Source organism: Marinobacter guineae (assembly GCF_002744735.1).
In the GTDB taxonomy this organism is placed as follows: domain Bacteria; phylum Pseudomonadota; class Gammaproteobacteria; order Pseudomonadales; family Oleiphilaceae; genus Marinobacter; species Marinobacter guineae.
On sequence record NZ_KZ319341.1, the window covers coordinates 403,701 to 461,371 of the forward strand.

General features: G+C 57.3%; 53 protein-coding genes (2 of these 53 cut by a window edge). 23 read left to right on the forward strand and 30 right to left on the reverse strand.

The window, feature by feature from the left end; genetic code table 11:
- Window positions 1-198, forward strand: partial view of an MgtC/SapB family protein gene (locus CLH62_RS16230; RefSeq protein WP_099619226.1) — the 3' end only. It extends 258 nt beyond the left edge of the window; the window shows 198 of its 456 coding nt (coding positions 259-456); its start codon lies beyond the left edge, outside the window; it ends in the stop codon at window positions 196-198.
- A 55-nt stretch (window positions 199-253) separates the two neighbouring features.
- Here CLH62_RS16230 and CLH62_RS16235 read toward each other — a convergent pair whose 3' ends face one another.
- Window positions 254-1,315, reverse strand: a complete 1,062-nt coding sequence (locus CLH62_RS16235) for a GGDEF domain-containing protein (protein ID WP_099619227.1) — start codon at window positions 1,313-1,315, stop codon at window positions 254-256.
- Between the two features lie 198 nt (window positions 1,316-1,513).
- On the opposite strand from CLH62_RS16235, the gene CLH62_RS16240 reads away from it, so the two are divergent.
- Window positions 1,514-2,353, forward strand: coding sequence for a M90 family metallopeptidase (locus tag CLH62_RS16240; RefSeq protein ID WP_099619228.1), 840 nt, complete (start codon window positions 1,514-1,516; stop codon window positions 2,351-2,353).
- Window positions 2,354-2,371: 18 nt separating this feature from the next.
- Here CLH62_RS16240 and CLH62_RS16245 read toward each other — a convergent pair whose 3' ends face one another.
- Window positions 2,372-3,040, reverse strand: a complete 669-nt coding sequence (locus CLH62_RS16245) for a DNA-3-methyladenine glycosylase I (RefSeq protein WP_099619229.1) — start codon at window positions 3,038-3,040, stop codon at window positions 2,372-2,374.
- Window positions 3,041-3,127: 87 nt separating this feature from the next.
- Between CLH62_RS16245 and CLH62_RS16250 the strand changes: the two genes are divergently transcribed.
- Both CLH62_RS16250 and CLH62_RS16255 read left to right on the forward strand, forming a co-directional pair.
- Entirely contained in the window at window positions 3,128-3,304 is a 177-nt protein-coding gene (locus CLH62_RS16250) for a DUF2897 family protein (RefSeq protein WP_099619230.1), read from the forward strand.
- 128 nt (window positions 3,305-3,432) lie between these two features.
- Entirely contained in the window at window positions 3,433-5,457 is a 2,025-nt protein-coding gene (locus CLH62_RS16255) for an oleate hydratase (protein WP_099619231.1), read from the forward strand.
- An 8-nt stretch (window positions 5,458-5,465) separates the two neighbouring features.
- Here CLH62_RS16255 and CLH62_RS16260 read toward each other — a convergent pair whose 3' ends face one another.
- Complete coding sequence (locus CLH62_RS16260) at window positions 5,466-5,990, reverse strand: copper chaperone PCu(A)C (protein ID WP_099619232.1); 525 nt, start codon at window positions 5,988-5,990, stop codon at window positions 5,466-5,468.
- Window positions 5,991-6,278: 288 nt separating this feature from the next.
- On the opposite strand from CLH62_RS16260, the gene CLH62_RS16265 reads away from it, so the two are divergent.
- Window positions 6,279-6,998 carry a tellurite resistance TerB family protein gene (locus CLH62_RS16265; protein WP_099619233.1) on the forward strand — a complete coding sequence of 240 codons (720 nt, stop codon included), beginning with the start codon at window positions 6,279-6,281 and terminating at the stop codon, window positions 6,996-6,998.
- A gap of 25 nt (window positions 6,999-7,023) precedes the next feature.
- On the opposite strand, the gene CLH62_RS16270 is transcribed toward CLH62_RS16265, so the two are convergent.
- The 3 genes from CLH62_RS16270 to CLH62_RS16280 are packed head-to-tail and all read right to left on the reverse strand — an operon-like array spanning window position 7,024 to window position 8,528.
- Window positions 7,024-7,539, reverse strand: coding sequence for a phosphate-starvation-inducible PsiE family protein (locus tag CLH62_RS16270; RefSeq protein ID WP_099619234.1), 516 nt, complete (start codon window positions 7,537-7,539; stop codon window positions 7,024-7,026).
- Window positions 7,540-7,576: 37 nt separating this feature from the next.
- Window positions 7,577-7,915 carry a zinc ribbon domain-containing protein YjdM gene (locus CLH62_RS16275; RefSeq protein ID WP_099619235.1) on the reverse strand — a complete coding sequence of 113 codons (339 nt, stop codon included), beginning with the start codon at window positions 7,913-7,915 and terminating at the stop codon, window positions 7,577-7,579.
- A gap of 40 nt (window positions 7,916-7,955) precedes the next feature.
- Window positions 7,956-8,528, reverse strand: a complete 573-nt coding sequence (locus CLH62_RS16280) for a histidine phosphatase family protein (RefSeq protein WP_099619236.1) — start codon at window positions 8,526-8,528, stop codon at window positions 7,956-7,958.
- Between the two features lie 285 nt (window positions 8,529-8,813).
- Between CLH62_RS16280 and CLH62_RS16290 the strand changes: the two genes are divergently transcribed.
- From CLH62_RS16290 to CLH62_RS16315, 6 genes are all read left to right on the forward strand, one after another.
- On the forward strand, window positions 8,814-9,266 hold the full coding sequence (locus CLH62_RS16290; RefSeq protein ID WP_099619238.1) for a YaiI/YqxD family protein: 453 nt from the start codon (window positions 8,814-8,816) through the stop codon (window positions 9,264-9,266).
- An 83-nt stretch (window positions 9,267-9,349) separates the two neighbouring features.
- Entirely contained in the window at window positions 9,350-11,140 is a 1,791-nt protein-coding gene (locus CLH62_RS16295) for an ABC transporter ATP-binding protein (RefSeq protein WP_099619239.1), read from the forward strand.
- 86 nt (window positions 11,141-11,226) lie between these two features.
- Entirely contained in the window at window positions 11,227-12,000 is a 774-nt protein-coding gene (locus CLH62_RS16300) for an ABC transporter ATP-binding protein (RefSeq protein WP_099619240.1), read from the forward strand.
- Complete coding sequence (locus CLH62_RS16305; protein ID WP_099619241.1) at window positions 11,990-12,922, forward strand: ABC transporter substrate-binding protein; 933 nt, start codon at window positions 11,990-11,992, stop codon at window positions 12,920-12,922. The genes CLH62_RS16300 and CLH62_RS16305 overlap by 11 nt, the downstream gene beginning before the upstream one ends.
- Window positions 12,912-14,942 carry a Fe(3+)-hydroxamate ABC transporter permease FhuB gene (gene fhuB, locus CLH62_RS16310; RefSeq protein WP_099619242.1) on the forward strand — a complete coding sequence of 677 codons (2,031 nt, stop codon included), beginning with the start codon at window positions 12,912-12,914 and terminating at the stop codon, window positions 14,940-14,942. Before CLH62_RS16305 ends, fhuB begins: the two co-directional genes overlap by 11 nt.
- A complete protein-coding gene (locus CLH62_RS16315; RefSeq protein ID WP_099619243.1) occupies window positions 14,929-15,789 on the forward strand; it encodes a (2Fe-2S)-binding protein in 861 nt (286 codons plus the stop codon). Before fhuB ends, CLH62_RS16315 begins: the two co-directional genes overlap by 14 nt.
- A gap of 95 nt (window positions 15,790-15,884) precedes the next feature.
- On the opposite strand, the gene CLH62_RS16320 is transcribed toward CLH62_RS16315, so the two are convergent.
- On the reverse strand, window positions 15,885-18,062 hold the full coding sequence (locus tag CLH62_RS16320; RefSeq protein ID WP_099619244.1) for a TonB-dependent siderophore receptor: 2,178 nt from the start codon (window positions 18,060-18,062) through the stop codon (window positions 15,885-15,887).
- Window positions 18,063-18,243: 181 nt separating this feature from the next.
- On the opposite strand from CLH62_RS16320, the gene CLH62_RS16325 reads away from it, so the two are divergent.
- Complete coding sequence (locus tag CLH62_RS16325) at window positions 18,244-19,365, forward strand: PQQ-dependent sugar dehydrogenase (protein ID WP_099619245.1); 1,122 nt, start codon at window positions 18,244-18,246, stop codon at window positions 19,363-19,365.
- Here the strand turns inward: CLH62_RS16325 and CLH62_RS16330 are convergent.
- On the reverse strand, window positions 19,359-19,772 hold the full coding sequence (locus tag CLH62_RS16330; protein WP_099619246.1) for a GFA family protein: 414 nt from the start codon (window positions 19,770-19,772) through the stop codon (window positions 19,359-19,361). The two genes, CLH62_RS16325 and CLH62_RS16330, sit on opposite strands and share 7 nt — an antisense overlap.
- Before the next feature lie 138 nt (window positions 19,773-19,910).
- Here CLH62_RS16330 and dkgB point away from each other — a divergent pair, with 138 nt between their 5' ends.
- On the forward strand, window positions 19,911-20,720 hold the full coding sequence (gene dkgB, locus CLH62_RS16335) for a 2,5-didehydrogluconate reductase DkgB (protein WP_099619247.1): 810 nt from the start codon (window positions 19,911-19,913) through the stop codon (window positions 20,718-20,720).
- On the opposite strand, the gene CLH62_RS16340 is transcribed toward dkgB, so the two are convergent.
- From CLH62_RS16340 to CLH62_RS16350, 3 genes are all read right to left on the reverse strand, one after another.
- Window positions 20,689-21,366, reverse strand: a complete 678-nt coding sequence (locus CLH62_RS16340) for a DUF6064 family protein (protein WP_143752377.1) — start codon at window positions 21,364-21,366, stop codon at window positions 20,689-20,691. The genes dkgB and CLH62_RS16340 overlap by 32 nt on opposite strands.
- On the reverse strand, window positions 21,363-22,298 hold the full coding sequence (locus tag CLH62_RS16345; protein WP_099619249.1) for an aldo/keto reductase: 936 nt from the start codon (window positions 22,296-22,298) through the stop codon (window positions 21,363-21,365). Before CLH62_RS16345 ends, CLH62_RS16340 begins: the two co-directional genes overlap by 4 nt.
- A 194-nt stretch (window positions 22,299-22,492) precedes the next feature.
- Entirely contained in the window at window positions 22,493-23,263 is a 771-nt protein-coding gene (locus tag CLH62_RS16350) for a glutathione S-transferase N-terminal domain-containing protein (protein ID WP_099619250.1), read from the reverse strand.
- 300 nt (window positions 23,264-23,563) lie between these two features.
- Here CLH62_RS16350 and dacB point away from each other — a divergent pair, with 300 nt between their 5' ends.
- A complete protein-coding gene (gene dacB / locus CLH62_RS16355; RefSeq protein ID WP_211285809.1) occupies window positions 23,564-25,093 on the forward strand; it encodes a D-alanyl-D-alanine carboxypeptidase/D-alanyl-D-alanine endopeptidase in 1,530 nt (509 codons plus the stop codon).
- Between the two features lie 51 nt (window positions 25,094-25,144).
- Here dacB and CLH62_RS16360 read toward each other — a convergent pair whose 3' ends face one another.
- Together CLH62_RS16360 and CLH62_RS16365 are read right to left on the reverse strand one after the other, a co-directional pair.
- A complete protein-coding gene (locus CLH62_RS16360) occupies window positions 25,145-26,557 on the reverse strand; it encodes a DUF4397 domain-containing protein (RefSeq protein WP_099619251.1) in 1,413 nt (470 codons plus the stop codon).
- A gap of 134 nt (window positions 26,558-26,691) precedes the next feature.
- On the reverse strand, window positions 26,692-26,952 hold the full coding sequence (locus CLH62_RS16365) for a DUF2798 domain-containing protein (RefSeq protein ID WP_099619252.1): 261 nt from the start codon (window positions 26,950-26,952) through the stop codon (window positions 26,692-26,694).
- Between the two features lie 143 nt (window positions 26,953-27,095).
- Here CLH62_RS16365 and CLH62_RS16370 point away from each other — a divergent pair, with 143 nt between their 5' ends.
- The gene (locus tag CLH62_RS16370) at window positions 27,096-27,974 is read left to right on the forward strand and encodes a DUF6279 family lipoprotein (RefSeq protein ID WP_099619253.1); all 879 of its coding nucleotides are present in this window, start codon (window positions 27,096-27,098) and stop codon (window positions 27,972-27,974) included.
- Between the two features lie 65 nt (window positions 27,975-28,039).
- Here the strand turns inward: CLH62_RS16370 and CLH62_RS16375 are convergent, their stop codons facing one another.
- The 5 genes from CLH62_RS16375 to CLH62_RS16395 form a co-directional block, all read right to left on the reverse strand.
- Window positions 28,040-28,810, reverse strand: a complete 771-nt coding sequence (locus tag CLH62_RS16375) for an SDR family oxidoreductase (protein ID WP_099619254.1) — start codon at window positions 28,808-28,810, stop codon at window positions 28,040-28,042.
- A gap of 17 nt (window positions 28,811-28,827) precedes the next feature.
- Complete coding sequence (locus CLH62_RS16380; protein WP_099619255.1) at window positions 28,828-29,517, reverse strand: histidine phosphatase family protein; 690 nt, start codon at window positions 29,515-29,517, stop codon at window positions 28,828-28,830.
- Window positions 29,517-30,581, reverse strand: a complete 1,065-nt coding sequence (locus CLH62_RS16385; protein ID WP_099619256.1) for a phosphotransferase family protein — start codon at window positions 30,579-30,581, stop codon at window positions 29,517-29,519. The genes CLH62_RS16380 and CLH62_RS16385 overlap by 1 nt, the downstream gene beginning before the upstream one ends.
- Before the next feature lie 48 nt (window positions 30,582-30,629).
- Complete coding sequence (locus CLH62_RS16390; RefSeq protein WP_099619257.1) at window positions 30,630-31,448, reverse strand: SDR family oxidoreductase; 819 nt, start codon at window positions 31,446-31,448, stop codon at window positions 30,630-30,632.
- Between the two features lie 407 nt (window positions 31,449-31,855).
- On the reverse strand, window positions 31,856-33,067 hold the full coding sequence (locus tag CLH62_RS16395) for an acyl-CoA dehydrogenase family protein (RefSeq protein WP_099619258.1): 1,212 nt from the start codon (window positions 33,065-33,067) through the stop codon (window positions 31,856-31,858).
- A gap of 144 nt (window positions 33,068-33,211) precedes the next feature.
- Here CLH62_RS16395 and CLH62_RS16400 point away from each other — a divergent pair, with 144 nt between their 5' ends.
- Window positions 33,212-34,105, forward strand: coding sequence for a LysR family transcriptional regulator (locus tag CLH62_RS16400; RefSeq protein ID WP_099619259.1), 894 nt, complete (start codon window positions 33,212-33,214; stop codon window positions 34,103-34,105).
- Between the two features lie 3 nt (window positions 34,106-34,108).
- Here CLH62_RS16400 and CLH62_RS16405 read toward each other — a convergent pair whose 3' ends face one another.
- The gene (locus CLH62_RS16405) at window positions 34,109-34,465 is read right to left on the reverse strand and encodes a hypothetical protein (RefSeq protein WP_099619260.1); all 357 of its coding nucleotides are present in this window, start codon (window positions 34,463-34,465) and stop codon (window positions 34,109-34,111) included.
- A gap of 29 nt (window positions 34,466-34,494) precedes the next feature.
- Window positions 34,495-35,265 carry an EAL domain-containing protein gene (locus CLH62_RS16410; RefSeq protein ID WP_211285811.1) on the reverse strand — a complete coding sequence of 257 codons (771 nt, stop codon included), beginning with the start codon at window positions 35,263-35,265 and terminating at the stop codon, window positions 34,495-34,497.
- Window positions 35,266-35,458: 193 nt separating this feature from the next.
- On the opposite strand from CLH62_RS16410, the gene CLH62_RS16415 reads away from it, so the two are divergent.
- Window positions 35,459-36,613: an isocitrate/isopropylmalate dehydrogenase family protein gene (locus CLH62_RS16415; RefSeq protein WP_099619261.1), complete on the forward strand. Its 1,155-nt coding sequence runs from the start codon at window positions 35,459-35,461 to the stop codon at window positions 36,611-36,613.
- Between the two features lie 64 nt (window positions 36,614-36,677).
- Here CLH62_RS16415 and CLH62_RS16420 read toward each other — a convergent pair whose 3' ends face one another.
- The 3 genes from CLH62_RS16420 to CLH62_RS16430 form a co-directional block, all read right to left on the reverse strand.
- Window positions 36,678-37,250 (reverse strand): YceB family lipoprotein, encoded by a 573-nt coding sequence (locus tag CLH62_RS16420; RefSeq protein ID WP_099619262.1) that lies wholly within the window; start codon window positions 37,248-37,250, stop codon window positions 36,678-36,680.
- A gap of 97 nt (window positions 37,251-37,347) precedes the next feature.
- On the reverse strand, window positions 37,348-37,539 hold the full coding sequence (locus CLH62_RS16425; protein WP_099619263.1) for a CPXCG motif-containing cysteine-rich protein: 192 nt from the start codon (window positions 37,537-37,539) through the stop codon (window positions 37,348-37,350).
- 9 nt (window positions 37,540-37,548) lie between these two features.
- Window positions 37,549-38,775 (reverse strand): pyridoxal phosphate-dependent aminotransferase, encoded by a 1,227-nt coding sequence (locus CLH62_RS16430; RefSeq protein WP_099619264.1) that lies wholly within the window; start codon window positions 38,773-38,775, stop codon window positions 37,549-37,551.
- A 240-nt stretch (window positions 38,776-39,015) separates the two neighbouring features.
- On the opposite strand from CLH62_RS16430, the gene CLH62_RS16435 reads away from it, so the two are divergent.
- Window positions 39,016-39,999 (forward strand): D-2-hydroxyacid dehydrogenase, encoded by a 984-nt coding sequence (locus CLH62_RS16435; protein ID WP_099619265.1) that lies wholly within the window; start codon window positions 39,016-39,018, stop codon window positions 39,997-39,999.
- Between the two features lie 216 nt (window positions 40,000-40,215).
- Here the strand turns inward: CLH62_RS16435 and CLH62_RS16440 are convergent, their stop codons facing one another.
- The 4 genes from CLH62_RS16440 to CLH62_RS16455 all read right to left on the reverse strand — a co-directional run bounded on the left by CLH62_RS16440 (window position 40,216) and on the right by CLH62_RS16455 (window position 46,268).
- Window positions 40,216-40,881, reverse strand: a complete 666-nt coding sequence (locus CLH62_RS16440; protein WP_099619266.1) for a LuxR C-terminal-related transcriptional regulator — start codon at window positions 40,879-40,881, stop codon at window positions 40,216-40,218.
- Between the two features lie 44 nt (window positions 40,882-40,925).
- A complete protein-coding gene (gene acs, locus CLH62_RS16445) occupies window positions 40,926-42,875 on the reverse strand; it encodes an acetate--CoA ligase (protein ID WP_099619267.1) in 1,950 nt (649 codons plus the stop codon).
- Between the two features lie 310 nt (window positions 42,876-43,185).
- A complete protein-coding gene (locus tag CLH62_RS16450; protein ID WP_099619268.1) occupies window positions 43,186-44,721 on the reverse strand; it encodes a fatty acyl-CoA reductase in 1,536 nt (511 codons plus the stop codon).
- 221 nt (window positions 44,722-44,942) lie between these two features.
- Entirely contained in the window at window positions 44,943-46,268 is a 1,326-nt protein-coding gene (locus tag CLH62_RS16455) for an AAA family ATPase (protein ID WP_099619269.1), read from the reverse strand.
- A gap of 207 nt (window positions 46,269-46,475) precedes the next feature.
- Between CLH62_RS16455 and CLH62_RS16460 the strand changes: the two genes are divergently transcribed.
- From CLH62_RS16460 to CLH62_RS16475, 4 genes are all read left to right on the forward strand, one after another.
- Window positions 46,476-48,461, forward strand: a complete 1,986-nt coding sequence (locus CLH62_RS16460; RefSeq protein WP_099619270.1) for an HDOD domain-containing protein — start codon at window positions 46,476-46,478, stop codon at window positions 48,459-48,461.
- Window positions 48,462-48,485: 24 nt separating this feature from the next.
- Window positions 48,486-50,663 (forward strand): putative bifunctional diguanylate cyclase/phosphodiesterase, encoded by a 2,178-nt coding sequence (locus CLH62_RS16465; protein ID WP_099619271.1) that lies wholly within the window; start codon window positions 48,486-48,488, stop codon window positions 50,661-50,663.
- Between the two features lie 233 nt (window positions 50,664-50,896).
- On the forward strand, window positions 50,897-51,550 hold the full coding sequence (locus CLH62_RS16470) for a class I SAM-dependent methyltransferase (RefSeq protein WP_099619504.1): 654 nt from the start codon (window positions 50,897-50,899) through the stop codon (window positions 51,548-51,550).
- 49 nt (window positions 51,551-51,599) lie between these two features.
- The gene (locus tag CLH62_RS16475; RefSeq protein ID WP_099619272.1) at window positions 51,600-52,607 is read left to right on the forward strand and encodes a DUF2156 domain-containing protein; all 1,008 of its coding nucleotides are present in this window, start codon (window positions 51,600-51,602) and stop codon (window positions 52,605-52,607) included.
- Here CLH62_RS16475 and murI read toward each other — a convergent pair.
- Entirely contained in the window at window positions 52,585-53,448 is an 864-nt protein-coding gene (murI, locus tag CLH62_RS16480; protein WP_099619273.1) for a glutamate racemase, read from the reverse strand. The genes CLH62_RS16475 and murI overlap by 23 nt on opposite strands.
- Window positions 53,445-54,260 (reverse strand): NAD(+) diphosphatase, encoded by an 816-nt coding sequence (gene nudC, locus CLH62_RS16485; RefSeq protein ID WP_099619505.1) that lies wholly within the window; start codon window positions 54,258-54,260, stop codon window positions 53,445-53,447. Before nudC ends, murI begins: the two co-directional genes overlap by 4 nt.
- 152 nt (window positions 54,261-54,412) lie before the next feature.
- On the opposite strand from nudC, the gene plsB reads away from it, so the two are divergent.
- Window positions 54,413-56,881, forward strand: a complete 2,469-nt coding sequence (plsB, locus tag CLH62_RS16490) for a glycerol-3-phosphate 1-O-acyltransferase PlsB (RefSeq protein ID WP_099619274.1) — start codon at window positions 54,413-54,415, stop codon at window positions 56,879-56,881.
- A gap of 40 nt (window positions 56,882-56,921) precedes the next feature.
- Here plsB and CLH62_RS16495 read toward each other — a convergent pair whose 3' ends face one another.
- Window positions 56,922-57,671, reverse strand: the 3' portion of a protein-coding gene (locus CLH62_RS16495; RefSeq protein ID WP_099619275.1) for a class I SAM-dependent methyltransferase. Its footprint extends 84 nt past the window's final position; the window shows 750 of its 834 coding nt (coding positions 85-834); the start codon falls outside the window, past its right edge; it ends in the stop codon at window positions 56,922-56,924.

A 57,671-nucleotide genomic window follows, 5' to 3' on the forward strand; every position in this document is an offset into this window, starting at 1 on the left:
CTCGGTGCCGGGAGCATCATACAGAGCCGCGGCACTGTCCAGGGAATCACCACGGGAGCATCAATCTGGACATCAGGTGCCATTGGTGTGGCCTGCGGCATAGGCAACTTCGCACTGGCTGGCATGGTGACCATTCTGGCATTGATTATTATGGTGGTACTCGGCCTCTTTGAACGTGAAGTGATGAAAGGGAACTGATGCAACAAAACACGCTGGTCCTGGATCGCTCTGGACTTTGTTACTGCCCCGGTCTTCAAACGGTTTCCAGCTCCACCCGATTCCGGCCACTGGTTTTGCCCCGGTAAAGCGCGGCATCGGCCCGGCTGACAGCAGTACTCAGGTCTTCGTCGGGACGAAGCTCACTCACCCCTATGCTGACCGTAATGTCTACTTCGCCTCCGATGATGGCTTTCCAGTCCTTCGCCAAAAAGGCATTTCTCACCCGCTCGGCGCTCGCCTGAGCCTTCCCGGAATCGGTATCCGGAAGAATGGCCAGGAATTCCTCTCCCCCCCATCGTCCGACCAGATCCTGTGCCCGCAGTTCCTTACGGATCACATCCGCTACGCAGCTGAGCACCCTGTCACCGGTTTCATGGCCGTAGGCATCATTGATGGATTTGAAGTGATCCACATCGAGGAGAAGAAACCCCACCGGGTGACCACTGCGCTGGAACCGGGCAAGTTCTTTTTCAGCCAGGTAGGTCATGTGGCGGCGATTGGAAAGTCCGGTCAGTGAATCCGTCGTTGCCATCTCACGTAATTTGCGCTGAGCGGACACCACCATCCTCAGGTAATACGAAGAAAGGTAGCTGAACATGGCAAAGACCACGCTCAGGTTGAACAGATGGACGATATGCAGGGCGGTTTGGGGGATAGGCTGTAAGGGCTCGATAAACCACATCAGTACATCCAGGGCTATGTAGTAGCCCCATAGCCCCAACAGGGCATAGACGGCCCAACGTCGTGATGCTGAAACGCAGATCGCCGGTATGAACATCAGCAGGTAATAATGAAAGCCGCTACCCCAACCGATCAGAATGATGCCAAGTGCCGCGTGGATCAGCACTTCGGCCCAGATCAATACGACTGCGATTTTATTCTTGTGGTATTTGAGCGCGTAATAGGCGCCCGTATACATGGCGACACTGACCACGTTCACCCACGCCAGAATCGGGGAACCCAGCGCAAGAAAAAGGAAGAAGAAGATAACGTCGACCGTGCCTGCAATCTGGGCACATCGCATGGCCAGGCGCCAGAACTGCGGCCGGCGCTCTCGTGCCGGCTCATAGGTCGCTGTGGTATTGAAGCTTTCCATAGACTGCATAATTCCTTGGATGTGACACAAGATTACCCTGAAATCCGGAACCTTGCGCCATGGAAATGCAAACAACTGAAAATTATTTCCCCGTTTTCCGGGCCCGGAAAAACACCATCAGCAAGGAACCAATCTGCTGTCAGGTGCCGTTTTTCGTTAAGATACTCGTTAACTCACCGGACGGTCGCTTGGAGAAACATGTCAGCAGCACTCGTATTTGCAGTCTTCGCAGTGACCCTCATAGCAGCAGCGGTTTTCTTCCTGTTCTACTACCGGACATGGCGAAGGGAGCGTGAGTTGAGGGGACCGTTTCCAAAATCCTGGCGCCGCCATATGGAAACGCAGGTGCCGCTTTACCGGATACTTCCCAAACACCTCAAGCAAGCGCTTGAACAGAGGGTACAGCTTTTTCTTGCCGAGAAGGAATTTTACGGCTGTGATGGCTTCGAAGTGAATGAACGCGTGAAACTGACCATCGCCGGCCATGCCTGCATGCTGATACTCGCCCGCCCCTACTCGGATTTCGATGACGTTCGCAGCATTCTGGTTTACCCCGATGCCTACCACGTGCGAGGCGTCCATAGCGATGGCATGGTGGTCAGAGAGAGTCATGAAATCCGGGCGGGCGAGGCATCGAGCCGGGGCCAGGTCGTCCTGGCCTGGAAGGAGTGCGAACATGCTGCCGGCAACCTGCACAGCAGTCACAACGTCATCCTCCACGAATTTGCCCACCAGCTGGATTATCTGGACGGCACCGCCGATGGTGCGCCACCCCTGAGCGGTGAGCAAGCCGAACACTGGCAGCATACAATGACAAAAGCCTACGAGGATTTGAGGCACTCACTGAGTCATCACCACAAACCCTGGCTCGATCCTTATGGCGCAACCGAGCCAGCTGAGTTTTTTGCAGTGCTGACGGAAGCCTTTTTCCAGCAACCTGGCCACTTGAAGGACAAGCAATCTGAAGTGTACAAGGCTCTTCAGGGGTACTACCGGCTGGATCCGATGAATCTATCAGATGAGTCTGCCAAGCCTTAAGCTCACCCGCCGTCGGCGTTATTCACCGACAGAACAGGCCAGAATCCGGGACAGGTGACTATAGGGCAGCCCGGTTTCACCATGCCAGGTGTTGAAGGCCTGTTGCGCCTGTACAAGCGCCTTCTTGCTTCCCGGGCTCGCATCCAGCAACGCTTCCCGACGCAAACCTGCAACCACATCGCTGGAGAGAATGAAGCCGTCCCAACCAACACGGCGCAGAAAATACTGGGCGGTATTGCCGCCAAGGCGGGCACCATTGCGTTTCAGCCAGAGGAGAAGGCCAACCTGATCTTCCGATGGCCACTGCGCCAGAAAGCGCCCGAAACTGCCATGCTCCCGGGCCGCATCCACGATCATCCGGGCGTTCTCCGGCACGGTACGGATCTTCTGCATGTTACGGACGATGCGCTCATCCTGGCAGAGATCCTCAAGTACTTCCGGCGGCACCTGCTGCCAGTACAGTGGCACAAAGCCTTCAAAAGCCGCCTCGAAGCCCGACCATTTGTTCTCGATCACCCGCCAGACGAATCCGGCCTTGAAGATACAACGGGTTACCTCGGACAAATATCGGTCGTCACCTCTGGCTTCCAGTTCGCCATGCTCGGCCACAGGAGGCAGAAGGGCGTGTAATGCATCTGCACCGCCCTTGTGGGCGATCGCCTGATCATGGATTCGGGAGAAAGACATTTCGTGTCCCGTCCGGATATCTGGTTGTCGATAGGGTATTGGGTGGTTCACTATAAAGGAAACCGGACCAATCAGGGAGCCACGCACATGCCAACGATAGGATGGGTCATTCTGTTTCTCGCACTGGCGCTGATAGTGGGCAGCATGATGATACTGCGTAACAGCGCCCACAGCATGAAAATCTCCGACGAGAAAATGAAGAAAATCCAGGCCCGCAAGGCGGAAGTCGAGGCCGAGGAGAGCGCCGAAGACAGGGAGTCGTAACGACCTGCTCATGCCTCTCCCGTGAATGCTTCGTGAAGACTTAAGCCCGGTTGACGTGTGTCACCCGGAATCACTGCCCTTCCAGCACAGTATACGGATAGTCACTCTTCAGGAAAGGAGATCCCAGCATGACCAGATCCACTACCCCCAGAAATCTCGGCTCAAAACTCGCACGTTATATTGAAGCGCTTGAAAAGCAGGGTGTCGATGTAACCCCGGACGCCTCATCAAGCCACCTGCACAACGGAATCGACACGCCCCTGCCACCGGCAGACCTGCACGGAAGCTACACCAACAATCGGCCACTTCCGACAGAGGGCATTACCGAGCGTCAGGCGTGGATTGTCGGAAGCGGTATTGCGGGCCTGTCTGCTGCCTTTTTTCTCATTCGCGACGGCCACATGCCCGCGAGCAACATTACTTTCCTTGAGGAGCAGGACATAGAGGGTGGTTCGCTGGATGGCGCTGGTAATGCCGAGGACGGCTATATCGTCCGGGGAGGTCGTGAAATGGAGATGACCTACCAGAACTTCTGGGATGTTTTCTCGGAAATACCCGCACTCGAATTGCCGGCTCCATTTACCGTACTGGATGAATACCGCATCGTGAATGATGCCGACAAGAACTGGTCAAAAGCCCGGCTCCTGGAAAACCAGGGACAGATCAAAGACTTCTCCACCATGGATCTTACCAGGCGCCAGCAGCTTGAGGTCATCAGGCTGCTATTGGCCCGGAAGGAAGATCTGGACGATATCACGGTTGAGCAATGGTTCAGTGAAGGGTTCCTGAACACCAATTTCTACACGCTCTGGCGAACCATGTTTGCGTTTCAGAACTGGCACTCGGTGCTCGAGATGAAGCTCTACATGCATCGTTTCCTGCATCTGATGGACGGACTGAACGACATGACGTCACTGGTTTTCCCGAAATATAACCAGTACGACAGTTTTGTCAGGCCTCTCATGATCTGGCTGAAAGACCAGGGCGTTAATATCCAGTACGACATGACCGTTACAGACCTGGATATGGATATGGATACCGGGGATGGCAGCAGGGCCGTCAAATCCATCCAGTGCCATGGCGGAGATGGCGACAAGACATTCAACGTCGGCGCACGTGATCTGGTGTTCGTCACGACCGGCTCAATGACCGAGGATACAGCCTACGGCGATGACGATAACGCCCCGAGATTGAAAGATAGTAACGAGGCCGGCCAAGGGTCTGGCTGGCAACTCTGGAGGAATCTCGCCGAGAAATCCGAAGTCTTCGGGCGGCCGGAAAAATTCTGCGGAGACATACCCGGCTCAACCTGGGAGTCAGTGACTCTTACCTGCAAACCCTCCCCGTTGATGGACAAGCTCAAAGAGCTGTCGGTAAACGACCCTTACTCCGGGTTCACGGCTACTGGCGGAATTATCACCTTTACAGACTCCTCCTGGCTGATGAGCTTCACCTGCAATCGCCAGCCACACTTCCCCGACCAGCCCGACGACGTGATTGTGCTGTGGACCTACGCTTTGTTGATGGATAAGCCAGGCGATTACGTCAATAAGCCAATGCCCGAATGTAGTGGCAGGGAGGTTTTGATCGAGATGTGCTACCACCTCGGGTTGACCGACCATCTCGATGAAATACTGGCTGCCACGAAAACCCGGATCGCACTGATGCCCTATATCACTTCGCAATTCATGCCAAGGGCCAGAGGCGATCGCCCTCAGGTGGTCCCCGAGGGCTGCACCAACCTCGCCTTCATGGGGCAGTTCGTTGAAACCCATAACGACGTTGTGTTCACACTGGAAAGCTCGGTTCGTACTGCCCGCATCGGGGTTTACAGCCTTCTTGGCATCAACAAGCAGGTGCCCGATATTTATCCGGGGCAATACGATATACGGCGTTTGCTGAGGGCAACCCGTACCCTTAACAGCAACGAAGCGTTTCTGGGCGAGGGCATTCTGCGCCGCCTCCTGGGCGGCACTTACTTTGAAAATATTCTGCCACTTGGTCCGGATGAAGACCCGGCGGATCTGCATAAATCCGGGCTGTTCGACAACCAGTTACAGGCTATCCGCCGACTGGTGGAAGAAAACCACACCCTCGACGAAGCCAAAGGGTGGGTTCAGGGCATCCTGGACAAGCTTCGCGGGCGAGGCTGATTCAGCGTTCAGTCGCCGCTGTGGTCCATACCCTGACCGGAGTGATCCATCTTCTGGTTGTTCATCATGGTTTGCCCATCCAGCGGCGCAACGTTCAGCTCAACTTCCATATCCGCCGCGCCCTCAAAACTGAGGGTTAGCGGAATGGTTTCATCCTCCCGAAGCGGGCTGTTCAGGTTTTCCAGCATCAGATGGTAGCTGTGGGGTTTCAGCTCCACGGTTGCGCCGGCTGGAATGGCCAACCCGCCTTTCACTGGCGCCATGCGCATAACGCCATCCTGCATGCTGCTCCTGTGGATGGAGACCCTTTCTGCCCGGGGGGTTCGGGCACCGGTAAGAACGATCTCGCTGCCGCCAGTGTTTGAAATGCTCATATAGCCCACACCCATGGGCGTACCCGGTGGTGTGGGGCGACTCCACGGGTGATCGATTTTTACATCGCCCTGACTGTAATCCTGGGCCAGGACAGGTGTGGTGATCAGTGCACTGCAGGCAATCAGCAGGCCGGTGGTCAATGCGGTGAGTCTGTTCATGGTGTCTCGCGTCGATCCGTTTTTTGGAAACGTCATTCAATCCTAGTGTTGCCTCTGGATCTCCTGATGACAAGCGAGCAAGGCTGGATGCGGCGAATAGTCGCAGCTGGCCATTGCAATAGCCAGCCAGCAGAAGCTTCGTACCTCCGGGCTAATGCAGCAGTGATCAACGGAACTAAATGCCCTGATTCATGACAACAGATTAATCTCGGCCTCATGACCCGGGAGCCCGGCGGACATAGAATGACCGCAGAAGCCAACCAGTGACCCGATTAGCAGGAGCTGAATATGAACGTGATGTCGGTGTTGAACCAGGTAATGAAACAGGCCCAGGGAGGCCAGTCCCGCAGTGGAGGAATGGACATCAACAGGATGATGGACAGCCTTGGCAGCCAACTCAAAGGCGGACAAGGCTCGGGTTCAGGCATCGACGTCAAAAGTCTTTTGGGCGGCGGCGCCCTCGGCATGATGCTCGGCTCAAAACGCGGCCGGAAGATGGGCGGCAAAGCCCTGAAGTACGGCGCCCTGGCTGGCGTGGGTGTACTGGCCTGGAAGGCGTACCAGAACTACCAGTCCAGCAACCAGGGCACATCGCAGCCTGCATTGGCCCAGCAAGGTCAGCCTCTGGAACAGCTGCAGGGCCAGGCGCAGGAACAACGAGGCCTGGAGATACTGCAAGCCATGATCATGGCAGCCCGCGCCGATGGCCACATCGACGCTAACGAACGTGCCCTGCTGACCCAGGAAATCGAGAAACTGGGTCCCGATGACGAATTACACGCCTGGATACAACAACAGTTTGACGCCCCACTGGACGCAAAAGCCCTCGCCCGGAACGCAGACTCACCCCAGGCAAGCCGGGAAATCTACATCGTCAGCGCGGTGATGATCGACGAGCAAAACCCCATGGAGCGGGCATGGCTGGACCAGCTGGCCTCGGCTCTGAACCTTGATACCGGAATGGCCCGAGAGCTGGAGCAACAAATCCAGGTTGCCACAAAGGCCTGATCAACCAACCTCTGAGGCAGGGCAATCAGTCATCCCAGTCATGGTACTGATTGCCCTGTCTCAGCAACCAGTAGGTAACCCCGAGCGCCAGCGTGGTTGCGGCAATCCCGATCAGATACATGGGTGTCAGTGTCTCGAAATCGAGCACAATCACTTTCCGGGCGATAGCCATAAGAGCCGTGGCCACAACCAGCTGCACCGGGAAGACATTGGTGCCGAGATAAAGCCGGATGTTGATGAAGATCTCCACCGCAATCAGAACCGCCATGAACGCACCAAAGGTGTAAAAAATATCGTTGATGTTCAGAAGCAGGAAGGGCGGCGTGATGAGCCTGTCGTAAATGATGTAAATGACATCGCCGACACCCCAGAGGATAACAGCGACCATCAACACGGCAAGCACCCGGATTGCGAAACGAATAACCCGGTGCAGGCCGCGAAAAAACGGATCGGGGAAATCGACCGGCAGTTCCTGATGGAGCTCATGCTTGCGCTCTGACGGCGATTGAACCGGCTTGTTTTCATCATCATGATCAACCATTCGATTTCTCCCTGCCGACCCCTAACACCTTTTAGAATCAGGCCTTCTTAACGAATTCCGATTTCAGCTTCATGGCACCAATGCCATCGACCTTGCAGTCGATATCGTGATCGCCCTCCACAAGACGGATATTCTTTACCTTGGTACCCACCTTCACCACAGAGCTGGAGCCCTTGACCTTCAGATCCTTGATCACAGTGACCGTGTCGCCATCCTGAAGTTCATTGCCGTTGGCATCCCGAATCAGCTTCCCGGCCGCATCAGCCGCAGCCTCCGCCTCAGACCATTCATGCCCGCACTCTGGACAAACAAGCTGGACACCGTCCTCGTATGTGTATTCGGAACTGCACTGCGGGCATGGAGGAAGTTGGGACATTATCATTTCCTGTTAATTGAATGAGTGCTGGATTATACCATCAACTCTCGGGTGAAACTCTCGCCAGCACCCTCGGATCATCAGACAAGGGCAGTCCGATAATTACCCCCTCATTGGACGAAGGATACACACCGGTCAGCGCCGTGGTATTCACCTGATGGGACACCAGAATCACCGGCGCCCCGACCCCCAGCCCGTTAACCAGAGAAATGGTTTGCCGAGTCTGCGCCGAACCATCCCCACGATTGCCAAAAAAAGAATTCAGCGACGGCCACTCAGTAACCTCCCCCATGTTCATGCCCCGCGCCGTATCCAGACACCGACACCACTGACTGCTGAACACCCGCGCCTCAGTAATCCCGTGGCTCTCCAGAAACGGCTTCCACGCCCGCGCCTGCTCCCGCCCCGTATCGTTCAGATTCCGCTGGGTCCTGCAGTCGTTGATATCAAAACTGGCCGGATCCCCGGTACCCGGCGCCAGGGCATGACGAAGCATCAAAACCGCCCGGCCCTCACGAAGGGCTTGCCAAGCTTCTGCGTTACTATCAGCGGCGAACGCCGAGAAAGAAAAGAAAACGGTTAACAATCCAGAGAATAGAATCCGACTAATCATGGCCAACACCTCCAAAAAAAGATTGCAGCGTCTCTCTGATACCGCGGGTAAACCTCTGATGTCCGGCAGAGGCATTGGGGCCGCCCTTCCAAAAATGTTGGAGGCCATGGACGGCCGGAAACAAGCGCACATGGAAGTGCTCGTAGCGGTTTTTGGAAGGGCGGCCCCAATGCCTCCTCCACCAAAAGCCAGATCCACATAACGAGATACGCGGACCTCCCCTACCAGGCTCACAACAACAAACGGTAAACTCACCAAAAACCAAGCCAAAAGAAGGAACCAACCATGCCAATCTGGGTCGACGCCGACGCCTGCCCCGTCCCCATCCGGGAGATCCTCTGCCGCGCCGCCACCCGTTGGCAGATCGAGACAACATTCATCGCCAACCACGTGATCACCCTGCCCCCGAGCCCCTACATCAAACGTCGCCAGGTCCCCCAGGGCTTTGACGTTGCTGACAACGAAATCATGGACCAGATGCAACAAGGGGACCTCGTCATTACCCAGGACATCCCCCTGGCCGCCGAAGCCATCGAAAAAGGCGCCGACGTCTTCAACCCCCGCGGCCAGGCCTTCACCAAAGAGAATATTCGACAGCGCCTCGCCATGCGCAACTTCATGGAAGAAATGCGAAACGCCGGCCAGGTGACCGGCGGCCCGGCCCCCTTCAGCCAGACCGACCGCAAGGAATTCGCCGACAAACTGGATCGTTGGCTACAGCGCAACGGACGCAAGTGATAATGATTCTATTTTAAAACCCTGGAGAATCCGCTACCCTTGCCGCCCTGATGCCTGCGTACTTCACGGGAGAGTAGCCAGATATGTCCTCACACAGCCACAACGCCACCAGCAGCTTCGCCGCCCTGGCCCGCCTGCTCAGATACGCCCGGGGTTACCGCAGGCAGATCATTGCGGCCTCCACCTGCTCTGTCATCAACAAACTGTTCGACATTGCCCCGGAAATACTGATCGGCGTCGCCATCGATGTGGTCGTCAACAAGGAAGAGAGCTTTGTTGCAGGCCTGGGGTTTGAAACAGCCCAGGAACAGATCACCATTCTGGCCATCCTCACGTTCTTTATCTGGGCCGGGGAATCGCTGTTCGAATACCTGTTCCAGATCCTCTGGCGCAACCTGGCCCAGCGGCTTCAGTCGGACTTGCGGCAGGATGCCTACGAGCACGCACAGCGCCTCGACATGAGCTTCTTCGAGGCCCGCAGCTCCGGTCAGTTAGTGGCCACTATGAACGACGACGTGAACCAGCTTGAACGTTTCCTCGATGGTGGCGCCAACGCCATGATTCAGGTGGTGGTGACGGTGGTGGCCGTGGGTGCGGTATTCTTCGTACTTTCGCCAATAATTGCCTTGCTGGCGTTCACGCCGATTCCCCTGATCATCTGGGGCGCCTTCTATTTCCAGCGCAAGGCTGGCCCGCTCTATGCCGATGTCCGGGAAAAAGTGGGCGACCTCTCGAGCCGGCTCGCCAACAACCTCGGCGGCATTGCTACCATCAAGAGCTTCACCGCGGAACAACGGGAAGCCAGGCGCCTCAAGGAAAGCAGTGAGGCGTATGTTGAGGCCAACCGCCGGGCCATCCGCATCAGCTCTGCATTCATTCCGGTCATCCGCATGGCGATCCTGGCCGGCTTCCTGGCCACCTTCACGGTGGGTGGCATGATGGCACTCGAGGGCTCCCTGAATGTGGGCGCCTACGGCGTGCTGGTATTCCTTACCCAGCGCCTGCTCTGGCCCCTGACCGGCCTTGCCGAAGTCATCGACCTGTTCGAACGTGCCATGGCCAGCACCCGGCGGATCCTGGACCTGCTGGCCGAGCCCGTGCACGTTCGGGACGAGGCCGGACAGGAACTTGAGGCGCCGGTGAAAGGCACCGTGGAGCTGGACAAAGTAAGCTTTCACTATCCCACCAGCGGCGCCGGCATCCGGGATATCAGCCTGACGGTGCCAGCTGGAAATACCCTGGCTCTGGTGGGTGCGACCGGTTCCGGAAAATCAACCCTGATCAAGCTGTTGCTACGGTTTTACGACCCCAGCCATGGCGAAATCCGGATCGACGGCCAGCCAATCCGGGATGTCAGCCTGAAATCCCTGCGTGGCGCCATCGGGCTGGTCAGCCAGGATGTCTACCTGTTCGAGGGCAGCATTCGCGAGAACCTGGCCTACGGCAAGCCGGATGCCTCCGATGCCGAGATCATGGAGGCCGCAAAAACCGCCGAAGCCTGGTCCTTTATCGAAGCCCTGCCAGAGGGGCTGGAAACACCGGTGGGCGAGCGCGGCGTCCGACTGTCCGGCGGCCAGCGCCAGCGCCTTTCATTGGCCAGAGCCCTGTTGAAAGACCCTCCCATCCTGGTGCTGGATGAGGCCACCAGTGCGGTGGACAATGAAACCGAAGCCGCCATTCAGCGCTCCCTGAGACGGATCGGCCATAACCGGACCGTGATCATGATTGCTCACCGCCTTTCCACCATCGTTGATGCCGACAACATTGCCGTGGTCGAAGGAGGCAAAGTGGTGGAGCGGGGCACCCATAAAGAACTGCTCCAGGAAGACGGCGCCTACGCTGTCCAGTGGCGGGTTCAGACCGGGCAGGTCTGAATCAGGCCGGTTCATTATTGCACTATATATTGATAGTGATTCGCATTTAGATTATTCTGCAGGCCCTCAGCCTTTTGGGAGCCTGCATGTCTGCTTTCTTCGACGTATCCAACCTGAGCGTGCACATCGGTGGCATGGCCATTCTTCGCAACATGAATCTTGGCTTTCGCGAGGGCGAGGTCACCGCCCTGCTTGGCCATAACGGGTCCGGGAAATCCACCCTTCTGAAAGTGCTGGCCCGCCAGCTCGCGCCTTCGTCCGGTAATGTTCATCTGCTGGGTAAATGCTTCAATCATACCGGCGCCCGGGAGTTTGCCCGCAACGTGGGCTACCTGCCCCAGCATCCACCCGGCACCGACGGCCTGACCGTTCGTGAACTGGTTGCACTCGGGCGATATCCCTGGCGAGGCCCCCTCGGACGTTACAACGAAGACGATCACCGGCGGATTGACCATGCCATTGAAGACACCGGACTTTGCCAGTTCCGCCACCGGTCGGTGGACACCCTCTCCGGCGGTGAACGCCAGCGCGCCTGGATAGCCATGTTGCTGGCCCAGCAGACCCGCTGCCTGCTGCTGGACGAACCCATCTCCGCACTGGATGTGAAACATCAGGTGGAAACTCTCCGGCTGGTGCATCACCTCGCCGAAGACCGGGCACTGACGGTGATCGTTGTGCTGCACGATGTCGATCTTGCCGCCCGTTTCTGCGACCGCCTGGTCGCGCTGAAAGAAGGGCAGCTGGTGGCTGACGGCAGCCCCCGGGAAATCATGGATACCGGCATTCTCGAATCCATCTATGGCGTACCGATGGGGGTGATGGAGCGTGCGCCAGGGCAGTGGGTTTCCTATGTGCACTAGGCTCATTTCCTGGCGCTGGTGTGCGTTGGCGGTACTCGGGCTATTGCCTGTTCTCGCCACTGCCGGAACCTGGCAACACGAACAAGGCACCCTCACACTCGAAGTGCCACCTCAGCGAATCATCGCTCTGAACTGGGCAGCCACAGAAGCGCTGTTGCTGCTCGGTGTCATCCCGGTTGGCATTGCCGACCGGGATGGCTACAAGGTGTGGGTGAAGGAGCCTGAGCTACCCGAAGGCGTTGCCAACATCGGCACACGGGTTGCGCCGAGCCTGGAGGCCATCGCCGAACTCAAGCCCGATCTGATTGTCACCAGCTCCGAGATGGCCCCGGCGGCTGATTTGCTGCAGCGTATTGCACCGACTTACGTGGCCAGCGTCTACAAGGAAGGCTCCCGGCCCTTCGAGAAAGCCCGTGACATGCTGATCACACTTGGCCAGATTCTGGATCGCAAGGCCCGGGCAGAGGCTATTCTGCGCGATATTGAACAGACCCTGGAAACCCAGAGGCATCGCCTGGAAGATGCCGGATTGACGGACCGGCCTGTAACACTGGTGAACTTTCTGGACGACCGGCACGTTCGTATTTACACACCCAACGGCCTGTTCCAGCATGCGCTGGATGCCCTGGGGCTTGAAAATGCCTGGCCACACCAGGGCAACTACTGGGGCTTTTCAGTGGTGGGACTGGAAGCCATCGCGCCCTACCAGGACAGCCGCATCGTGGTCATCTCCCCCACCCTGCCCGGTCTGGCCGACAGCCTGGCCAGCAGTCCGTTCTGGACCTACCTGCCACCGGTCCAACGCGAGCAGGTGTACCGCATTGCGCCGGTCTGGCCGTTCGGAGGTGTCTACCCGGTCAAGCGCCTGGCGACATTGCTGACCGACAGCCTGCTGGCAGGAGGGTCGGACAATGTACGCTGAATCTGCCGCTATACCGGCCCGGCAACCGGTTCTTCCGCCCGGGCTGCCCATCACCGCGACATTGCTCTGGATGGGCGCCTTGCTGGCCAGCGCTGCGCCCTGGTTTGGCGAACTGGACCCCGGCGCACTGCTCGCGGCTTTCTGGACCTTCGATGCCGGTGATTACTCCTCCGTCCTCGCCCATTACAGCTGGGCGCCCAGGGTTTCCATTGCCATCCTCATTGGCTGCGGGCTTGGTCTTGCCGGTGCAGTAACCCAGCAGATTCTGGGCAATCCTCTGGCGTCTCCGACGACGCTGGGAGTGGAGGCCGGCGGCCAGTTTGGCGTAACGGTTGGCACCATGTTTTTTCCCGGGCTACTGGCTTTCAGCCCCGATCTGGTTGCCGTTGCCGGAGGCTTAATGGCCATCGGGCTGGTGATCGCACTCACCTGGCGGCTCGGCTTTTCGCCGGTGACGGTCATTCTTGCCGGCCTGGTGGTCACCTTTTTCCTCGGCGCCGTGAACATGGCGTTTCTGCTGCTCAAGGGCGAATGGCTGGGAAACCTGTTTATCTGGGGAGCCGGGTCTCTGGTTCAGAATAACTGGCACCCCTTTATGGAGCTCTGGCCCCGGGTTCTGGCGCTTGCTGTGCTGATGCTGTTACTGATGCGCCCCCTGCGGGTGCTGCAGCTGGGGCAGACCTCGGCAAGCTCACTCGGTGCCAAAGTGGGGATGATTCGCCTGCTGACACTGCTGTTGGTGGTGCTGATGACCGCCACCGTGGTCAGCCGGGTTGGTGTGGTGGCCTTCGTGGGTCTGGCGGCACCGGTGCTGGCTCGCCTGCTCGGCGCCCGAACCCTTGGCGCGCGCCTGCTCTGGAGCAGCCTTCTCGGCGGGGGCCTGCTGCTACTGGCCGATACCCTGGCCCACTGGGCATCGACCTGGGGCGACGGCTCCCTGGTACCCACCGGCACCACCACCGCGCTGATCGGTGGCCCCATTATCCTGGTGGCGCTCCAGGGCTTCAAAAACACTCACCATATGCCCGGCCAGGATGCCAGTCCGGCCGGTTTCCTGCCGAAGCGACGTCCGGTGATGCTTGTAGGTAGCGTGGCGATCACACTCCTCCTGGTCACCACGGTCATTTCCATGAGCTGGTCCCCGGGCCTCGAGGGATGGAGCTGGACAGCGTTTTCACAATGGCATGAGGCCTGGGTATGGCGCGGCCCGAGATTGCTGGCGGCCATCCTCGCTGGCGTAGCTCTCGGCCTGGCCGGAACACTCATTCAGCGTATGACAGGCAATGCCATGGCCAGCCCGGAAATGCTTGGCATCAGTGGTGGAGCAGCCGTTGTGATGGTGTTGATTGTGCTGTCCGGCGCCGACATTGGCCGAGCCGGGCAACTGGGTGGCGCAACCCTGGGTGCGGCCGCAGCACTGGGCCTACTGATCCTGCTGGCGCGAAAACACCACTTTGCCGGCAATCAGCTTCTGCTTGGTGGCCTGGCATTGTATGTCTTTATGGACGCCGGCCTGCGGCTGGTGATGGCTTCGGGCGGCACCGTGGCCTCGCAACTACTCAACTGGATGTACGGCTCAACCTGGCTGGTGTCGGAGAATGAGGCCCTGGGACTTCTGGCGCTGATCCTGTTGATCTCCGCCACCCTGCTGCTGGTTGTCCGCCCGCTGACCATTCTTCCCCTCGGAGAAACCTCGGCCAGTGCCCTGGGGTTGCCGGTGACAAAGATGCGCCTTGTCCTGTTGCTGCTGGCAGCGCTGCTGACAGCCTCGGCAACCGTGGTGATCGGACCGTTGAGTTTTGTCGGGTTGATTGCGCCGCACCTGGCACGAGTGCTGGGCCAGCAGACTGTTGGCCGGCAGCTGATTGTGGCGGCTCTAGCCGGCGGCTTGCTGCTCGGCATTGCCGACTATCTGTCCCGGATTGTGGTCTATCCCAACCAGCTGCCGGCAGGACTGCTGGCGGCCCTTGTCGGTGGCGTGTATTTTCTCTGGGGGCTGAGTCGTCATGGCCGGGCCTGAAGCTGCCGGAATCCCGGGCGCCTGGTCAGAACGCTACGCCCGTCTGCTGCAGGCATCCGGGCTGGACACGGAATCCGTTTTTGGTCAGGCGCTTCAGCCGGCTCCCGGTGAGCGCCGGGCACTCTTTTCTCTGGCACAGTGCCTGGAGCAGCCGGCACTGCTGATCGATCAGGTGGCCAGGGATTACCCACACGCGTCCGATGCCAGGGCCATCAGGGCGCAGGTTTCCGTGCTTCAGCAGGATCTGGCGTTAAGCATTATTGGCCCTCTCACCTTGCGCCTCTTCCGGGATGGCCGGTCTCCCCTGCCTGATCCCGACCGCATTTTCCTCGCCCCCGTTGGGCAAGGGGCACAAACCATATCCCGATGGTTCCATGTGGCGTACGGCGGCCTGGTCGATGAACCCGCGTTTATCCGGTCACTGGGCCGCCTGGCCTCAGACTGGTATCCGGTTTTCCGGAAGGCACTCGGTGTCAGCCCCGGGGCATACTGGAGCAGCATCGGGCTGGGGCTTGGGGCGCCGTTTTCGGCCGTGTGGAACCTGGCAGAGCCTGAAGCGCTCTGTGACCTGGCTCAGCGCTGGCTTGAGGAGTTTGGCAATGACGCCAACCAGTTCATTGACTGGATTCCGGCGGTCTTCGGTGAACAAAGGACCGCAATTCCGCAGCGGAAGGGATGCTGCCTGAGGTATCTGCTACCTGAAGGCGGTTATTGTGGTACCTGTGGCGTTTATCGCAAGGAGCGTTTAGCGGCTCTCAGGCAACACTCAGGTACCAAACGCCGAACCCAGGGCCAGTCCGATGGCAATCAGACCAATAAACGCACCAGCGCCGGCTGCCAGCTTTAATCCTTCAATCATTTCCTGCTCGGGTGTCATTCCGTTTCCTCCCCATGAACACTGAATAAAGAGGGCGGGAATAGTTCCCGCCCTCACACTCCCGGTCAGTAAACCCAGGAAACTGTCAGGCTGGCGTTGGCCGGATCTCCATAGAAGCCCTGGGCCGAAGCGCCAAACTTCTTGAGGCTCTCGATGTATTTTTCGTCGGTCACATTGTTCACGTTCAGGGTGGCGTTCCAGTTGCGTGCGAAATCGTAGCTGGCCATCAGGTCGACCACCGCATAGCTTTCCTGTTTGGTAATAATCGTAGCCCCGGCATTGGGCCCGGTTGTGGCAACGCCCTGCTCCTGAGTAATTGACGACTGCCAGCGAATTTCACTGCCAACCTTGAGCCCCTCGACACCCGGCACTTCCCAGGTTCCTCTCAACTGGGCCAGATGCTCCGGTACAAAGGATTTCGCGGAGTCACCATCGGCACCTTCAATGTTCACGTAGGTGTAGCCCGCAAACAGCTGGATGCGGTCGGTTACCTCGCCAACAAACTCCAGTTCAATGCCCTCGCTCTGAAGCCCGTCTATGCCGCGGTAATACGCGTCCTGGGTGCCCGGGAAGGTTCCTGCCACCTCGGCCACGTTCTGCTGCTCGGTCTGAAACAGGGCCACGGTGGTATTCACCCGGTCGTCCAGGAATTCACTTTTCAGCCCCAGCTCGTAGTTAACCCCGTCGATCGGGTCCAGGCGGTCCCGGCTGATGTCCACTTCGGTTTGCGGGGTGAAGATCTCTGTGTAACTGGCGTATACCGAATGATCGCTGTCGAGATCGTAAATCAGCCCTGCATAGGGAGTTTCCACCGCGTGGTAACTGGTGTTTTTCGTTGCTCCGTAACTGGTCCCCTCGCTGTCGAGCCAGGTGAGCCGGACGCCGGTAATGGCTGTCAGGCTGTCGGTCAGAGTCCAGCGGGCAGCGGCGTAGGTTGCGGTTTCACGATCGGTCCAGTCCGATCCGGCAACGCCGTTGTCGAAGGTTGGCCGGGGGTAATTGCCATCCCATTCGCTCAAAGGTGGCAGCGGGTCGCCAATACCCTGGCCATAGCGGGACTCATCCACGGTCTCGGAGCGCGACCAGGTAGTACCCAATACCAGCTCGTGGGTTCGGTTGGCCAGATTGAAGGGACCGGTTGCGTAGACATCTGCCACCCACTGCTCGACATTCAGATCATACTGGCTCGGGTAGGCCAGCAGTCCGTCACCGGTTCGCGGATCCGGAGTGCCGTACTGATAGAACAACTCTGAATTGCTGTCTTTTTCCAACCGCAATACCGAGCCCTTGACCCGCCAGCCACCCGCCAGCTCCTGTTGCAGCTCGACAAAACTGTTGTGCTGGGTGTTGTCCCAATAGGACCAGTCCGAAGCGGTACTGGTGGACCGGGCAAAATCGGTTGCGCTGCCATCGGTGTAGAACAGCGGCAACGCACCCCACAGCGGGCTGTCGGTATCCGAGGTCTGGCTGGAGTGGCCCAGAGTCAGCAGGGTGGTTTCCGTCAGATCGGCCTCGAGCACCCCGTAGAACATCTGCTTTTCGTTGCTGTAGCGGTCCAGGTAGGAGTTCTTGTCCTCGTATCCGGCCACCACCCGACCGCGCACAGCGCCGGATTCGGAAACGGCGCCGGAGACGTCCCCGACAATGCGCTTCTTGTCCCAGGAGCCACCGGTAACCGTCACGGAGGCGTTGGTTTCCGCGGTCGGACGTTTGCGAATGAAGTTGACCGTTGCCGCCGGGCTCCCGGAACCGGCCATCAGGCCATTGGCGCCGCGCACCACCTCCACCCTGTCGAAGAACGCAGTGTCCAGCTCACCCTGAACGTTCTCATACACCGCTGGCAGGCCGACGCCGTCATACTGGAAGTTGTTGATGTCGAAGCCGCGGGAGGTGTAATAGGTGCGATCCGTCTCAACCGATTCCACCGTTACGCCGGTGGTGCCTTCCAGAACGTCGTTGATATCGTTCTGGGCGAAATCATCCATCTGCTCGCGGGTTACTACCGTGACCGCCTGTGGCGTTTCCCGGTGGCCAAGCTCCATCTTCATGGAGGTTGTGGTCGCACCACTGGTGTAACTGCCGGTGGACTCGGATGAGACCTGGCCGCGTTTAGCAGACACGTCCAGTACGTCGAGGATGGTGGGCCCGGCGTCCTGCGCCGACGCCATAGCAGGCAGGGTCGCGCACAGGATGGCAGTAAACAGCGCCTTGCGGCGGAACAGGGGTTCCGGAATTCGGGACATCTTCTTCTCCGTTCTTGGTTTGATACAGCGTTGTATGTTACCCACATATCTTAATGCGAATCATTATGATTTAAAACACCAAAACAGATGATCCGGAAAGTTTCTACCGCCCTATATATCCCCACTGCTATTCTCAATCAGCACCCCTTCATTGATTGGCGCCGGCGAAACGGAGGTTTCCATGCCCATCTGCAAGCACCTGATTCTCGCAAGCAGCCTGCTGCTGACGTCTGCCGGCAGCATGGCGAGCCAGACCTTTTCCTCTGACCAGGCGGATTTCCGGCTGGAAACCGTGGCACAGGACCTTGAGCACCCATGGAGTCTTGCCTTTCTGCCGGATGGATCCAGCCTGGTCACCGAGCGGGCCGGTCGGTTGAGAGTTATCCGAGGTGGCCAACTGGTCGACAAGCCGGTCGGCGGCCTCCCTGAGCTCGTTGTATCAGGCCAGGGTGGTTTGCTGGATGTACTCCTGCACCCGGACTTCGAAAAAAATCAGACCCTGTTCCTGAGCTATGCCCACCAAAACCGGAACGGTATGACCACCCGGGTTGCGCGGGCGATTCTCGATGGGAACCAACTGACTGAGGTAGAGGTGATTTTCGAAGCCCTGCCCCGCTCCGGCACCAGCCGCCACTTTGCCGGGCGCATGGAATTTGATCGGGAAGGCAACCTGTACGTGTCCGTGGGGGACCGGGGAGAAATGGACCGCGCCCAGGACACTGAAGATGATGCCGGCGGCGTTCACAGGATTACCACGGACGGCCACCCGGCCCCGGACAATCCCTTCCTTGATGACAGCGGGGTCAACGACTCTTTTTTCACATTCGGCAACCGGAATATCCAGGGCATGACCATCCACCCGGAGACCGGCGAGATCTGGAGCCATGAGCACGGTCCCCGGGGTGGCGACGAGATCAACATCATCCGGGCGGGAACCAATTATGGCTGGCCGGAGATCACCTACGGGATCGATTACTCGGGGCTTCCCATCACGAGCGAAACCGAGAAAAAAGGTATGGCTCAGCCTTTGCACTATTGGGACCCGTCCATCGCCCCCTCTGGGATGGCCTTTTATACCGGCGAGCTGTTCCCGCAATGGCAGGGCGATCTTTTTGTCGGCGCACTCAAGATGCGCAAACTGGTTCGACTTGAGCTCGAAGACGGCAAGGTAACTGGGGAAGAGGATTTACTGACCGGTCTGGGTGAACGCATCCGTGACGTACGCATGGGCCCGGACGGGGCCCTCTGGCTGTTGACGGATTCACCGAGGGGGAAAGTCTACCGAATGGTACCGGTTCAGTGAGGATCGTTGGTTCGCTCGGTTTTGTCGAACTGTGGCAGTTCGTCGGTAATCTCGAACCAGTCGGATTTTGAGCCGACGAAAACGTGGTGGGCCGGCCCCTTGCCCAGGGGTTCGTTGAGCCACCCGACCCGCAGACGGAGAATCCCGGGAATGGCATCAACACGGCTGTAGAGCTGACTGCCGCAACGGCTGCAGAAGCCCCGAAACTTGCCGGGGCGGGATTCAAACTCGGTAATGTTGTCTTCGCCAGACACAAAACGGAACCGCACCTTCTGTACCGGCGCACTGGCCGAAAAGGCACTGCCGTGTGCCCGGCGGCACTGGCTGCAGTGACACAGGGCAACTGGGCCGAGGCGGCCATCGTATTCAAATCGGATGTCGCCACACAGGCAATGGCCGGTGTACATGGTGGGCCCCCAGGGTTGCGGTTCGGAATGGCTTGGAATGATCGAGAGTTGTCAGGCGCCAATGATACCCGGGGGCTACTTGAAGAACCAGCGTGCCGGCACCACGTTAAAGACACACGATTCGCAAAGGAGGACAGTATGTCATTCAGCGCACTTCCTAAAATCGGAATGGGAACTTTCCGGCTCAAGGGCAATGATGCCCGGGACGCCGTAAAGAGTGCCCTTTCCCTGGGCTACCGCCATATTGATACCGCCCAGATGTACGGGAATGAAGCGGAAGTTGGCGATGGCATCACCTCCAGCGGCATTCCGCGCCGCGAGATTTTTGTCACCACCAAGATTTGGCACGACCAGCTTCACGCCAGTGATCTGATCAACAGCCTGCACGACAGCCTCGCACGCCTGAAGACCGACCACGTTGATCTGGCGCTGATTCACTGGCCCTCGCCGGACGATGAAGTACCGATGAAAGAGTACCTTGGCGCCTTGCGTGATGCCCAGCGGGAAGGCCTTGCAGAGCACATCGGCATTTCCAACTTCACCTGTGCCCAGATGAATCAGGCCAAAGAGATCCTTGGCGATAACGCGATTCTGACCAACCAGGTGGAAGTCCACCCCTTCCTGGCCAACCGTAAGGTAGTGGAACATGCCAGGAAGCTTGGCATTACCGTTACCGGCTACATGCCGCTGGCCGTTGGCAAGGTATTGGAAGACGAAACCCTGCAACGCATTGCCCGGGAGCGAAACGCCACCGCGGCACAAATAACCATCGCCTGGGTCGCCTCAAGAGGCGTGGTTCCCATTCCTTCATCCACTCGCCCAGCGCATCAGAAGGCAAATCTGGACGCACTGGACATCCAGCTGAATGAGGATGAGATTCGCGCCATCGACGCGCTGGATCGCAACGAGCGGATTGCTAACCCGGGCTTCGCCCCTGCCTGGGACTGAACCAGAACGCGGCGCCGATGCCCATCAGCGTGGCCATTGGGAGCAACAGCAACCACCAGGTTTTCAGCACCCAGAACATGGCCGCGCTGAACAGGCTCCAAAGTAGCGGCACTATCAGATAGAGCCCGCGCCAGGAGCCTGTCATCAAGGCGAGGGCCAACATGCCGGTCGCTGCTGTAGTGCCCGGCGCCACACCGAACAGGGCAATGGCCTGCCAGCTGCCGGCCTCCACCACTGGCAACCAGAGCAACCCGCACACCGCCATCAACCAGCACAAAACCAACGGCCCGTTCCGCAGTCTCCGCTCGTGGACACCGCCAAAGAGCACTGCCGCCGCCAACAAACCACCCTGAACCACAAACGCCCAGCCAAACCACCCGGCTGGCCAGTTAATGGGCCCGAAATACCCCACCAGAAACCCGTATCCACTGGCTATCCAGGCCATTGACACCAGCCCGAGTGCCATACGCCGGGACCGACCATCCTGCTTCAGAAGGAGTGCCGGTACAGCAATAGCGACCAGCACAGCCAGTAACTGCCAAGGCCAGATATCCTGATTGATCCTTACGAAAAGCCTCAGAAACACCTGCGGCCCGAACATCACAAAGTCCTGCAACGAGTAGCTCAGCCAATCGGCGCCGCTCACAGAGACCTCACATAATCCGCCATACGCTGACGCTGCTCCGCATTCGGCAACGCCCCGTATAGCGCCCCCATGTTTTCCTTCATGTGCTCAACTCTGGTTGTTGCCGGAATCGCACAAGTCACCGCCGGGTGAGAAATAATGTATTTAAGGAAAAACTCAGCCCAGTTACCCACCCCCGCATCACCGGCCCACCCCGGCAGCGGCTCCGACTGGAACCGCCTGAACAGGGAACCACCCTGGAATGGCCGGTTCACGATCACCGCAATCCCCCGCTCCCTGGCCAAAGGCAACAACCGATCTTCAACTTCACGATCCAGCAGGTTATAGGTCAGCTGCACAAAATCCAGGGGCTCCCGTTTCATGATCTGCTCAAATTCACGATGCCGGCGGCCGTGGGAGGTGGTGATCCCGATATACCGAACCTCACCGTCCGCCTTCATAGCCTTCAGGGTCTCAAGATGTCCCTGCCATCCCAACAGGTTATGCACCTGCAACAGATCAAACCGATCAACGCCCCAGCGCCGGCGAGACTGCTCCGCCTGCTCCCGGGTCTCCGACTCATCCCCGGTCCAGATCTTGGTGGCAGCAAAAATCCGATCCCGGGCGCCAAGGGCCTCAAGCGCCTCACCAACCACATCCGACGCTGAACCATACATCGGCGAGCCATCCACCACGGTGCCGCCAAGATCGAAAAACGTTCTCAACACCTCGGTACGCTGTTCCACAAGCTTCGTATCGCCACCCACGTTGAAAGTAATCCAGGTACCCATCCCGATAACAGGAATGGCTTCGCCCGTTCCGGGAACCCGGCGAGTAATGGGGGATGAAGCGGGAGTTCCAGACGTGTTCGCGAACAGAACCTGAGATTTCAATGCGAGCCCGGCAAGGCCTGTGTTGATAAGGAATTGTCTTCGATTAAATCGTCGTTCCATGTCTGCGCTCCCACTCTGACAATACTCAGTGCGAATGGCACACGTTCTCAAAGCGCGGGCGGGTCATCCCTTTGCCAGACCGTGGAGGGCCAGGGATGGCCCGACCGAGCCTACATGGATGTATTTACGGCGTGTCTGGCAAAGGGATGACCCGCCCGCGCGGCCACCCCATAGCTGACAGTCCTCAAAACAGGTCAGTTCCCGTAGTGCGTGTCCAGATACTTGAGAATTCGGGAAGACTCGAACAAACCCTCGCCGGTATTGGGATCCTCGAGATAAGGCACCTGAACCCGCTTGTGCACCTGAAAAAACGCATCCCGCTTGCCACCGGGAATCGGCGTATAAGGCCCGGGCTTAATCCGTTGCTTCGCCGGCCCGATCTCCGACCAATGCTCCTTGGCCAGATTGTGCAGCGTGTAAGGAATCTCCAGCTCACACAGCCGCTCCCTCACCAAACGGGAAAACGGGCTGCCCTCAAAGCTCCACAGGTGCAAAGGCTGCTCCGGCCGCTTCCCGGGGCTCACTCTCAGCCCCCTCATGGCACTGGCCACCGAGGCTACCGAACCCAGAACCGGCTGCCAGACCCGGCCACGGTAATATTTGGGCACCGGCCGCCCGGCATACTGGCGGAACAGATACTCAATAATCTCCTCGGACTCATACATCACCGTCCCCGTGTTCTGGTCCGCCAGCAACGGGAACTGCTGCTTGCCACCCAGAGCCTCCGCCTGCGCCCGAAACACCGAACCGCCTTTCGGACAGGGGCGGATTTCAACATCCAGATTCAGGGCGGTCAGGACTTCACGGACCCGGCGGCAGTAGGGACAGCCCTCCATATCGTAGAGCACGATCGGCTTTTCCGGCTGAGGTACCGTTTTCACCACCAGGCAGCCGCGCCACGCCGTCAACGACGAGGTGGTGACCGAACCCAGCACGTGAGCGTTATGAGACAGCAAATTCGACATAAACAAACCTTCTGTTGGAGATCGCACCATTATCACGCAATCTGACGATTTTCCATTGGCTCCCGGGGGCGCGCCGAAAACATTAATTTTTATCCACCTAACTGCATGATTCGAAAGGGCACTTACATGGCGTCACAAAAATCCAATACAAACAACGACACTACTGCCATTTTTTAACGTCATGTAGAGCTTTTCTGCATAGTACAACCGGCCAGGATGGGCTATTGTCTATTCATAAGAACTCACTGGACTGCGACGATGGTAATTCCGGGAATGCGACTCTCTGGCAGAGAAGAAATAATGTGGCCTGAATTCAGACGTTCCGCCCTGGCATCACTGGCGGCTTTTGCCCTGATGGCGTCTCCGCTCGCTGCAACCGCCGAGACCGAAGGAAAAGGATTCTCCGGTAACCCTCTATGGAGCAACCAGCTCAGAGATTACGCGCAGGAATCGCTCCACAATGAGAATGCCATGAGCATGGCCGCCATTCCCTTGAATGGCCCGGGCATTAACCAGTACGTCAATGCTGATACGCTTATGAGCCCCGGTTCAATCATGAAGCTGGTTACAACCTTTGCAGCGCTGGAGGTCCTCGGTCCCAACCATCGCTGGGACACCGATTTCCTGACCGACGGGCCCATGGTCGGCGACACCCTGAAAGGCAATCTTTACGTCCGCTTTGGCGGTGACCCCAAGCTCACCATTGAGCGGCTCTGGACGACCCTGAGAGATTTGCGGAGCATGGGCATCACCAGAATCGAAGGGGATCTGGTGCTGGATGGCAGCTACTTTGAAGTCGATGGTGGTTTCCCGACCTTCGAAGACAATGGTGACAATCCCCACGCCCCCTTCCTCGTTGAGCCTTCCGCTTACCTGACCAACCTGAATCTGATGCACCTTCAGGTGCGAGCGGATGAACGGGGCACCCAGGCCTGGAGCACCCCTTCCCTGGGAGAGATAGTGATCGACAACCGCGTCATCGCAACGGCGGAAGGACCATGCCCCTCCCGTCGCAGTTTTGAGTGGGAGCCTATTTTTCATGATAACCAGAGGGTTACGGTGCGGGTAACCGGTGAATTGCCTCAGGGCTGCCGTACCACGACCTACATGTCCCTGGTTCCCCCTGAGCAGTATACCGCCTCATTGATCCGTTCACTTCTGATGGACATGGGCGTGGTTATTTCCGGCGGCGACCTCAATGGCGTTACCCCGGACGGAGCGAGGCTGGTCATGAAAACCACTTCGCCGGATCTGGTATCCATGGTGCGAGACATCAATAAATGGAGCAGCAACGTCATGGCCCGCCAACTGTTGCTCACCATTGGTGCCGAAAACCGACTGGAGGACGAAAACGATGACCGGGTAGCCGGCATTCGGGTGATCTACGAATGGCTGGATGACAAAGGCATCAACACCACCGGCATGGTGATCGATAACGGAGCCGGGCTTACCCGCCATGGAAGAATTTCTGCACGACAGGGCGCACAGATACTGCAGCACGCCTGGAACAGCGCATACTCGGCGGACCTGATGGCCTCCATGCCCATTATTGCCATGGACGGAACCATGGCCCGTCGCCTCCGCAATACAGGCATGGATGGAGAAGGCCGCATCAAGACCGGCTATCTGGAGAATGTTAGATCGATCGCTGGCTTTACTCGCGACGCTAACAATACAACCTGGGCAGTGGTGGGCATGGTCAATAATGATCCGGCCTGGAATGGTCAGGCGGTGCTGGACCGGATTCTGTATTCACTTCATTTCAGACCGCCGACAGGAACTGCTATTTCACAGGCCGGTTCCGGCTCTTCCGAGACTTCCATACAATGACAAAGCCCCGGCAGATCCGGGGCTTCACCAACATTGTAAGTGGCTTCTGATTTACTGCACCGAAACGAAGTGATCCATTAACGTTAGTCCAGCAATGTTGCCCGTTTCACCCGGGGCTGCCAGTCGCGCAACGGCGGTGTAAACACCACCGGCAGCCAAGGTGATATTGCCGGTTTTCAGCAGTTCACTGCCATCCGTTGTTGTAATAAAGACTACATAATCCCCTTCCGCAACCTGCAAGTATCCGGACGACTCACCGAATTCGAAGTCATCCAGTGCCGGCGCAGCAGTATTAATCTGAGTCGCAGCAGGACCACCCTCAGCAGTCGGTAGGAGATAGACATCCACAACCTGTGCCTCAAATGCGCCGTGGATCACGCGGAGCTTTGCTGCAGTGGCAATGCTTCGGTTGTCGTCTGGGAATGCAAGTGCCTGCAAACTGCTGCTAGCAATAGTCCCGGCAGCAATCACGGTTGAAATATCGCCCAACGCCAGATCAAGTGTCGCATCAATAGCCGCCTCAGTTCCATTTGCACCCGTAACAATGATTTGATTCTCACCGTTATTAAGACCGACGTAACCGCCAGTCACAGGGTCGGCTGGGACAGTTTGGGTGAATTCCAGATCCTGGACCGCAGCAGGATCGATACCGGGCGCGCCATTCACGTACAGGTCGACAAGGCCAGCGTCCGCGGAGTTATGAACAGCCCGGATACCGGCACCTGTTCCGGCATCAAGAACCTCTGTTACCTGGGCTCCACTGAGAATCAGAAGGCTCACGGGCGAATTCCCGTAAACCGTATTGTCGACCGCCCCCACCAAAAGATCCGCTCCCGCGGGAAGTGCAATCTCACCACTGTCATACACAACAGCATCTGACCCTGAGGGCGTAACGCGTATCTGATAACTGTCAGCTGCCGGAACTTCCAGGGGACCTATACTTTCCTTGAAGGAAAAGCTGAACGTTGCTTCAGCAGGAAGGGGATCACCGAACGCAGTCAGGTAAACATCTACCGGACCACCGGCGGCAGCTTCCGCCCCCGGCGATAGGTGGGCGACCCTGAGACGCGCACTGTTAGCGTCATCCCGGACTCCATCATCGGTCAATATCAGAGGCTCAATCGTTGAGTCGCCAACCTTGCCAACAGCAATCACGTCATACTTGGTATCAGAGCGAAGAGACACTCCATCCGCTTCTATTACCGTGGCGGTCTCACCGCCAGGCAACAGTCCGTCGACATCAATCGATGCAGTGCCTGAATCGGGTTTGAGCACGGCAGCCTGTTTGTAGTCCGCGCCTGACACGACGACGTCTCCATTCACACGGACATTTACGGCAGGCGCATCAGACGAGGCGTGCAAGATTCGAACATCGGTGCTCGGCGCAGAATCCGAGCCGTCGAAACATCCTGCGAGCAAGACGCTGCCCGCTACAACCATTGGTAGAGCAAAGTTCGTTTTCATTGTTTCTGTTCCCCACTTGCAGAGGTTGATTACCAGGATTGAGTGGTTCGAACCTGCATAATTTCAGTCCCTGAATCATGCGTTATTGCAACTTACGAGGTGACAGAAAAATCGGATTTACACTATTTAACAATTCAGTTTGCAGGTGTACTTTTTTCCTCAAACCGGCGCATGGTGAATGCAGTCATTTTCCCCGCCAAGGGCGCGATGAAGGTTACCAAGGGGAAGGCAACAGCCCAGGCAACTATAAAAGCAGCCATCCAGCGATAAACAAATCCGCTGTCCAGACCTGTGTTAATGAACGTGATCACACTGGACATCAGCAGGGACATGATGCCGGACATGTAAAAACCGAATACCAACTGGCGTATGCGTGAAATCTTTATTCTGCTCATGGCGTCTCCTGGTGGGCGGATCGGTACCGGGGTGGTTGCATCTGAACTTGTTCAGCTATCGTAAACTTAAATAACGCTGAGCCTGAAGGATAATGAGCTTGCAATCTTTTTTCGATACGTCTTTTGACCAAGTCGGGTGATATATGGATTTCTACGGCCGCAATCCGATTAATGTTTTCTCAAAGGTCGCCTTATTGCTGGTACTGGCCGTTGCCCTGGCAGGCTGCAGCTCCACCAAGACAGCCTATCGTTACGCAGACTGGGGCATCGTCTGGTGGGTGGAAGATTATATAGCCCTCACTAACGCACAGAAGCAACAACTCAACGCCGACATCAACAACCTCAGGCAGTGGCATTGCAGGGCCGAGCTTCCCCGCTATCAGGCCTGGCTGAATGAGCTTGAATCCGACGTCTCGGAGGGCCCAGTTGGCAAGGCAACTGTGGCTTACCATCAGGAACAGCTGTTTGGTTTCGTTCCCGGCCTTCTCCAACAGGTCACTCCAGTTGCCGTCAACCTGCTTTCCAGTCTGAGTGATAAGCAGGTGCATGAGCTTGCTGAAAACATGGAACAGAACCAGCAGAAGATGGAGGAAGAATTCCTGGCCGCTTCCCCGAAAGCAACAGCCGAAGCTCGGGCTGACCGCACAGTGGAGCGGGTGGAACGCTGGCTGGGCAGGCTCAATAGTGAACAGCGGCAGATTGTTGAGACCTGGTCCGCCAATCGCGGGACGCAGACCGAAATCTGGCTTCAGGGCCGCAGAAACTGGCAGCTGGCGCTGCTGGAAGTGCTTGAGCGAAGGAATGAGCCAACATTCCCGGGGGAACTGGAGAACCTGATCATGAATTCCGAAAAGTTCCGGGGAAAAGCCTATGAAGCCATGATGGCCGAAAGCCGGCCGGCCATGGCTTCGCTGATGCACGATCTGATCAAGACAGGCGATGCTTCCACCCTGGCGCATCTGCAGAACCGGGCGTCGGAACTGAACAGCGACTTCGAAAGTCTGACCTGCTCACCGGCGTGAACCGTGCCATTTGGGTCAGATGAAAGCGTTCATCTGACCCCGGTTTCACGCTACGCGGTTCACATTCAGATAGTCAGGTAACCGCCGTCCGCATTGATACAAGCCCCAGTGGTATAGCTGGACGCATCGGAAACCAGATACAGCACCGTACCCGCCATTTCACTCGGATCAGCCACCCGTTTCATGGGAATGTGGGCCATGGCCTGCTTCTTGATTGCTTCATTGGTAGTCAGGGCGCTGGCGAACTTGGTGTCGGTCAGGCCAGGCAACAAGGCATTCACACGAATCTTTTGTTGTCCCAGTTCCATGGCAAAAGATTTGGTCATGGAAATCACGGCCGCCTTGGTCACCGAATAGATACCCTGGAAGTGCCCCGGGTTCACGCCATTCACGGAAGCCACATTGACAATGGAGCCACCGCCAGCCTTTTTCATCATCTGGGCGCCGCGGGCACACATGAAGAAATAGCCACGGATATTCACGTCCACAGTCTTGTTGAAGGCGCCCAGGTCAGTCTCCTCCACCGGCCCAAAATAGGGGTTGGCTGCGGCGTTATTTACGAGGATATCCAGTTTTCCGTGGGTTTGTTCAATGTGGGCCCAGATATTTTCGATCTGATCCATTTCCCCGATGTGGCAGGCATAGGCTTCGGCGCTGCCGCCGGCGTCGCGGATGCTGCTCGCCACCGCTTCGCAGCCGTCGATCTTGCGGCTGCTGACGATCACATGGGCACCGTAATCCGCCAGGGTGCGGGCGATGTTCTCACCAATGCCACGGCTGGCGCCGGTAATCAGGGCAACCCTGCCCGTCAGATCAAACAGGTTTTTGCTACTCATTCATTCACCTCGATTCGTTATCGGAATGTCACCAGGGCGGGATCTTCCGCTTCCAGGTGGCTATAGTTGTTGAAGACGGCCAGATTGCGACGGGGTCCCGAATGAAGAACGCGGGACACACTGGTGTTGGCAATAACGTTGTTCATCTCCAGCGCTTTCCTGTCACTCAGATCAAGCAAGTGCTGGGCGATAACGGCGATGGGACCGCCGGAAGTGGACACCAGGGTGTCTCCACCATCGGTATATTCAATAAGCTCATCGAGTGCGCTAATCACCCGTGAACGAAACGCCTGCCAGGTTTCGGTGTAGTCGCTATCGAATTCACCACTGACCCACCGGGCCATGGCTTTCTCAAACGACTGCTGGAATGCCCGGGCCGGTTTCGGGAACGATGCCAGATCCGATGCCATGCGCTGCCGGTCCGCCCATTCCGGCCGCAAGCGCTCAACCACTTGCATGTGATCAAACTCATTCAGCCCTTCGACCGCCTGCATATCGGGTAATGCGTCACCAAAACCACTGGTGATGGCTTCAACGGTCTCGCGGTGGCGCTCCATATTGCCGCCAAACACCGCATTGGGCTGCACCTTGCCCACCAGCCATCGACCCAGCACCCGGCCCTGCTCCCACCCGCGGGGAGAAAGCTGGTCGTAGTTGTCTTTGCCGAAACTGGCCTGGCCGTGGCGAACCAGATAAATCGTTGCCATTACAGGGAGCTCTCCGAGATCAGTCGCTGGCACCGCTTCTCCAGGTAATTGGCGGCATGACCAAAGGCCGCAAAACGCTTGTCCCTGGTCTGGCCATGATAGAAGCGATAATAGATCTGCTGGACGATGGCCGCCAGGCGGAACAGTCCGTAGATTTCGTAGTAATCGAAGTTATCAACGTAGAAGCCGGACTTCTCCATGTAGTAATCCACCACTTCCTTGCGCGTCAGCATCCCCGGGCGGTGTGTGGGCTGTCGGCGTAGCATCTGGAACGGGCCCTCGTCATCCGCCTCGATCCAGTAGGCCAGACTGTTACCCAGATCCATCAGCGGGTCACCAATGGTGGCCATTTCCCAGTCGAGCACACCGATGACTTCAAACGGGTTGCCCGGATTCAGCACCACGTTGTCGAAGCGGAAATCGTTATGAATCACCACCTGGGCGGTGTCCTCCGGCATCTTGTCGTTGAGCCAGCTCACCACCGCTTCGAAGTCCCCGACATCATCCGTGCGTGCCTTGCGAAACCGATCACTCCAGCCGTCTATCTGGCGCTGAACGTAACCGGCGCCCTTGCCCAGCGTGTCCAGGCCCGCCGCCCTGGCATCCACCTGATGCAGGTCCACCAGTTTGTCGATCACGTTCAGGCAAAGCTTGCGGGTATCCGCCTTGCTGAGCTCAAAGTCCTTCGGGAAATCCTGGCGCAGGATGATGCCTTTGAGGCGTTCCATTACGTAGAAATCGCAGCCAAGAATGTCATGATCATCACAAATGGCAATAATGTTGGGCACATAGGGATAGACCGGCTTCAGCGCCTGCATCACCCTGGCCTCACGAAGCATGTCATGGGCCGATTTGGCTATCTTGCCAAACGGCGGCCGGCGCAGAACGTAGGAACGTTCACCATAGTCCACCTGATAGGTCAGATTGGAAGCACCACCCGGATACTGGCGAATCTCGGGCTCACCCTGCAGATCCGGTATGGCCTGCTTCATGAACTGGTCCACTGCGCCGGTGTCCAGTTCCTCGCCTTCGCGGATGTCCACGGCCTGGTCGATCTGGGTCATTCAGGACTCTCCTCTTGAATCTTTTTTATCGGGCGGTAACGGCCCGAATCAGGCTTTGCTACCACCCATCTTGCTCATCCAGCGCTTGCTTTCCTGGTGCATCAGCCAGTCAAAAGCCCAGGGTGCATGGCGTTTTACCATCCACATACGACGCTCCCTGGCATGGGGCAGCACCCAGAAAGTCTTATCTTTCACCGAACGGAAGATATCCTCGGCGACATCTTCAGCAGTAATAGTGGAGCGCTTCATCAGCTTGTTCACGTTCTGCTGGATACCGGGAATATCGGAGCGCATGCTGCTGGTCAGGTTGGTCTGGAAGAACGCCGGGCACACACAGCTCACGTGAATGCCGGATTCCCGAAGCTCCTGGCTCAAAGTCTCTGACAGGGCAATAACCCCGGCCTTGGTGACATTGTAGCTGTCCATCAACGGCGCCAGCATCAGGCCGGCCATGGAGGCCACATTCACAAACGCACCAGAACCCTGTTGCTTGAACTGCGGCGTAAACGCCTTGCAGCCCCGGACCACACCCAGCACGTTGATATCCAGAATCCACTCCCAATCGGTCATGGTGGTGTCTTCAATGGAACCGGCAGAAGCAACACCGGCGTTGTTCACCACCACATCGACACCACCCCACTTCTTGACCAGATCATCCCGGACTTTCTCAAAATCGGTCAGCCTGCGGACGTCACACTCCATGAAATAACCTTCGCCGCCAGCCGCATTGATCTCTTTCTCAACACCAACGCCCTGCTCCGGGTTAATGTCGCCGATGCAGACCCTGGCGCCTTCTCTGGCGTATCTCAATGCAATCGCCCGACCGAGACCACTGGCCCCGCCGGTTATGAATATTCTCTGTGTCATCGCTGTTTCTCTCCGTTACGTTTGGAGTTCGTATTCTTTTTTTGGTGCAAGAGCTGCTGCCGGGAGGGGCTTTCCAAAACACGCTGTGAATACGTCCATGTACGCTCTGCTCCGCCATCCATGGCTCCGCAAGGTTTTGGAAAGCCCCTCCCGGCAGCAGCTCCCCGATTTCTGAGTCAGCCGGAACCAGGTTCTTGCAAAGGTCTAACAACTTTTGTTTTTGAGAGTCCGCACCAATTGCACAAAAAGCACCCCGGAAATCCACTCACAAGTCAGAAGGAGCCGGCGGGAAGGGGGTTCTGAAACTGTGCGGAGCCATGGATGGCGAAGCCCAAGCGCCACATGGATGTGCTTGAGCGTGTTTCAGAACCCCCTTCCCGCCGGCTCCCGCCCCCGAAGTTCGAGATTCAGTTTTTATATTTACGGAGTTCCAGCCTGGCCACCATGGCCCGGTGAACCTCGTCAGGCCCGTCGGCCAACCGCAAAACACGAGCATAGGCGAACAATTGCGTCAGCGGGAAGTCGTCATCGCTGACACCGGCACCACCATGAATCTGAATGGCCTGATCGACAATGGTCTGCAGCATGGACGGAACCACCGCCTTGATCATCGAGACCTCCTGCAGCGCCCCCATAATGCCCTTGGTATCCAACGCCCAGGCGCATTTGAGAGTCAGCAAACGCGCCTGCTCAATGGACATGCGGGCATTGGCAATGATGTCCGGATTGCCACCCAGTTTGGCGATCGGACGCCCGAACGCTTCCCTGGTTGTCGCCCGCCTGATCAACAATTCCAATGTGCGCTCTGCTGCACCGATAGCTCGCATGCAATGGTGGACGCGCCCTGGTCCCAAACGGCCCTGGGCAATTTCAAAACCACGGCCGGGGCCGGCGATGAATGCACTCCTGGGCAGGCGAACATTGTCGAAGAGCACTTCACCGTGGCCATACGGCTCGTCGTATTCACCGAATACCGGGAGCATTCGTTCGATTTTTACCCCCGGGGCGTCCAGCGGTACCAACACCATGGAATGACGGCGGTGCTTGTGGGCATCCGGATCGGTCAGGCCCATGAAAATGGCCACCCTGCAATCCGGGTGGCCGATGCCGGTGCTCCACCACTTGCGGCCGTTCAAAACCACTTCGTCGCCCTCAACAACGGCGGTTGCTTCCATATTGGTGGCATCGGACGAAGCCACCGCCGGTTCGGTCATGCAGAACGCGGAACGGATTTCGCCGCTGAGCAGCCGGGGCAGCCATTCGGCTTTCTGCTCTTCAGAGCCGTAGTGAATCAGCACTTCCATATTGCCAGTGTCCGGCGCATTGCAGTTGAAGATTTCCGGTGCAATGAAACTGCGGCCGGTTTCCTCTGCAATGAGGGCATAGTCAGAATTCAGCAGGCCACAACCGTATTTCTCATCCGGAAAGAACATGTTCCACAAGCCCCGGGCTTTGGCCTTCTCTTTCAGTTCCCGGATGATCGGCAGCACAACCCAGCGGTTATCCAGAGACGCCAGCTCTTTGTGGTACTGCGCCTCGATCGGAAAAACCTCATCCTTCATGAAGTTCTTCACGCGGTTGAGGTAATCCTGGCCTTTCTCGGAAATATTGAAATCCATCGCCGTATCCTCGCTGACAATCGCACCTTCGGGTGCATGGAATAATTACGTTGAGACCAGTCTAGGGATGACTTAACTATTACGCGACTGAATTATTCTTATCGTTTATTATTAGCCAAACTTATTCCAAAGCGGACGTTAATCATGGCCCTGAATCGCCTGGACCTGAACCTGCTGCACGTTTTCGACACCATCTACCGGGAAGGCAGCCTGACCCGCGCCGCAAAGGCGCTGCACCTGACACAGCCGGCGGTCAGCCACTCCCTGTCCCGACTGCGGGATCACTTTGATGATCCTCTGTTTACCCGTCAGGGCAATCAGATGGTGCCAACACCCCTGGCCCGGCGGTTCCTGGAGTCCATGCGCCCGGGGCTAACCCAGATTCAGGGCGCGGTAAACCAGTTCCATGCTTTCGACCCTGCAACTCAGCGCAAGACCTATTCGCTGGGATTGAGGGACATTCTGGAATCTACCTTTCTGCCCCGGTTGATGAAGCGTCTGGACGCCTATCCGGAGCTGGAGATTGTCAGCCAGCGGACCGCGCGGCGCGATATGGAGACACAATTGGCCGCCGGCAAACTGGATTTTTCGGTGGATGTGCTGCTGCCGGTCAGTAACCAGACCGCCCACGAATTACTCCGTCGGGACCGCCTGGTCGTGCTGGCACGGGACGGCCACTCGCTGACTGCAAAGACAATGGATATGGAGGGTTACCTGTCTGCGAAGCACATTCTGGTGTCCTCACGCACCGAGGGACCAGGCATTGAGGACTTTGAGCTGTCCAGACTGGGTGTGCAGCGCAGTATCAGGCTGAGGTGCCAGCATTACTACGCGGCTTGCCGGGTAGTTGAGGATACCGACCTGCTGCTGACCATGCCGGAAGCCTACGCCCGAATCATCGCCGAGAGGGCAAATATCCGGATTATGGATCCGCCAGTGGATCTGCCATCCATTGACGTGCATCTATACTGGCACAAAGCCTATGAGAGAGAGCCTGCGCTGATCTGGTTCCGGGAACAACTCAAGGCAGTCAGCTGACCGCTAATACGCACCCACGGCCATCAGAAACCCGAAAAAGCCGATCCCGGTAATGGCAAGGGCCGCCAGAACAATGCCGAAGCCCCACCAGATCGCAGCGGCATCGGAAATACCGACGCCATGCCCCCGCAAAGTTCGGTAGAAGGCCCAGGGCCCAAGAACAAACGCACCCACGACAGCGAAAACAAGCCCGACACTGATGCCGGCAAAGGTCCAGGTGGCAAGCACCATGGCACGATCTTTTGCCTGATCGGTCACACCATGGTGTTCCAGGAACTTCTTGCAGAAAAACCAGAGCAAAGCGAACAGGACAATAACAAATACCAGTCCGCCAACAATCGTTATGACTCGGTAGAGCACAGGGTTAATCCTGTCAGTTTAAATATGGTTCAGGCCGGAAACTCAGGCTCCGGGAGACACTCAAAACCTGGCTTGGCAAACAGGTAGCCCTGATACAGGCTGATCCCCTGGGAGCGTAACCAGAAGTACTCTTCCTTGGTTTCAACGCCCTCGGCAATGATCTGGCCGCCCAGCTGTCTCATCATGGTGATGATTCCTGCCACAACTGCTTGCTTGTTAGGCTCCTGATGAATATTACGTATCAAACCCATATCCAGTTTAAGAAGGTCCGGCGGACTGGCCATCATGATGTTGTAGCGGGAAAAACCGGCACCAAAATCATCAATGGCAGTGCTGAACCCCATCTCCTTGTAAGCTTCGATAATGGACACCAGATGGTCAACGGATGTTGAGTTCAGATGTTCGTCTTCAGTTAGCTCGAAAATGATCTTGCGAGTATCGAAATTGTAAGTCTTTGCCGCGGCAAGAGTGGTCCGGATACAGTACTCAGCACGGTAGACCGCGTTGGGCATGAAATTAATGCTGAGCATAGGTTCCATCTTGAGCTTTGCGGCAAGCTTCACGGCCTTTACGCGACACACCTGATCAAACGCGTAACGATTTCGTTCATTTACCCTGGAAAGAATACTCATGGCGCCCTGCCCTTCAGGCCCCCGCACCAGAGCTTCGTAGGCAAAAACAGACGTGTTGAGCACGTCTACAATCGGCTGGAACGCAAAGGTAAAGGAAAAATCCAGTCCCGCTCCACAGGCACATTGCTCACAATGGGATTCATCAAACAGTACGGCGGGTTGGTTCACTTCAACTCCTGAACTTCAAATCTGGCGATTTTGCTACGTCAATAAGACGTATTTTCAATTCACTATAGCCTCGATCCCTTCCCTGGTAAAACCACTTTTGGTTAAAGCACGTGAAACGCTGGCATCCCCGGTTTACATGACTAAACTGGGGTTTGTTGCTTATACGAGTCTGTTTACAAAAGGAGTCTCCCGAATGGCCGAAACTACCCGAATCGCTGTCACCCCGGGCGATGGCATTGGCCCAGAAGTGGTGGCCGAAGCTGTGCGTTGCCTGGAAACCCTGCGTGCCAAGCACAGCCTTGCCATTGAGTGGACGCGATTCCCCTGGCCTTCCCATGCCTGGCATGAGGAACACGGAGAATCCATGCCGCAGGATGCGCTGGAACAGTTGCAAAAATACGATGCCATTCTGCTGGGCGCTTTGGGCGATCCGGGCCCTATGGATGACCCGGAACGCTACCTGCTGCCCGACAGCATCTCCCTGGCGCCGCTTCTGGATATGCGCAAGGGCTTTGACCAGTGGGTCTGCGAGCGCCCGGCGAGGCTGCTTCCCGGCGCCCGCCAGTATCTGGCGGATGAACGCGCCAAAGACATCGACATGCTGGTGATCCGGGAAAACTCCGAGGGGGAATACGTCAGCCAGGGTGGCCGCTTGCGAAAGGGCACTCCCGATGAAGTGGCGACCCAGATGGAGGTGTTTACCCGAAAAGCCACAGACCGGATCATCCGGTATGGCTTTGAACAGGCCCGAATCCGGGCTACAGACCGGGTTAACGAAGGCCGGACCCGCACTTTCCGTACTCTGGATGGCCGAACCTGCGAAAGCCAGGTATGCCTGGTCACCAAGCGGAATGCCCTGCGCTATTGGGGCGACATGTACACCGAAGCCTTTGAAGATATCAGCAAGGAGTACCCGGATGTGGCTACCCACCATGAACTGGTGGACGCCGCCTGCATGAAGTTTGTACAGAGCCCCTGGGCCTTTGATGTGGTGGTTGCCAGCAACTTACAGGGCGATATTCTTACCGACCTTGCAGCCGTGCTTTCAGGTGGCATGGGCGTCGCGCCCTCGTGCAACCTGAACCCCACAGACCCGGATATGCCTTCCATGTTCGAGCCCACCCACGGCAGCGCGCCGGACATTGCGGGCCAGGGCCTCGCGGACCCGACCGCCATGCTGTTCACCACGGCGCGCATGCTGGAATGGCTGGGCCGAAAAGACCCAGCAATTGCTGCCGCTGGCAAGGAACTGTTCGATGCGGTTGCAGCAGATCTTGCGGAGAACTCCGGAACCCGGCGGGGCACTCATGAGATCGGGGCAGCGATCTGCAAGCGCCTGTCTGCGTGAAACCGTCCCCCTGATCCGGAAGCCTGCATCTTCGTGGCCAGACCCAGAGTACCTGGCCACGGATTTACTCGTCCGCCATAACAAACTCAAGCCGACCCGGCGCCACCCGAACATCCACCGGCATCATGCCAAACATTCGCTGGGCAAAATCGGTCTCGTCAAGACGGTACACCGGCATGGTTTCCAGCATCTGGGCGACAAGCCGCATCACCGTGTCGGTAACCGGCTTCAGGTCCCCTTTGAAAAACGGTGAATCAATGCTGCTGTCCAGCAACTGCAGTCGCCTGATGAAGATCGCTTTTTCCGTACTGTCGTAAACTGGAGCTCCTTCCACCTTCAGGGCAATATCCACTGGCAACTTTGCCATCAGTGCGTTCAGAGCCACCTGCCCCCGCAAATCGATCACGACCACGTCCCGGCCATCCGGACCCAGGGTAATGTCGGCGTCGTCAAGGCTCAGGCTCAGTGGCGAACCGCTGCTCAACTGCTGGCGGTCGAACTCACTGACCACGTCCTGAAGGTGGCTCTCCAGCTCACCTTCGGAAATGGAGTAGGGGGACATGCTGGCACAGCCGCTTGTCAGTGCCAGTGCCAGAATCAGAAGGGCCCAAAGGCCTCTCAGGGGTGTCATGTTCATCGGGGTTTCTCCAGAGAATATAACTATATCCTGCGGCACAGAGGTAGCCCGGGCAAGACCGGTGGGTTAATGATTGGTCAGAAACGGCCCGGGCCGGTTAGTCGTTCTCGGCCCGGGCATCTACGTGAGGCGTGAGGTTGTCGTCAAAGACGACGCGCAACAGAATGGGCTGGCAGCAGACCTGGCAGTCCTCGACATACTCCTGTTCAGGCACCGACGGGTCTACGCTGACTTCCAGCATCTCCCAGCAGTACGGGCACTGAATGAGAACCGAGTCCAGGGCTGGCATGGCGTCACCTCAGAACTGTTGTTTTGCCATCCAGGGAATGATTCGGTCAAACGCCTGCTCGAGCTTCTCGCAAGTGGTGGAGAAACTGATCCGCACAGCGTTGGTACAACCTTCCCCGAAAGCATCGCCCGGCACCAGACAGACGCCGGTTTCCTTCAGCATCCGCAGGGCAAGATCCGAACCGTCTACATGGGGAGGCAGGTCCGGGAATGCGAAAAAGGCGCCGCCGGGCTTATATCCGGTCATGTAGGGAGTCTGGTCTATCAGTTCAACCACCTTGTCCCTACGCTCCCGGTAGATATCCACCATATCCCGCACACACTGCTGGTCGCCCGTCAGCGCGGCCACACCTGCGAACTGGGACGGTGTATTGGCTACCGATGTGGTAAACATATGATAACGGCGCAGCGACTTGATGGCCGCCTGGCTCGAAATCACCCAGCCGATCCGCAAGCCCGCCATGCTGTAGGTTTTCGAGAAGCTGCTGATGCACATGATGTTGTCCAGATCCATCGAGCAGTTCAGCACACTGGCGAAATCGTCGTCGTCAAAAATCAGGTGGTCGTACACCTCATCGGCATACACCTGAATCCCGCGGTAGGCGCACTCCTCTAGAATGGTCTCCACCGTGCTGCGTGGGTAGACCGCGCCGGTCGGGTTGTTCGGGTTGTTCAGGATGAGGGCAAAAGTACGCGAGCCCATGGCACGGATGACTTCGTCAGGATCCAACTGGTGATTGTTCTCAGCCCGGGTTGGTACAAACTTCACCTCGCCGCCGTTCATCCGGATCAGAGGGGCGTACAGCAGGAACGACGGGTCAGTCACGATAAACTGCCTGCCCGGCGCAGACGTGGCGGAAATGGCGAGGTACATGGCCTCGGTGGCGCCACTGGTGACCAGGATGTTGTCCCGGGTCAGCTTCCGGTTGTAACGCTTGCCGTAGTAGTCACGCAGCGCCACCAGCAGCTCCGGCAGTCCGGCATCCATGGTATAGCCGGTCTGACCCGCGTTCAGGGCATCAATATAGGCATCAATAATATGCTTGGGTGTCGGCAGATCCGGCTGACCGATGGAAAGATGAATCACATCCTTCATGGTGGCCGCCATGTTCACCATACGACGGATGCCCGGCACTGGAACCGCCTGCATGGCAGGGTTCCAACTGGCCTTGGTCTTCCGGTACTTCACTTTACGCGGTTTGGTCTGGCCGGTTTCTTTGTTGGCGGCTTCTGCCATAAACACCTCCTGCAAACGGGGCTGATAAAATCCACTCCTGCAGGTTAGTCAGTAAAGAGGGGCTCTACAAGACAAAACGTCATAAAGATGATGTATGTGGAGGTAGGTGAAAGTACCGCCATAACCGCCGTTGCAGGCAAATCATGCGCGCAGCAAGTTGACCAGACCGGGCCTGCCGACCAGACTGTAAATATCCCTCACGGGCAATCACCAGTCGCACATCAAAAAGGCGGAGGCTTAATGACTCAGCACAGCAAACCTGTTGTAACCGTTCTCACCGCACCGGGAGAACAGGAACCGCCGGGAATGGACGCACTCAGGGCCCGCGCGGATGTGCGTTTTGCCTGTGACGAACCAACGCTCCGGGAAACCCTGCCCGGTACCGAAATCATGATGGTGACGGACTTTCGCACCGAAGCCCTGGCTGCCGCCTGGCACACAGCCGACAAGCTAGAATGGATCCATGCCACCAGTGCCGGGGTTGATGCCCTGATGTTCCCGGACCTGATCAAGGGTGATGTAACGGTTACCAATGCCCGCGGCATCTTCGACCGCACCATCGCCGAATACGTGCTCTGTACCATTCTGATGTTCGCCAAGGATTTCCCGAGTTCCATCAGGCTGCAGATGAAACACCAATGGAAGCATCGGGATACGGAACGAGCGGAAGGCAAGCAGGTTCTGGTGGTGGGCGCCGGTTCCATCGGCCGCCAGATTGGCCGCCTGGTCAGTGCCGCTGGTTTGAAGGCCCACGGTATTGCCCGCAAACCAAGGCGTGATGACCCGGATTTTGTTGCCGTGCATGGCAACGACGATCTGTACGAACAGCTCGGCCACGCCGACTTTGTGGTGATTGCCGCCCCGCTGACACCGCAGACGGAGGGCCTGTTTAATGAGAAGGCCTTCAAAGCCATGAAGAACTCTGCACGCCTGATCAACATCGGCCGCGGCCCGATCGTTAAAACCGACGACCTGGTTGCCGCACTGAGGAATGGCGACATCGCCGGAGCCGGGCTGGATGTGTTCGAGGAGGAACCATTGACGGAAGATCATCCGCTCTGGGACATGGAGAACGTGACCATGACCGCCCATATGGCAGGTGACTTCATTGGTTGGAAGCGGGCGTTGACTGATCAGTTCCTGGAGAATTTTGACCGGTGGCACAAGGGAGAAGAGCTCTTCAACCTGGTCGACAAGGAACTGGGGTACGCCGGCAGCAAGTAACTGTGGTGTGACAGACACCGGAGCGAGCGGCGGGGCAGCATTCCAAAACACGCTGTGAATACGTCCCTGTACGCTCGGCTCCGCCATCCATGGCTCCGCACGGTTTTGGAATGCTGCCCCGCCGCTCACTCCTCAATGCTAAATTTTTTAACTTCATCAGTACAAAAAACGGGAGCCCGAAGGCTCCCGTTTTCTATTCATAAGCAAAGCTGAGCATCAGCTACCAGACAACGACTGATCCGAAGGATCAATCTCCATCTGCTGAATTGCAATCACCGCCTGAGTGCGGTTACGAACACCCAGTTTCCGGAACACCGCCGTAATATGCGCCTTGATGGTCGCCTCTGAAACATCCAGATCATAGGCAATCTGCTTGTTCAGAAGCCCCTCGGCCAGCATACCCAGCACTCGGAACTGTTGCGGTGTCAGCGACGCCAGTTTTTCTGAAAAGTCCGTGGCGTCCGAGTGCATCCGCTCGATCTTGTCCGCCACACCTGGCGGCAACCAGACATCCCCTTCCAGGACGGCCTGAATGGCCTCAGTGATGGTGGGCAACGGTGCCGACTTCGGAATGAAGCCGGAGGCACCGTAGTCAATCGAGCGGCGCATCACCTGCAATTCCTCGGAACCCGACACAACCACCACCGGCAGCCCCGGGTATTGCCCGCGCATAAACACGAGCCCCGAGAAGCCATGGGCACCCGGCATATTGAGATCCAGCAAGACCAGATCCGCGTCCGGGTGCGACTCTACCGCCGCCTGCAGCGCCTTGATGCTGTCGACTTCAACCGTCTCGGCATCCGGCACCGCCTGACTGACCGCCTGCTTCAGTGCTGCTCGAAACAGTGGGTGATCATCAGCGACGATAATAGTTTGTGCCATTCAACAGATTCCTTACAGGTGCTAAGCCCGATTAATAGCGGGCTTTACTTGTTTGCACGACCGCTGATCAGATCATCCACCACGCCAGGGTCCGCCAGAGTGGAGGTGTCGCCCAGCTGATCGTGCTCGTTTGACGCAATCTTACGCAAAATCCTGCGCATTATCTTGCCAGATCGGGTTTTGGGTAATCCGGGTGCCCACTGAATCACGTCCGGAGAAGCGATGGGACCAATTTCCTTACGCACCCACTGGACCAGTTCCTTCTTCAACTCATCGGATGGCTCTTCACCGTGAACCAGGGTGACGTAGACATAGATGCCCTGCCCCTTGATCTCGTGTGGGTAGCCAACAACAGCCGCTTCCGCAACCTTGTCGTGGGAGACCAGTGCGCTTTCAACTTCCGCGGTACCCAGACGGTGACCGGAAACGTTCAGAACGTCATCGACCCGGCCAGTAATCCAGTAGTAGCCATCTTCATCGCGACGGGCGCCGTCACCGGTGAAGTACATGCCTTTGTAGGTGCTGAAGTAGGTCTGGACAAAACGCTCATGATCACCATAGATCGTGCGCATCTGGCCAGGCCAGCTGTCCAGGATAACCAGGTTACCTTCGGTTTTGCCTTCCAGGATATTGCCATCGTTATCCACCAGAGCAGGCTGGACACCGAAGAAGGGAACCGTGGCGGAACCCGGCTTCAGATCAATAGCGCCAGGCAGCGGGGAAATCAGGATCCCGCCGGTCTCGGTCTGCCACCAGGTGTCCACAATGGGGCACTTGCTGTTACCAATAACGCGGTGGTACCACTCCCAGGCTTCCGGATTGATCGGCTCGCCCACGGAACCCAGCAGTTTCAGGCTATCGCGTTTGGTGCCGTCCATGCAGGACTCACCTTCCGCCATCAGGGCACGGATCGCGGTCGGCGCGGTGTAAAGAATGTTCACCTTGTGTTTGTCGACTACCTGGCCCATGCGGGAACTGTCCGGGTAGTTGGGCACACCCTCAAACAGAACGGTTACGGCACCATTGGCCAGCGGGCCGTACAGGATGTAGCTGTGGCCGGTAACCCAGCCAAAGTCTGCGGTACACCAATACACGTCGCCATCGTGGTAATCGAACACGTACTCGTGGGTCATGGACGTGTAGACCATGTAACCGCCAGTGGTATGCAGAACGCCCTTTGGCGCACCGGTGGAGCCGGAAGTGTACAGCATGAACAGCGGATCCTCGGCGTTCATGGGCTCCGGCGGGCAGTCGGCCGACGCAGTCTTCATCAGATCTTCATAACGCGCGTCGCGGGCATCGTTCCAGGGCACTTCGGAGTTACCGGTGCGGGTTACAACAACCACTTTTTCAACGCTGGCGGCGTCTTCGTTCTTCAGGGCCGCATCCACGTTCTTCTTCAGCGGAATCTTGCGCCCGCCGCGAACACCTTCATCGGAAGTGATCACGAAACGGGATTTACCGTTAACAATCCGGGCACCCAGTGCTTCTGGAGAGAAACCGCCGAATACAACGGAGTGAATCGCCCCTATGCGGGCGCAGGCCAGCATGGCAACAGCCGTTTCCACGATCATCGGCATGTAGATGGTCACAACGTCGCCCTTCTTCACGCCCAGATCTTTCAGGACGTTGGCAAACTTGCTGGTTTCTTCGTGCAGTTCGCGGTAGGTGACTTTGCGGGAGTCGGCAGGATCATCACCTTCAAAGATGATAGCTGTCTGGTCCCCACGCTTTTCCAGATGACGGTCCAGGCAGTTGGCGGATGCGTTCAGCTGGCCATCTTCAAACCACTTAATGGACAGATTGTTGTAATCGTAGCTCGTGTTCTTCACCTTGGTGTAAGGCTTGATCCAGTCAAGGCGTTTGCCGTGCTCACCCCAGAAAGTATCCGGGTCTTCAACTGACTGACGATACATTTCTTCATACTGTTCCCGGTTCAGAAGGGCCCGATTGGCCACTTCCGGGCTCACCGGATATACCTGTTTATCAGTCATTGTGCTCCCCCTTTGTCAGAGTCTGTTGTCATTGTCGGTTTTTGGAATTCTGAGCGCTGGGACCTCTCCGGTCCTCTAGACGGATAGTCGTAGTTCAACATGTGTGCCACTACACAATGAATTAGACTAACGTCCTAATGCGCCTGAACTTTTGGCCAAAACTGGCCGCTAACCCACAAGAAAACAAGGGTTATTTGTGCCGAACGAGAAGCTCTTTAAAGGATAGTTCTATCGGGGCCAATGGCAAACCGGTAAGGGAAACTGGCAACATTGGAAGGCGGCCCGGCCGCAGCGACCGGGCTCAGGTTTTTTACGCCGCTTTCTTGCGGGTCTTTGCCGAACGAAGGCTGTAGACCTTACGCTCCTTCAGGGCATACCGGTTGAGCCCGGCAAGGTGAATCTTGCGCAGGTAAACCGCCCAGTCGATCTGGCGGGCATCGACCGGGAACAGCACTTTGTCCAGCTCTCCCATACGCGAGGCCAGAGCCAGCAGGTCATCGTTGCGGAAGATGTAATCCGGCGCCGTGTAGAAGCCAAAAATGGTTGCCAGAGAGCGAGTGGTATCCAGATTCCGAAGCACTTTCAATTCCCGGTTCTGGCCCAACATTTTCAACACCTTCCCGGTAATGCTAAGGGGAATGCGCACGCCACCGACCACGGCATCAAAAAGCCTGCGATTTACGGCAATGAACGGCTTGGTCGGCTGCCGATAGAACAGCTGATCGTATTCCGCGTAATTGACTCTGGATTCCGCCATCAGGTGATCAATGAATTCGCCCAGGGAAACCGGGTTGGAGCTGCCGCTGCAACACTGGTAAATTCGGTGACGCGGGGATTTCCCTATCGCCTCGGCGGTGGCCAGGATGATGGCGTTGGCCACCAGATCCACGGGAATAACATCAATGACCCCTGAGCGCTTGCCCGGGAACAGCGTGACCTTCTCACGGGCATAGGCAAGGATAATGGCATCTGCCACCTTTACACCTTCAATCCAGCCGGGTGCAGGCTCCTCTAGGGCGCTTTCAATAATTGAGGGACGCAAAATGGTCAATGCCCTACCCGACAGTGCCTTCATCAGAAGCTGCTCACCCAGCCATTTGGTGAAGGTGTAGGTGTCACTCCAGCCATAGTGATTGGCTTCACGAATGCCCAGGTCCACCAGTTTCTTTTCCAGCATCTTTCCAGAATACCGTGACCGGACATCGGCAATCTTGTCTTCTAGCAACCGGACCAGCTCGCCAATCTCGTAATAGCCCTCCGTGCTGCGGGGAATGGACTCGCCCGCAGGCTTGATCACCGATTCGGTAATCTGGCCGGCATTCATACCGTTAACGTAGCAGGTGGAAACCTGAAGCACTGCCAGTGACTTGTTCTGGCGCGCCAGCTCGGCAACGTTTTCCAGGCACCGGGTGTTGATCGCCAGGGCTTTGTCCAGCTCTTCACGGAAGTTGACACTGGCGGCTGAGTTGATCACCGCATCAATGCCGCTGGCCAGCTTGCGAAAGCGATCACCGGACAAGCCGAACAGTGGCTCTGTGACTTCACCGGTAACGCAATACACCCGCTCCTCAATGAAAGTTTCGAAAGCCTCGTTATCCTCCTGGCGAAGGCGATCAAATACCGACGATGTAGCAATTTCATCGAGAAAACGCCCCCGGGCATCCGGGTGGCGCTTGTTACCACGGATCAGCAGGTGAACGCCGCCGATATCGGGAACGGCGCGAATAAGCTTTTCCAGTACCACCTTGCCGAGAAAACCGGTGGTGCCGGTGATCAGTACGTGCCTTCCGCGGAGCTGTTCCAGCACCTTTGAAGATGCACCGGGATTCAGCTGCTGTGTTGCCATGGGAGAACTCCTTCTCATTTCAATGCGTCGCCGGCGCATACCTGCCGGCAGAGGAAAGTTTGCGAATCAGATACACCAGATCCACTGCATATTGCGGGCCACGATTCAGATTAATGCTCAATCCTTGCACAACTTTGGTGACAGAGCGGTGACACACTGCAAAGTTACGCTACAAAAAGTGCTAATAAAATGACGGAAAAGGAGGTAGGTTTTACTGCCTATCAGGATCGGCCCTGATCATTGCCCGAGAGTGATCGCAGAAGCTGATCCAGGGAAATATCCGCGGGCTGCTCCTTCAACACGCGCACCAGACGATCCTGCTCTCCAAAACTGACGCGGTCGTAAAAGGGCTCGCGCAGAACCGAAGAAGCAGGTTCCGGTTTCTTTGTTTCTCGTGGGGGAGGCGAAATCTGGTCCGCAAGCTCCCGCAGGTGAGTGGCCAGGTGGCTCTTACGCTCCGGATTGAGGTTTTCCCACTGAAACGACCCGAGCCCGGTCTGAACGATTTCAATGACATCGCTGTCCAGCGTGCGCCCCAGAAGTGCAAAAAGCCGGGTAAATGCTTCATAACGCAGCATCGGGTCGACCGGCGTCTGGGCGAAAACCGCCTCCAGTTGGCTCACCGCATTCAGGCACTGCGTTTTAACATCTGGAGCTTCCTCTTCCGCCACATTCCCGGGCGCAGATGCCGGGGCTGGTATAGCTACCGGCGCCCGGCGAGACACCTTGTGCCAGTATGCTGCGATACCGGCCTTTCGTCTGGGAAGCTGGGAGAGCCGTACATTCAGCATATCCGCGAGGGTATGAAATTGACGGCAGGATGGGTCTGACACCGGTAACAGCGCAACGGGCTTCTGGTTCAGAACTGACTGGCGGAGAGTTTCGTCCCGCCATATTCCGCCCATATAATGCAGCGAGATCTCCAGATGGCGCTGTGCGGCTGCATCAAGGCGCTGGAAAACGGAGCGGGCCTGGCTGGCCCCCTGGGCCATGTTGACAAGAATGCTGGGGGTTCGGTTATAGCCCCTGCGCCGGAGGACCTTGATCAGGGAGAAGGCATCTGTCAGGGATGCAGGATCCGGGGTTACCACCATGCAGGCCAGCTCCGTGGCTGCAATCATATGCAGCCCGGCGGCCTGTAAACCCGCCGCGGTGTCGGTAATCACATAGTCGTAACGGGTTTCAAGATTGTAGAGCGCCCGGAGTATGCGCAGGCTTTCGGCCGGCCCCATATCCATACATTCCTGGACGCCGGAGGCACCCGGAACAATGTGAAGACCGTAGTCGGTCTCCAGAATGATGTCCTCAAGCCGACACTCCCCGGCCATCACGTTGGCAAGGGTTTTACGAGGATAGAGGCCCACCATGATGCTGACGTTAGCCAGATCGGTGTCACCATCCAGAAGCAAAACCCGTTTATCCTGTCTCGCCAGGGTAAGCGCCAGGTTCAAGGCGACCGAGGTCTTGCCCACGCCACCCTTACCTCCGGTAATAGCGATGGTTCGGGGTTGGTTCGGATTGTGCTTTACAGGTTCTTTGGCAGTCATCACCGGTAATCTAGGTCCCTGATTTTACGGTTGCGGGCTATTTAACCTGTCAAAATTCTACACATATCACGAATCAGATAATATATTGCTCAAAAAAACAGCAATAAGTATTTAATAACGACGTATTATTGTCTAAGCTCTTTTCGGACAACAAGAATGAACGATCCGTCAGCCACTGACTTTTTTTATCGCACGGCAGGTAAGCCTATGCACGTTTCGCCTGATTTACAGCTTCCGAGCCTCCCGGAGGTGACCCTGCGGGCGCTCGATGCATGTCATCAGGACGAAAGCTACCGAAAGATCAGCGAGATCGTATCCGCCGACACAGCCCTGGTAAGCCGCATACTGGCCATCGCCAATTCTGCACTATATGGCCCTTCAACCCCGATCCGGTCAGTAGATCAGGCCCTGTTAAGGCTGGGTACCCGGCGATTCCATACACTTGTCCTGACCGCAGCCCTGCGCCAGCTCCTGTTTGAACTCGGGGGTGACGAGTGGCAGCAACTCAGGGATTTCTGGCGGCACTCACTGACCACGGCATTGACCGCACGGGCACTTGCCACCCTGACCCGCTACCCGGAGCCTGACGAAGCATTCATGTTGGGCATGCTTCACAACATCGGTGAACTGATTGCTATTAAAACGCCAGCGACCGAAACGAAGCAACACTATCTTGATCATCAATCCGACATTGCCGCCGAGCTTGTGTCTTCGTGGGGCCTGGGGCCAATGGCGGCCGATGCCATGCGCTACCAGCAGGCACTCCCTTCGGAACTGCGGGATGCCGGGCACCTGGTGAAGCTGATCAGCCTGGCTACCCGTCTTGCTCTGTCCGATGCTGCAGGCATTGCGGCGGCCGGTACGGTATTCGGGCTGAATGAGGAGCTCACCCGTGAGATCAATCGCCGGATCGGGCATGAGGTGTCCGGCATGGCGGCATCCCTTGGCATCCCACTGGATGAGGAATACAACGGCGAGAACGCATCCAGGCAACTGAAGCAGACCATTCTGCGCCAGGCCATGGCCAGCCAGGCGATCAACCTTGCCGATGTAACCGGTGAAACCAAGGACATCCTCGCCGAAACCGTCAACAGTCTGACCCTGATCACAGGCCTCCCCGCACTGTGTTTTGGACATGCCGGGGACAATCTGGTGCTCCTGTCCGGAACCATTGGCGATATTCCGGACCTGGCGGTGACTGCCAAACCTGGCGGCAGCGTTCTGACCGAGGCCTTTATTTCAGGACTGCCCGTCACCCTCGGGGAGCGATCACCAACCGTACTCGACCGGCAGCTGCTATCCTTGTTACATACCCCGTCGCTTTTGGCCGTTCCGGTCGTCAATGGCGACGACTGCCCAGGAGTCTTTGCCCTTGGCACCGACAACGACCAGTTGCAGACCACACTGGAGCTGGCGGGTATTTTCACTCGCCAGCTGTCAACTGTACTCGCTAACCGGCCTCTCCCGGACGGAAAAGCCGCAGCTGACGACAAACAGCTGGACCAGGAAATAGCCCGTGACCAGCTACGCAAACAGGTTCATGAGGTCAGCAATCCCCTGACCATCATCCGGCAGTATATTTATCAGCTCAGAGGCCGGCTGGAGGATGCCGGGGTTAAACAGGAACTGGACGTCATCCGGGATGAGCTTGACCGGGCGGGTAACCTTTTATTGCAGATGAGCCACACGGACGCCACGGAACACAATTCGGATAGTGTTGAACTGAATCCAGAGCTGGAAAGCCTGGCCCGGATTCTGGAAGATAGCCTGTTCAGTTCCGACAATCGCAATCTGAAGTTAACGCTTTGCAGCCAGCCATCACTGGTTGCCGCTGGCACCACCCGGATTCGCCAGGTTGTGATCAATCTGGTCCGCAATGCGGCCGAGAGTCTTCCGGATGAAGGTGGTACCGTAGAGGTCCGCACGTCTTGCCCGGTGTGGCAGAATCAGCGCACATGGGTAGAACTGGAGATCACGGACACGGGTACCGGAATACCCGATGAAGTCAGGGACACCCTGTTTTCACCAGTAAGGACCACAAAAGGAGAGGGCCACAGCGGTTTGGGCCTGAGCATTGTGAAACAGCTTGTTGATGACATGGAGGGCATCATAGCTTGTCGCACGGGACAGGAAGGCACCACCTTCAGGATTCTGTTCCCGGCGGCCAGCCATAAAAAAAACGAGACCGACTGACGCAGAAACAACGGACACAGACCGATGGCACCTGAACTCACTGATCAGCCTTTCAGTCACGGGTTAACGGCACGGATACTGGTGGCGGATGACGAACCCCGCCTGCTCGACACACTGGCCTCGCTGCTGCGCAGTCGTGGTTACGACGTATCAGAAGCCCATGGTGGCAGGAAAGCCTGCGAATTGATCGACCAGCAGGGGTTCGACCTGGCGCTACTGGATCTGCGAATGCCGGACGTGACCGGGTTTGACGTTATGGCCCACCTTGCCAAAGGACAACCGGAATGCGGCGTGATCGTTGTCAGCGGCGAAAGTTCCTTCAGTTCCGTCAGCCGGGCACTGCGACGGGGCGCCCTGGATTATATCCGCAAACCATTTGATCCCGAGGAATTACTGGCGACTGTCGAAAGCGTCATCGGCAAAAAATCCCTCCTCAAAGCCCACGAACACATCCAGTTGCGGCTTGAGAAATCCGAGGCCCTGCACCGGTACATCGTCAACAGCTCTCCTGATATTGTCTTCATGCTCGATCAGGAGGGCCACTTCTGCTTTATAAACAGCAAGGTCGAAAGTTTGCTGGGATACCAGCCTTCGGAACTTTGCGGTCAGCATTTCCGGCATATCCTTGACGATCGGGATGTCACCCGGGGAACCATGGCCCTGAAGGGGCCCAACATCACTGCAGACAACCCCCGAACCCTGGAAGTCCGCCTGAAAACCCGCGGCAGCCGCCGGGCAACCCGCCATTTCGAGATTACCGCCTTTCCCATTGATCCTCAGACCTGGCCTCACTCCGGGGCAACCCAGGGGGGTGGCAACGGTAACGGCGCTCAATATTACGGTACCGCCAGGGATGTGACCGAACGGAAAGAGGCCGAGGCGTTTATTAACTTCCAGGCCTACCACGACCTGCTCACCCGCCTGCCAAACCGGGCCCTGTTCAAAGACCGTCTCGAACTGGCGATCACACATGCCAAGCGCGGCGGCCAGAAACTGGCGGTGATGTTCCTTGATCTGGATCGTTTCAAGGTCATCAACGATACCCTGGGGCACGCCATGGGGGATCGTTTGCTTCAGGCAGTAACGCACCGGCTGGAAAAATGCCTTCGCAAGGGCGACACCCTGTCCCGGTTCGGCGGTGATGAATTCACCCTGTTGCTGCCATCCATCCACAACCATGAGGATGCGAGGCAAATTGCAAAAAAGCTGATCGATGCACTTCGAGCGCCTTTCCAACTGGGCGACCATGAAGTGTTTGTCGGCGTAAGCATCGGTATCTCCATCTTCCCGGAGGCTGGCGAGACCATGGATCATCTGATCCAGAACGCCGATATTGCCATGTACCACGTGAAGGCCAAGGGCAAGGACAGCTATCGTTTCTATTCCGAAAGCATGAGCATCGATACTGCCAACCGGCTGAATCTGGAACGGGATCTGCGCCAGGCGCTGGAGCGTGATGAGCTGCGGGTTTTCTATCAACCTCAGGTGTGCTCCAAAACCAACCGAGTGGTTGGGCTGGAGGCACTGGTACGCTGGCAGCACCCGGAAAGAGGCCTGCTCTATCCCCGGGATTTCCTGCCACTGGCAGAGGAAACCAAGCTTATTGGCCAACTCAGTGAGCGTGTTCTCGACCAGGCCTGCCAGGATGTCGGGCGTTGGATTCGTTCAGGCCATTCGGATCTCCGCCTGGCGGTCAACCTGTCCCCCATCCAGGTGGAGCACCCCCGGTTTGTGGAGACCCTGATGCAACAGGTCGAGGCTCACAAATTCCCGGCCGGCAACCTGGAGATTGAAATCACCGAAAATGTGATCATGAATGATCTGGAGCAGATCAGCCAGAAGCTCCGCGAACTCGCCTCCTTCGGAGTACGAATTGCAATTGATGACTTCGGCACCGGCTACTCCTCCCTGAACTACCTGCACCGCCTTCCCATACACACCCTGAAGGTGGATCAGTCCTTCGTAAAGGCCATTCGCAGCGGCGACGACGGCGCCTGCATCGTGAATGCCATTGTGGCCATGGCCCACGGCCTAAAGCTCGAGATTGTTGCGGAAGGTGTGGAAACCGACGAACAGCTTGAGTATCTCAGAAGCCTTGGTTGTCATCAGGTTCAGGGCTTCTTCTACGGCCCTGCACGGCCCGCGGCCGAAATTGCGAAAACCCTCGGAATCACCAGAGCCCGGGCAGCCTCGTTCGGTTAGACAATTATCGATTGTCGGACATTCAGATATAAAACCGCGATCTGGTTTGCAAAGTATTGCAGTTCGTTACTTTGTGTATCCGGAAATGCGCATTACTGCACATATTTCTCCCACCCTGTTCTCTAAGCTCAAATCCATCAGGCGTTGACCACCGGAATGCCCGACAGCCTGTCGGGCCAAAAATGATAAAAACGGTGGCGGCATCCAAGGAACAAGAACAGGCAGCAGTCATCATGCGCGACAAGTACAAATACATTGGGCCCGTCTACGATTTCCTGAGCAACCTCTACAGCGGAAAGAATATCCACCGCTGCAAAACCGCCATGCTGGACGTTGAGACCGTCAAACCCGGAGACCGGATTCTGTTTGCCGGCGTTGGCCATGGCCGGGACGCCATCCGTGCAGCCGAACTGGGCGCGGACGTTACCGTTGTAGACCTCTCAGAAACCATGTTGCGCAAGTTTGGCGAAGCCCAGAAGAAAGAGGCCCCCCACCTGACCATTCGCCGTATCCACAGCGACATCATGACAGTGGACGAGTTCGAGCAATACGACATGGTGGTGGCCAACTTCTTCCTCAACGTATTTGATGAAGACATGATGGTCCGCGTCCTGGAGCACCTGATTCGCCTGGGCAAGCCAGAGGCCAGAGTGGTTGTCGGCGACTTCTGCTACCCCACCGGGAACATCCTCTCCCGGATGTTCAAGAAGCTGTACTGGTACATGGCCGTATTCACTTTCTGGCTGTTTGCCAACAACGCATTCCACAAGATCTACAACTACCCAGAACACATGCAGCGCCTTGGCCTCCAGGTCACCGAGAAGAAGCATTTCAAGCTCCTGAACATGAACTGCTACTGGTCCATTCTCGGGCGCAAGCAGGCCTGAGTTCCGTCGCTCAAGGATCATCCAACAAAAACAATCGGGGAGCAGCAGCATGTCGGATCAGATACTCGCACTGGACAGAATCGGCACACTGGATAGCGGTTCGTTCACCTTCAGCGAACGGGTTGGCTATCTGAAGAAATTCGGAACCCACTCCCAGTCCTTTTCAACGCTCCAGCCGGGCATGCAGTATTTTGATGTGCCGGGCATGGGCTATATCGCCTACATGCGAAAATGGGGCGGGACATTTGTCCTCTCGGATCCGGTTTGTGCGCCGGGCGATTTCGGCAGGCTACTGGAAAGTTTTCATCAACGCTTCCCGAGCGCCAGTTACATTCAGGTATCAAAGCCAGTGGTGGATTTTCTGCATCTGCGCTTTGGTCTCTACGGTACCCAGTTCGGCAGTGAATCCCGAATCGATCTTGCACGGTGGTCGCTCAGCGGGAAAAAGAAACAGATCCTCAGAACCGCGCTGAACCAGGCGGAAAAGACCGGCATTACCGTCATGGAACGCTTCAGCGACGATCATACCCGGGAAATCTCCGAGGCCTGGATACGGACCCGAAAGTGTAAAAGCAATGAGATCCGCTTCCTGATCCGGCCCATGGAAATGGAATACCGGGAGAATGAACGGCACTTTTACGCCTACCAGGATGGCAGGGCCGTCGGCTTTATCTACTTTGATCCGATTTACCGTAACAACGAAATCATCAGCTACGTGCCCAACATTTCCCGGGCCAATGCCGATTTTCGCCAGGGTATTTTCTACACCCTAATGGCCCATGCCATGGACGTTTTCAAAGCCGAAGGCGTGCCCTACCTGGATCTGGGACTGATTCCCCTGTCTCTCGATCCGGCGACTGAACATCAAGAAAGCCGCCTGCTCAAAGGCCTGCTGCACGGGCTCTATGAGAAAGGCAACTTCCTTTACAACTTCAAAGGGCTGGAGTTCACCAAGTCACGCTTTCGGGGAGACAACTTCAAGACCTACTGCTGCCACAAGCGGTCTATTCCGGCGTTGGAATTTCTCGCCATGTTCAAGCTGACCCGGCTTCTTTAGGCGCCGGGGGCTCGGCGGGCCAGTCTCCTCTCACCAGCTGCACGCACAAGCCCAGTTCAGACATGAACCGGGCGATACCTTCGGGCGCTGAACCCGAAAAAAGTGCGGCACTGACTGGCGAAGGTGCGGGTTCAGCGACCGGACGCCCGGCATCGACCAGCTGATTTGTCTGTGCCAATAGCCACGCTACTCGGCGAGCGATCGCCTCTCCGGAATCCATCCAGAACCGGACTGAAGGAAGGCTCTGCTTCAGGCTCTCCAGTAACAACGGATAATGGGTGCAACCCAGTACCACCGTATCTACCCCGGCCTCACGAAAAGCCGTCATGGCATCCGTCAGCTCCTCGACCGGAACCACGCCGCCGCAAACCAGATCTTCCGCCCAGCGCACCAGGCTGGGATGCCCGATACGCTCCACCAGGCAATCGCCGGCGAATTCCTCAATCAGCCTGTCCAGATAAGGTCTCCGAACGGTGGCCGGCGTTGCCAGGAGTCCGATACGACGATTCCGGGTTTTCGCTGCCGCGGGCTTGATCGCGGGCACCACGCCCACCACTGGCACCGACGTCATTGCTCGCAAATGGGGCAAGACCACGGTACTGGCCGTATTACAGGCCACCACGATGACATCGGAGGGGTATTGCTCAAGGGCACGGGCAATCAGGGTACAGCAGCGGTCGATGACCACCGTTTCGGGCTTGTCACCGTAGGGAAATCCGGCGTTATCCGCCAGGTAGACCAGGTCTACCCCCGGCAGGTGCCGGTGAATGCAGGAGGCAACACTCAGACCACCGATGCCGGAATCGAATACCAGAATCCTTGGCGGCATCTGATCGCTCAAACCGGAATGCCTCCCCGGGAAATTTCCTTTTCCATCGCCCGAATCAGACGTCCTGCAATCGTGCTTTCCGGGGGCACCGGTGGGGTGTCACCGGGTAAAAACCAGTCGGCATCCGCGAGCTCGTCTTCCTGCAACACCAGGTCCCCTCCGGCGTAATCAGCGAAGAATCCAACCATCAGCTGGTGCGGGAAGGGCCAAGGCTGAGACGCGTGGTATCGGATATTGGTCACATCCAGGCCGGTCTCCTCTTTCACCTCCCGGCAAACCGCACCCTCCAGACTCTCTCCCGGCTCAACAAATCCGGCAATCAGACTGTAGAAGTGGCGTTTGACCCGTGACGACCTGGCCAGCAGCAGACGATCATCCCGACGAATAACGACAATAACGCAGGGGGCGAGCCTCGGGTACCAGGGAATCCCGCAGGGTTCACACCATTTGGCACGTTCCCGGGGATGAAAGCCGGTTTCCTCACCGCAGCGCCCGCAATACTGATGGTCCCGCCACCACTGCCAGACCTGGAAACCAGTACTCAGCATATCCGCAGGGGCATCGCTCATCATTAGCAGAGCATCCCTTAGAGGAATGATCTCCTGGTCTTCGACAACACTTTCCGGCAATTCGGTCACGAATACATCACGACCGTCGAAGGTTCCCAAAGAGACGGCACCGGACAGGAGATCCCCGAATAGCGCGCTGCCACGGGGGTGCAGCCAGCCGTTATCCGGCTTCACCACGCCCGACCCCGAAAACGCCAGAATCAGGTCGTTCTGATCCGGCGGCATGTTTGTCCAGCCGGGTTTCCACTGAGTCATCGAGACCACCATTTGATGTGCTGCCTGAGTGATTATAAGGCCTGGCTGAAATGTACCACATTGCCTCACTGGCCAAGAATGCAACCTCGACTTTCCGCTCTGTACTCAACCAAGTAAACTTGGCACCTGTCTTTTCAACGGAGTTGCACTCTATGCGTCTTTACCAGGGCATTCGCAGCCTGATCCTGACCCTTTTGCGCAAGATACTGTTTATCTGGGTCCGGACAGATGTCAGCGGCAACAGCGTTGACGCCCTCGCCCTGGATCCGGACAAGCCGGTATGTTACGTGCTGCAATACAGCTCCCTCTCCGGCCGGCTGGTTCTGGAACAGGAAGTTATCCGGGCCGGATTGCCCGGAGCGGCAGAAGCACTGCCGGTTAAAAATGGGCCATCGCATTCATTCTTTTTTCTATACCGCCGGATTGGCGGCTTTTTCCGGGGACGCCAGGCACCGGCGCCCACCAGCGAGTTCCAGGCCCTGGTTCACTACGGCCTCGAACACCCGGATCAGGACGTCCAGATCGTTCCGGTTTCCCTGTTTTGGGGCCGCTCCCCGGACAAGGAGAAATCCCTGGTAAAACTGTTGCTGTCTGACACCTGGTCCATTGCCGGCAGGCTGCAGAAGCTTCTGATCATTATGGTCCACGGCCGCAACACATACGTCCAGTTCAATCAGCCCCTTTCGCTCAAACAGGTCATTGATGAATACCGCCATAACGAAGAGCGCGCCAACCGTAAACTGGCCCGGATACTCAGAACCCACTTCCGTCGGGTACGCCAGGCTGTCCTGGGACCGGACCTCTCCCACCGCCGCACCCTCGTCGCAGGTCTGGTGCGGACCCAGGCAGTAAAGGAAGCGATTCGGGAAACGGCCGCCAAAGACGATATTCCGCCGGAAAAGGTTCGCGCCAAAGCCTACAGGTATGCCGACGAAATTGCCGCCAGCATGTCTGTCGTCACCATTCGCGTTCTTGAGGTGGTGCTGTCCCGGCTGTGGAACCGGATCTACAAAGGCATTGCCATCAATAACATCCGGGTGGTGAAAGAGGTCGCCCAGGACAATGCAGTCGTTTACGTGCCCTGCCATCGTTCCCACATCGACTATCTGCTGCTGTCCTACGTGCTCTACAAGAACGGCCTGATGCCACCCCACATTGCGGCAGGAATCAACCTCAACATGCCCATCGTGGGTCCTGTCCTGCGCCGGGGCGGCGCCTTTTTCATGCGCCGCAGTTTCAAGGACAACCCGCTGTACGCCACCGTTTTCAACGAATACATGCATGTGATGTTTTCCCGGGGATATTCGGTGGAATACTTTGTCGAGGGCGGCCGAAGCCGAACAGGGCGGATGCTGCAACCCCGCCCAGGCATGCTGGCGATGACCGTCCGCAGCTTCCTCCGGGACCACCGCAAGCCCATTGTTTTTGTGCCGGTTTACATTGGCTACGAAAAGGTTATGGAGGGGCGCTCGTATCTTGGTGAACTACGCGGCAAGAAAAAAGAAAAAGAGAGTGTCTTCGGGTTGGCCAAAACGGCGCGCAAACTGAGCAATTCCTTTGGTCGCGTGGCGGTAAATTTCGGTGAGGCCATTCACCTTTCCGAAGTTCTGGATGATGTCCACGACAGCTGGCGCGAGGAAGCCTACGACGCCGGGTACCGCCCAGCCTGGCTTAACACGGCCGTATCCGAGCTCGCATTCCGGGTAGCCTCCAACATCAATGCCTCTGTCGCGGTTAATCCAATTGGCATGGCAGCGACGGTTCTGCTCGGGACCGAGCGCCTGGCCATGGACGAAGGCCAGCTGATCCGGCTGATGGATCAGTACGTCGCCCTGCTTAAAGCCTTCCCCTATGCCGAGACGGTCACCCTGCCTGAAGGCAGCGGTAAAGACTGGGTGGCATACTGCGAGGGCATGGGGCTGATCAACCGCCAGCCCCAGAAGCTGGGCGACATCATCGCCCTGGAAGGCAGCAATGCGATTCTGATGACCTACTACCGTAACAATATCCAGCACCTGTTCGCGCTGCCGTCGCTGATTGCCAGCCTCTTTGAGAACAAGGATTCCCTGAGGCGCGAGAAAATCGTGTTCCTGGCCAGCGTGGCCTATCCCTATCTGCAATCCGAGCTGTTCCTGAAGTACCAGCCGGATGAGACCGAAACCGTCATCAATCAGTGGATCGATGTTCTGATCGCCCAGGGTTTGCTGAAGCCTCTGGACGGCGACCGGATCGGCCGACCGGGCGAAGGCACCGAAGCCATGCTGAGACTTCGGGTGCTGTCACGTTTCATCATCCAGACCGTCGAGCGCTACCACATCGCGCTCGGTATCCTCCGGAAATACGGCTCGGGCAAGATCAGTGCAGCGGAACTGGAAGAGCAGAGCGCGCTGCTTGCCGAACGCATGTCGATCCTGTTTGGCCTGAATGCCCCGGAGTTCTTCGACAAGAGTCTGTTCCGGAATTTCATCGCCAACATGCAGAAGAACGGCGTGATCACCACCGATGACAACGGCTTGTTGTGTTATGGCGGGGGTCTTGACGAGGTGGCAGAAGACGCACGGCTGGTGCTGAGCGTCGAGAAGCGACAGGCGATTCAACAGGTTACGATGATGGGAGCCTGAGGCTCTTGATTGGACTGAGGGCTTCTCCCAGGCTAACGGTTTACTGGGGCGGCAGGGCCTTGATGGAATAGACATCGTAGCGGCTGCTTTTGCCCTCGGTGCGGGTGGTTGGCTCCGGCCCGGCAATTGCCGGCGCTTTTCGCGGCCGCTTGACCACCACCCGATAACGTGCGGCTGCAAGAGCCGCGGTAAGCAGCGACCCGGAATCATCGTCGTCACCGACAACCGTCCGGAACACCTGCATTTCCTTTTTGACCAGGGCCGACTTATCCCGGTGCGGAAACATCGGGTCCAGATAGATTACATCCGCGGCCTCACCACCAGCCCGTTCAAGCCAATCAATACTGCTGCCTTCCATCAACTGCATGCGTTCAACGATTGCCGCGCAGTCCACGTTCAGAGCGGCACGGGCCAGGCCATCCGCCAGGAGCGCATGGATCACCGGATTGCGCTCAAACAGCGTTACCCGGCACCCCAGAGCGGCCAGGATAAACGCATCCTGGCCAAGCCCGGCCGTGGCATCGACAATATGCAGGTTGGCGCGGGTTTTCTGCAGGCCGACAGCCTTGGCAACCAGCTGACCTGCCCCTCCGCCATGTTCACGCCGATAACCCATCTTGCCGGTAACGAATTCCGCCCGCACCGGCCCGGGCGCTCCCTTACCGGTAACTTGCAGGCCCAGGCCCTGCTCATCCAGGAACAACAGAACCGGGAAGTCGCGAACGTCCCTGGGTCGCACCACGCCCAGATTCTCCAGTAACAGTGACTCGGCCAGAGACTCGGCCTGAAA

Coding starts and splice junctions, on each gene's coding strand:
- CLH62_RS16235 (WP_099619227.1), bottom strand. CDS start 1,315: ATGGAAAGCTTCAATACCACAGCGACCTATGAGCCGGCACGAGAGCGC.
- CLH62_RS16240 (WP_099619228.1), top strand. CDS start 1,514: ATGTCAGCAGCACTCGTATTTGCAGTCTTCGCAGTGACCCTCATAGCA.
- CLH62_RS16245 (WP_099619229.1), bottom strand. CDS start 3,040: ATGTCTTTCTCCCGAATCCATGATCAGGCGATCGCCCACAAGGGCGGT.
- CLH62_RS16250 (WP_099619230.1), top strand. CDS start 3,128: ATGCCAACGATAGGATGGGTCATTCTGTTTCTCGCACTGGCGCTGATA.
- CLH62_RS16255 (WP_099619231.1), top strand. CDS start 3,433: ATGACCAGATCCACTACCCCCAGAAATCTCGGCTCAAAACTCGCACGT.
- CLH62_RS16260 (WP_099619232.1), bottom strand. CDS start 5,990: ATGAACAGACTCACCGCATTGACCACCGGCCTGCTGATTGCCTGCAGT.
- CLH62_RS16265 (WP_099619233.1), top strand. CDS start 6,279: ATGAACGTGATGTCGGTGTTGAACCAGGTAATGAAACAGGCCCAGGGA.
- CLH62_RS16270 (WP_099619234.1), bottom strand. CDS start 7,539: ATGGTTGATCATGATGATGAAAACAAGCCGGTTCAATCGCCGTCAGAG.
- CLH62_RS16275 (WP_099619235.1), bottom strand. CDS start 7,915: ATGTCCCAACTTCCTCCATGCCCGCAGTGCAGTTCCGAATACACATAC.
- CLH62_RS16280 (WP_099619236.1), bottom strand. CDS start 8,528: ATGATTAGTCGGATTCTATTCTCTGGATTGTTAACCGTTTTCTTTTCT.
- CLH62_RS16290 (WP_099619238.1), top strand. CDS start 8,814: ATGCCAATCTGGGTCGACGCCGACGCCTGCCCCGTCCCCATCCGGGAG.
- CLH62_RS16295 (WP_099619239.1), top strand. CDS start 9,350: ATGTCCTCACACAGCCACAACGCCACCAGCAGCTTCGCCGCCCTGGCC.
- CLH62_RS16300 (WP_099619240.1), top strand. CDS start 11,227: ATGTCTGCTTTCTTCGACGTATCCAACCTGAGCGTGCACATCGGTGGC.
- CLH62_RS16305 (WP_099619241.1), top strand. CDS start 11,990: ATGTGCACTAGGCTCATTTCCTGGCGCTGGTGTGCGTTGGCGGTACTC.
- fhuB (WP_099619242.1), top strand. CDS start 12,912: ATGTACGCTGAATCTGCCGCTATACCGGCCCGGCAACCGGTTCTTCCG.
- CLH62_RS16315 (WP_099619243.1), top strand. CDS start 14,929: ATGGCCGGGCCTGAAGCTGCCGGAATCCCGGGCGCCTGGTCAGAACGC.
- CLH62_RS16320 (WP_099619244.1), bottom strand. CDS start 18,062: ATGTCCCGAATTCCGGAACCCCTGTTCCGCCGCAAGGCGCTGTTTACT.
- CLH62_RS16325 (WP_099619245.1), top strand. CDS start 18,244: ATGCCCATCTGCAAGCACCTGATTCTCGCAAGCAGCCTGCTGCTGACG.
- CLH62_RS16330 (WP_099619246.1), bottom strand. CDS start 19,772: ATGTACACCGGCCATTGCCTGTGTGGCGACATCCGATTTGAATACGAT.
- dkgB (WP_099619247.1), top strand. CDS start 19,911: ATGTCATTCAGCGCACTTCCTAAAATCGGAATGGGAACTTTCCGGCTC.
- CLH62_RS16345 (WP_099619249.1), bottom strand. CDS start 22,298: ATGGAACGACGATTTAATCGAAGACAATTCCTTATCAACACAGGCCTT.
- CLH62_RS16350 (WP_099619250.1), bottom strand. CDS start 23,263: ATGTCGAATTTGCTGTCTCATAACGCTCACGTGCTGGGTTCGGTCACC.
- dacB (WP_211285809.1), top strand. CDS start 23,564: ATGTGGCCTGAATTCAGACGTTCCGCCCTGGCATCACTGGCGGCTTTT.
- CLH62_RS16360 (WP_099619251.1), bottom strand. CDS start 26,557: ATGAAAACGAACTTTGCTCTACCAATGGTTGTAGCGGGCAGCGTCTTG.
- CLH62_RS16365 (WP_099619252.1), bottom strand. CDS start 26,952: ATGAGCAGAATAAAGATTTCACGCATACGCCAGTTGGTATTCGGTTTT.
- CLH62_RS16370 (WP_099619253.1), top strand. CDS start 27,096: ATGGATTTCTACGGCCGCAATCCGATTAATGTTTTCTCAAAGGTCGCC.
- CLH62_RS16375 (WP_099619254.1), bottom strand. CDS start 28,810: ATGAGTAGCAAAAACCTGTTTGATCTGACGGGCAGGGTTGCCCTGATT.
- CLH62_RS16380 (WP_099619255.1), bottom strand. CDS start 29,517: ATGGCAACGATTTATCTGGTTCGCCACGGCCAGGCCAGTTTCGGCAAA.
- CLH62_RS16385 (WP_099619256.1), bottom strand. CDS start 30,581: ATGACCCAGATCGACCAGGCCGTGGACATCCGCGAAGGCGAGGAACTG.
- CLH62_RS16390 (WP_099619257.1), bottom strand. CDS start 31,448: ATGACACAGAGAATATTCATAACCGGCGGGGCCAGTGGTCTCGGTCGG.
- CLH62_RS16395 (WP_099619258.1), bottom strand. CDS start 33,067: ATGGATTTCAATATTTCCGAGAAAGGCCAGGATTACCTCAACCGCGTG.
- CLH62_RS16400 (WP_099619259.1), top strand. CDS start 33,212: ATGGCCCTGAATCGCCTGGACCTGAACCTGCTGCACGTTTTCGACACC.
- CLH62_RS16415 (WP_099619261.1), top strand. CDS start 35,459: ATGGCCGAAACTACCCGAATCGCTGTCACCCCGGGCGATGGCATTGGC.
- CLH62_RS16420 (WP_099619262.1), bottom strand. CDS start 37,250: ATGAACATGACACCCCTGAGAGGCCTTTGGGCCCTTCTGATTCTGGCA.
- CLH62_RS16425 (WP_099619263.1), bottom strand. CDS start 37,539: ATGCCAGCCCTGGACTCGGTTCTCATTCAGTGCCCGTACTGCTGGGAG.
- CLH62_RS16430 (WP_099619264.1), bottom strand. CDS start 38,775: ATGGCAGAAGCCGCCAACAAAGAAACCGGCCAGACCAAACCGCGTAAA.
- CLH62_RS16435 (WP_099619265.1), top strand. CDS start 39,016: ATGACTCAGCACAGCAAACCTGTTGTAACCGTTCTCACCGCACCGGGA.
- CLH62_RS16440 (WP_099619266.1), bottom strand. CDS start 40,881: ATGGCACAAACTATTATCGTCGCTGATGATCACCCACTGTTTCGAGCA.
- acs (WP_099619267.1), bottom strand. CDS start 42,875: ATGACTGATAAACAGGTATATCCGGTGAGCCCGGAAGTGGCCAATCGG.
- CLH62_RS16450 (WP_099619268.1), bottom strand. CDS start 44,721: ATGGCAACACAGCAGCTGAATCCCGGTGCATCTTCAAAGGTGCTGGAA.
- CLH62_RS16455 (WP_099619269.1), bottom strand. CDS start 46,268: ATGACTGCCAAAGAACCTGTAAAGCACAATCCGAACCAACCCCGAACC.
- CLH62_RS16460 (WP_099619270.1), top strand. CDS start 46,476: ATGCACGTTTCGCCTGATTTACAGCTTCCGAGCCTCCCGGAGGTGACC.
- CLH62_RS16465 (WP_099619271.1), top strand. CDS start 48,486: ATGGCACCTGAACTCACTGATCAGCCTTTCAGTCACGGGTTAACGGCA.
- CLH62_RS16470 (WP_099619504.1), top strand. CDS start 50,897: ATGCGCGACAAGTACAAATACATTGGGCCCGTCTACGATTTCCTGAGC.
- CLH62_RS16475 (WP_099619272.1), top strand. CDS start 51,600: ATGTCGGATCAGATACTCGCACTGGACAGAATCGGCACACTGGATAGC.
- nudC (WP_099619505.1), bottom strand. CDS start 54,260: ATGACTCAGTGGAAACCCGGCTGGACAAACATGCCGCCGGATCAGAAC.
- plsB (WP_099619274.1), top strand. CDS start 54,413: ATGCGTCTTTACCAGGGCATTCGCAGCCTGATCCTGACCCTTTTGCGC.